Origin of the sequence: Pseudomonas asturiensis (assembly GCF_900143095.1) — a bacterium.
Taxonomy (GTDB): Bacteria; Pseudomonadota; Gammaproteobacteria; order Pseudomonadales; family Pseudomonadaceae; genus Aquipseudomonas; species Aquipseudomonas asturiensis.
On sequence record NZ_FRDA01000009.1, the window covers coordinates 1 to 55,117 of the forward strand.

Sequence of the window (55,117 nt, forward strand, 5' to 3'; positions counted from 1 at the left end):
CGCGTTTAACACGGAAAACCGGGCGGAAACGCCCTCAACGCGCGCTGCATCAGGCCATTTTCAGAAAATAGCGCTGGGTGCCGGGCAAATTGCGACTCGCCGCCGCTGCGTAGCAAGTTGATCGGAGCATCCTTAGAAGATGAGTTTATAAAGCTGGATGAGGATATGATTTTTATGATCGTCGGCGGTGTTCCGCAGATTGATAGTTCTCAGTTCCTGGATTATACCGTTTTAGGTGATGTAATTAATCATATTTTGGAGACGCCATCTCCTTTTAGTAGGTGCGGAAAATTAATTAGTCCGGACTTTGACGATAAAATTATTTTCAATGATTTGGTCTATAATGGTCATTGGTTAAGGGCGAAGCAGCTTGAGGTATGGCAGATAGATGATTACTACTCCAAGAATAGTAATTTCGCTAAGCAGTCTTTAAGAGATGCACTGGCGGCTTACTATGCCGAAAGTGTAGCGGCAATACCTTCGGCAACAGCCGGAAACTCAGCTGGAGATTTGCGTTTTGTTTATATATTAGATAAAATTGCGCCTCAGCATAGTTCGGTCTCGGTCGATAGGCTTAGAAAGGATGCTGCTTTAGTCTTGATGTCGAAATACTTCGAGACATGCGATATTTTTGAGGAGCCTAAAAATGCTCATGCCAGCTAAACATATTACGTTTGCTGAGTCACTTCTCGGGTTTGGTTCTTATGTTTTAGCCACCTTGTCAGAGCCGATGACTATCGACCAAGTCTGGCGGATTTTCGAGAGAGATTCCAATAAATATCCCGCATATCAAAGTTTTGATAATTTGATTCTCGCAGTTGATGTTCTTTTCGCCGTAGGTGCCTTAACACTTAATGAATATGGTGAGCTGGAACTTAAGAAAGTAGGGGGCGGTGTATGCGCTTAATTGAGTTGTATGCAAACTCCGCCAGCTTTAAACGTGTTCGTTTCAATGCGTCGGGCGCGTCCTTGGTTGTAGGTTCGCGTAGAGACCCGGTGCATCATGATGATGATACTAAGTCCTATAATGGCGTGGGTAAGTCTCTTCTTGTTGAGATAATTCATTTTTGCCTTGGGTCTAGCACTAATAAAGCCTTTAAAGAATATCTACCTGGGTGGGAGTTTACATTGGTAGTGATGATGGGCGACCGTCAGCTTCAAATTGTGCGCTCCACAGATAAGCAGGGTGAGGTTTATGTCGGTGACAAAGCTCTTAAGTTGAAGGCGTTCACTGATTTTTTGGCTAGAAACACATTTATTTTTACGGAGTCTTCGAGTTCGGGCCATTTGACATTCAGGTCTTTGATATCTCGTTTTATTAGACGTACTAAGTCGGACTATAATGATCCTAGGGTGACTACTTCAGATAGAGAACCGTACACGATATTGCTTCGAAATCTGTTTTTGCTTGGGGTTGATGTTACGTTGGCCGAGAAAAAATATCAGCTGAGGTCGCGGCAAACTCAACTCGAGTTGTTTGAGAAAAACTTTAAAACCGATCCATTCATTAAAGAGTATTATACCGGGAACAAGGATGCATCACTACAGTCTGGCTTTTTAGAGGAGCAAGTCGCCAGGCTTGCGGGGGATCTTGAGAGGTTTACGGTTGCTGATGATTATTACGATATTGAGAAAAGTGCTAATCAGCTCTCGGCAGAACTGAGAGAGTTGAAAAATAAAAAAACCGTTGCGGAAAATGCTATTTTGAATATATCGCGAAGCCTAGAGGCTCGAGCTGATATTCCATCGGAGACTATCAAAGGCGTTTATGGTGAATTGCTAGGTGCCTTCAAGCCAGAAGCTTTAAAGGAGCTTTCTGAGGTTGAAGCTTTTCATAAAAGTATCATTACGAACCGAGTTGCCCGACTCAGTCAGGAGCGCCGACGAATTGATCTCGAGCTGAACAAGCTGAATGCAGATATCAAAGAAAAGAATACTATTGTAGACCAGAAGCTATCTTATCTTTCAGATAAACGAGCGCTCGATCAATACGCTGCGGTGAGTGCTCAATTATCCGATATCAAGGCAAAGCTCCACAAATTAATGGATTACCAGCAGCTCTTGCATCAAAGTCGGGAGGAAGCAGCTCAGGTTAAAAAACTTCTGGCAGAGGAGAATCTGAAGACTAATGCCTATCTTGATGAGAGCGATGGGGAGCGACGTGATAAGCTATCTGTTTTTTCAAGGCTGGCAAAGCGTTTTTACCCAGATGCTCCAGCCGGAGTTATTTTAAATAATAACTCTGGTGATAATAAGATACGGTATGACTTTGATGTCAGAATCGAGGCTGATGGCTCGGATGGTATTAATGCCGTAAAATTGTTTTGTTATGATCTAAGTGTTGCCATATTGCGTGCCAATCATCAAGTTGGTTTTGTATGGCACGATAGTCGTCTTTTTAGTGATATTGATCCTAGGCAGCGGGCAGTTTTATTTCAGGTTGCAATGCAGTTGTCGAAAGAGTATGGGTTTCAGTATATTGCTACCGCTAACGAGGACCAGATTGATACGGTTCTTCCGGAGTTGTCTGCAACGCAACAAGAAGAGCTATTTGGAAGCATTGTTTTGAGGCTAAATGATGATGGCCCTGAAGGTAAGCTTCTTGGGCTACAGGTTGATATGCACTATCAATGATTCCTAATATCAGGCGTTGTGAGTTTTTGATGGTTGCAAACTATAGTTTTTGACGCGTGCGATCGTTTTTACGGTTAAGATGCCTGAGAGTTTCAGGCATCGTGGTCTGGTTAAGCTGCTAGATATTCAATGCCGTTTTGGATAGCTCCAGTAAGCGCAATTTTATTTTCATTCGATTCCGAAAAGCTCGCCAGCACCTGGGCGTCATTTAATGTACCGGCTTGCATTTGGCTAACCCAGTAAGCCATGTCTCCTTGATCAGGAGCTCTGTCTAGGATGTTGTGATAGAGCGTATTCGATCCACAAACCCCACCTAACCGTGTTGCAGTCAGAGTCTGCAATCGCCGCCGCCAATATGAATTTCTTTCCGTTGCCGTGTGCACACCACGACAAAAAATCCAATCATCACGGCAACAGTTCAATATTTATCAATAAACTCAATCGGATTTAGTACAGCCCAACCCTCAATGGCAGGGGCGTCGGCAACATACATAGCTATACGCTGCTCGGGCCACGCAGCCGCAACCTCTGTGACCACCAGTTTCTGGGCATTCATGACTTCGTAACCAATCACAGGAACCCCAAAACCTTTGTGTCGACCGTGCATAAGCCCGCCATGCACTGCAAGATCGGCTAGTGCCAGAGCCTGCTTCCAGTCGTCAGCAACGATGCTCTGCTCACGACGCAAACGATTAAGTATCTGCATGTTTTGAGTCGAGATAAACATGTGATCGTGCAGCGGCTGTTTACGGTGACAGTCAGCACAGAGGGGGCGAAGGTTTACCGTGCTGTTATCCTGTTTTACGCCGTTGATATGGTGAACGTGCAGTAAATGACGATGCTCTGTGAGGCTCACAGCACATGCCTCGCAAGTGAATCCACAACGCCCCCTCACATCCGCAGAAATTTCAGCCCAGTCCTTGGTGTAATCATTCCCGAGAGCACGCTGCGTCAAGCTGCTCGGTAGGTGGCGAAAGCTCGTACTGTAAGTTTCAAAGAATTTGCCAATCTCAAACCCATTCCAGATAGTTGAGCGTGTGCCCTCATGGCAGTAATTCTGGTAATTGAGCTTTTCTAGGCAGTTTTTACATACAAGCAGACGAGAATCCAGTTCCTCACGAACACCACGGCTGCTCTTGCCACTAATCGGGAAAATCCCGCTCAAATTATTAGTAACCACGTAGCGTTCAAAGCGTCCTTTGCTGCGCATGTCGTTCAGCGTTTTGCAGTCCGCCACATGGAAACGCTTACCTTTATCTGGAGACAGCTGCACTAAGTCCACTGGGGAGAATTGGTCAGGGATGTACAGCAACACCTGACGCCCATCGACACTCAGCAGCCCGTTAATGACATTCAAATCGTCGAGCTGAACCTCGCGCCCCTCCAACAGCGCGATATCGATAGGGTCAAGCTGTGCGGCCGCCGTCCAATCGAAATCAACGGTCTCCGCATTTAGCCGTTTGACCTGAGCCCATAGCCCGGAAAAATCAACGTTGATTTCCATCGAGTCTCTCAATGATTGTGCGGATCTGCAGCTCGGAGTTAGTGATCACCCGAAAGTTAACGCGTCGGGAGCGTGCGGCGTCTTCAGCGGTGCTACTTGCATCCACAAGGCGCCTTGACGAGGAGTAACCCACTGCCGCAAAGCTCGAACGGACCCAGTCCCTATCTGCTCCGGATGTCAACTTCGATAGTACGTACTGCAGCACCGAGCGCGTCCGATCCTGTGACAGCGCCATGTTCGGAAAATAGGCTTCATCACCATGCAGCGTTCCCCAATCACTGCTGGTATGTCCTTCGATACGAATCTCATCAATCGCCCCCCTGTAGCGGGAAAGCACAGCCACATAACGTGGAAAGAAGTCGGAGAGCATTGCTTGGAACTGTGTACTTAGCTCCGGCGAGCCTGAGCGAAACAGTACCTCGGGATTGTTGAAGGTCACTTGCAGAGTGTTGCGATCTATCGACGCATTCCAACGTGGGAGGTCACTCCTAAACTCATTGTTTAGGTCGTTATATATTGCTACCTGCGTGTCCTTATAGGCGACCGCGATCTCCTTGATGTTTTCTCGCTCGACCTGCACGTAGTACATGTAGGCAACAGCGATGAACAAGAACATCATCATTAGTCCGGACATCAGATCGGAAATGCCAATCCAGTGCTCGGCATCCTCCTTTTTCGAGTGCCGACTGCGGAACATATTGTCCAGAGAGCTCATTACGCACGCATCCTGCTAACCAGTTCTGCATGATCATCAGCAATCCGGCGTGAGATAGTGGCCAGGGCCGATCCCATTTCCCTGAAGACTTTCTCTAACTCACGCCCGATGGCTTGATCCATAGCATTAAGCTGCGCCTGCAGAGATGCGTTCGCGCGCTCGGTGGCCTCTCTGACCTGAGCTTCCACGGAGCCCATAGTGCGGTTAGCAGAGCCTTGAATCAGCGATTCAGTCTGGCTGAGGTTGCCCTCTACGGTTGAGCGCAACGTATTCATCGCGGCATCAACTGTCGATGTAAGACTGTCTTGAATCTTACCGGTCGCTTGTTTAAATGTTTCCGTCAATGAGCCAGACGCCTGCTCGATCGCCAGCCCCATTTGCTGCTCCAGTGACTTCGAATTATTCAGCATGCTTTCTAGGGTGCCACGCACAGAGGCGCCGAACTCCTGCGCCGCATCTTTCATATTCTCGTTGATCTGTTCCGTCTGGCTGCTGATCACATGCGAGGCCTCTGTCAAGGCTGTATTGGTGAGATCAACCGAGCGTCCGAACTCCATTGAGCCCTCGTGCATGGTAGATATGACGCCCTGCATGCCATCTGAGAGCGCCTTAGAAAGAGTATCCATATGCTGCTGCAGCTCTGGCACCGCGCTCGTGGCTTTATCGCGCATAGCAATGAACACATCCAGATGCCGTTGCAGTTCCTGAATTTGGTGCTGATTGACCTGCAGTACTGGCTCTAGCTGGCCGATAGCCGCTGGAATGCTCTGGCAGTGACTATCAATTGAGCCAATGGATTGTTCAGAGGTCGTCAACGAACGGCTGATAGCCTCATTAGCTGTAGCAGTACGTTCAAGTTCACGGACAGCCGTTTCGATACGTGCCTCCAACACTTCTACATGCTGCTTGTACTGCTCCTGCCAGTCGACCATCTTGCCGACAGACTCATTAAGCGCCTTGAAGTTGTCGCCAAACTGCTCCACCAAGTGCTTATTGAAGTCCTGAATCACTTGTCGAAGCGCATTGATCACCGTCTCTGTGGCAGATTGCGCCAGCATCTCGCTAAACAGAACCAAGTGTTTAAAAAGCTTGTCCTGAAACTCGTGCTGTCCACGATCCAAGCCATTCCGGAAGTCGCCCATATCTGACCGCAATAACTTCAGTTGCCCCGCTACCGAGCCTTCCTCACTGCCCGCGAGGGAGTGATTAAGCGCCTCTAACAGCTTTTCCTGTCGGCTCATCACGCCGTAGATATGCTCAGGTGTAACTGAGTCAGGCTGCTCTGCCTTCCCGCGCGTGGGCTCAAACCACCAAGCATCCAAAGCCTTAAGCACAATTGATAGCGTCATGCCGACCAGGCTTGTGATAAATGCGGTTTTCAGACCATCAAGGAGGTCCTCAATGCTGCTCTTGATGTCGTGTGCATTGAAGTCCAGCAAGCCGATAACTATACCTATAAAGGTACCCAGAATGCCCAGCGATACCAGTACCGCGGGTGCATGCTCGACAAAAAAGCCGTGCTTGCCAGTTTTGCCTTGGATGATTGCCATGGCAAAGATTGCCAACATTACCCAGGTGAACAACTCAGTCATCGTGCCCGCTGAGGCGGATCTCAGGGCACCCTCAAGGTATTGGCTAATCATTTGCAAACTCCATAATCAGGCACGGAAGAAAGTCCAGGGGAAAATGTCGCGCTCTCGAAAAAAGCTCAGGCTATGCGGCAGTCGGGTTCTCGGTTGGCGAGCTTGAAGGGGGCGGTGTAGCGAATGGTACGGTCAGCCGAACGCGATTTTAGTAGGCCGATCCGTTGCATCAGCGGGATAAACAAGAGCAGCGTGCCTCGGACCTGCGCAATGAGGGGGGTGATATCCATTTCCTAGCCTTCAGTCCTGAGTTAACGAATATTACCGAAAATAAGCGTAAGTTGTTGGCGCTGATTGAAAACTGACCCAGGCACGCAACGAACCTCATACAGGTAACCAGCGCCTTGATGATGGAAGCGATGCAGGGCCTGTGGTTGAGATGGAACACGCACCCTTTTTCCTTTGGGTCACTTAGTACAGGATGTTTTGCTATGGCTGGAAGGCACCAGCGGCAAGGACGACAGACATTTGCCATCCCAAATAAAGCTCACTGGTGTATGGGCTGAAGTATGGGTTGAGTAAAATTCAGAACAAAAAATTCTTATTTTACAAACGCTTAGCGCATTAAAAAGCCGGCTTGTGGCCGGCTTCTCGTGGGCAATCTTGGTCTATTTTTGGTAAACCGCAATCGCCTGCAACAGGTGCATTCGCAAGGAATGCTGATAAGGAAGCTGGGCAGATGGGTCATCTGCCGCGCTGTGCCATCGCCGCTGGGCGGTGAGGCTTTTGATGGCCGACAGCATACTGATGTTTGCGGTCAATGCCCAGCCTTGATGTGTCTTCATTCCATGGTCAGAACAGCAGCATCGCGTTGCGGCGGCTGTTGAGCGTGGACCACCAGAAGATCCAGCCCAGGATCCTTATGCGTTCGTCCTCGATGTCTTCGGCGCTGAAGATTTCGTCAGGGTATTCGGCGTCATTGTGGCTGCGCAGGCGCAGTCCGCCGTTGGGCAAGCGGTAGAGGTAGCGCACGCGCAGGATGCCACCATGTTCGAGGGCGTAGATCTCCCCGTCTATGACCTGAGTCAGTTCACGGTCCACGCCCAGGATCGAGCCGTCCTGAATCTTGTCGGCCATGCTGTTGCCGACCATGGCGACGCACAGGCAGTTTTTGGGGTCGATCCCCATGGTTTGCAGGACCTGCAACGGCAGGCGGATTTTTTGTCCGGGGGCTTCTGCCAGGACGGTTTTGCTGACGCCATGGGTGGATTCGATTTCCTTGAAGATCTGAATTTCCACGTCTCCACGCAGCATGTTTCTTCCTTGATGGACGACCAGTCGCGTATCTCCGCCGTCGTTTTCATTGGCGGAATCGGTCGGGTGTTTGGGGCCTTCGCCGGTGCGCAGCCAGCGTGCGTTAACGGTTAATAGTTCAGCCACCTCGTCAATACGCGCCATGGGGACGCCGCGCTTGAACCAGTTATTGACGTGTTGCGGTGTGATCTTGCGGTTGGCTGCAAAATCGGTCGCAGTGAGGTGGCACTCTTTGAGAAGAATGCGGAGTCGATCGCCTGATGTATTCATGGGGCCGAGTTTACTGGCGTGATCAGGGCGTTTAAATGAACGAGGTGTTGATGTCGTCGTTATCGCGGGGGGTGTACGGCGAGAGGTATGACAGACGAGGAGATTGTTGCGTAGGCATGTTCCGTAATCGCCGGATTTTGGGTAAACGCTGTTGATTTCGTTTAGGCCGGGTACGCGGGTGTTCACGGAATGTTTATAGGGGACGAGTGATTAAACGCATTTTTAAACGCGGCTTTTGAAAAAATTTTGTCGCAGAGTGGAGGAGGGGGCGAGCGGAGGGGGCGTAGGTCTATGCCAAGACACCCGCAACGCAGGTGCCTCGACATAACAAACCGTCAATCAGCCTTTGAAGGCTGCAACCGATTTGGTGATTTCAGCGCGGGCAGCGTCTGCGTTGCCCCAGCCTTCGATCTTGACCCATTTGCCTTTTTCGAGATCCTTGTAGTTCTCGAAGAAGTGCTTGATCTGCTCAAGCAGCAGGGCTGGCAGGTCGGTGTACTCTTTGACGTCGACGTACAGCTGGGACAGCTTGTCGTGCGGGACTGCGATGACTTTGGCATCGCCGCCGCCGTCGTCGGTCATGTGCAGGATGCCGACCGGGCGTGCGCGGATGACCGAACCTGGGGAAACCGGGTACGGAGTCACGACCAGGACGTCGAGGGGGTCGCCGTCATCCGCCAGGGTGTTGGGGATGAAGCCGTAGTTGGCTGGGTAGAACATTGGGGTGGCCATGAAACGATCAACGAACAGGCAATCGGAGTCTTTGTCGATTTCGTATTTGATCGGCGCGTGGTTGGCCGGGATTTCGATCGCGACGTAGATGTCGTTCGGAAGGTCTTTGCCTGCCGGAATCTTGCTGTAGCTCATTGGGCTTTGCCCCCGTAGTTGACCAGACAGATTTTGGCGCGAACCGCCAAAAAGTGGTCCGGATTATAGGCATATTCTGTTTTGGTTGCCACGCGTGGGGTTTGGGCGGTTCAGCCCCTTAATGGGCCTTGTACGCCGGGTCCTGTTCCTGCAAAGCCTGCAATCGGGCGAGCGTGTCCTGTCGATAGAAGGCTTTAAGCTGCTCGTAGACGGCGGGGTAGCTGGCGTGCAGCAGGTCCGGGGCGCAGAAGAAGTATTCGCTGGTGACGGCGAAGAATTCGGCCGGGTCCTGCGCGGCGTAGGGGTCTATGGCGGTTTCGGCGTCCGGGTTCAGGTCCATCTGATGGTTGAGGTCATCGAAGGCGCTTTGCATGACGCTGGCCCATTCGGTGATGCGCATGTCGCTGTGCAGTGGCGGCAGACCGTTGGCGTCGCCGTTAAGCATGTCGAGCTTGTGCGCCAGTTCATGAATCACCAGGTTGTAGGCATCCCAGTCACCGCTTGAGACCACACCCGGCCAGGCCAGAATCACCGGGCCTTGCAGCCAGGCCTCGCCGCTGTGTTCGCCGTCCCACTCGTGTTCGATGCCACTGGCGTCGCGATGACGCTGCGGACTGACGAAGTCGTCGGGGTAGAGCACGATCTCGTGAAAGCCCTGATACCAGTTCAGGTCGTCGAGGCTGAGCAGCGGCAGTTGTGCCTGTGCCGCCAGGAACAGCCGCTGTTCGTCATTCAGTTCCACGCCCGGCAGCGTGGTCAGGTGCTTGTCGTGCAGAAACAGCACGCAGGCGTCACGCAGTCGCGTTTGCTCCTCGGCGGTCAAGCCGTCAAGGATAGGCAGGCGCTGGCGAACGGTTTGCCACAGTTCGGTGGAAATCGGGTTCTTCGCCAGCGTTCGTTGCCTGCGCCAGGCACGGAATGACCACATGTTTCAGCTGGCGTCGACGGAGCGGCCTGTGCGGCTGCGAACTACGCCAATAATCATGGGCAGCAGCGACAGCACAATGATCGCCAGCACCAGGAACGTCAGGTTTTGCTTGATGAACGGCACGTTGCCAAAGAAAAAGCCCAGGGTGACCAGGCTGCCGACCCACAGTACCGAGCCCAGCACGCTGAAACCCACGAAGCGGGGGTAGGACATGCGGCCGACACCCGCCACAAAAGGTGCGAAGGTGCGGATGATCGGCAGAAAGCGCGCCAGCGTGACAGTCTTGCCGCCATGATGCTCATAGAACACCTGGGTGCGCAGCAGGTAGTCGCGGCGGAAAATCTTTGATTTCGGGTTACTGAACAGCTTCTCGCCAGCTGTGCGCCCGATGATGTAGTTGGTGCTGTCGCCCAGTATCGCCGCCAGCATCAGCAGCCCGGCCAGCAGCACCGGATCCATGCCGCCCCCTGCTGCCACGGCACCTGCGATGAACAACAAGGAGTCGCCCGGCAGGAACGGCATGATCACCAGACCGGTTTCGCAGAAGATCACCAGAAACAGGATCGCGTAGATCCAGGTGCCATAGTTGGTCACCAGCAGGTCGAGATAAACATCGAGATGCAGGATGAGGTCAAGCGGATTGAATTCCATTGAAGCACCTGAGGCGAGACCCCTGAGCCGGGTCACATGCGGAAGAAACGACTGTGCAGTACGCGCGGCATTATAGAAGGAGATTGCGGCCAGCGGGCCGTGAGGTTTCAACAGAGATGTTACAACTGTTGCGAGAGGGGATATTCGCGAGCAACCCCAGGCGACTCCGGTTACTCGCGAACAGACTCAACGGTCTGAATTGATCGGCAGCACGTAGTTCTTGAACTGGGTGTCTTCCTTGAAACCGATGGACTCGTAGACCTTCTGCGCCACCTCGTTGTTGCTGCTGGTCGATACCCGCATGCGCACGGCCTGGGTTTCCTTGGCCATTTTCTTGGCCTGCTTCATCAGGTGGTCGGCGACCAGTTGTCTGCGGGCGTCTTCGGCGACATAGATGTCGTTGAGAATCCATACGCGCTTGAGCGACAGCGATGAATAGCTGGGGTAGAGCTGGCAGAACCCGAGCAAGCGGCCTTCGTCATCGTCGGCCAGCGCCAGGTAGATCTCCGACTCCTTGCGACGCAGGCGTTTTTCGAGAAAGTCCCGCGATGAGTCCGGGAAAGGCATTTCGCCGTAGAACTCGCGGTATTTGACGAACATCGGGCAGAGCAGGTCCAGGTGTTCGAGCGTGGCTTTTATGATCCGCATGGTTGTGCCTCAACTTCATTATGGGCTAATGCAGTGCGCCAGGATGGTCACAGCGATGCTGCCTGTCGGCTTTAGAAAGCGCAATCTAATGCGCTTCGTCGGGGCCTGCGAGCAAGAAATTGCCAGTGCGTCTGGCCGGTGTATCGGCGCTGGGCTCCGATTCCACCGTCTTGAGTTCGGCCTCGTCTTTGAGTTTTACCCCGGAAACCTGACGGCGGCAGGCTTCGCGCATCAGATACAGCAGGCGATGGGCTGCCATTGCGTAACTCAGACCTTCCAGGCGGACGTTGGAGATGCAGTTGCGGTGCGCATCGTTGAGGCCGACTTTCGGCGCGTAGGTGAAGTACAGGCCCAGGCTGTCGGGCGAACTGAGTCCCGGCCGTTCGCCGATCAGGATGACCACCATTTTCGCACCCAGTAATTCACCGATTTCGTCAGCGATGGCAACGCGGCCCTGTTCAACCAGGATGACAGGCGACAGCGTCCAGCCTTCAGCTTCGGCCTGTTCTTCCAGCCGAGCCAAAAAAGGCACGGCATGGCGGTGCACGGCCAGCGCTGACAGGCCATCGGCCACGACCACGGCCAGATCGAGTCCGCCCGGGTGAGCGGCTGCGTATTCGCGCAACTGGCTGGCGGAGTCTTCGTTCAGGCGTCGTCCGAGGTCCGGGCGCTGCAGGTAGCTGTCGCGGTCGGCGGCTGCGCTGTGGAGCAGCAGTGTTTCACGGCCTTTTTCTGCCAGTTGGGCGCTGATGCCTGCAGGGTCGAACGCCAGGTGCACGGCATCGCGCGCCTGGGCGTGGGCAAATTGAAAGTCCAGTTGCGCTGCGGTCGGCAGGCTGGTGCCGGTGCGACCCAGGGCGATGCGCGCGGGTGTCAGGCGACGCAGTTCCAGCCAGGGATTGGGCGGCGTGGCTTCCAGCTCGACTGCAGTGTTATGCGGTTCATTCACAGGCGGTTCCCTCATGCCAGATGCGCCAGGGCGTGCCGAAAGGCGGGTGGCAGGTTGTCGCCGAAACGCACGCGGCCATCGGCCTGCGTGAAGATGCCCATTTTTTCCAGCCACGCTTCGTACTCAGGGGCCGGACGCAGGCCCAGGCTTTGACGGGCATACAGCGCGTCGTGGAAGGACGTGGTCTGGTAGTTGAGCATGATGTCGTCGGAGCCGGGGATGCCCATGATGAAATTGATCCCGGCGACGCCCAGCAGCGTGAGCAGTGTGTCCATGTCGTCCTGATCGGCTTCGGCATGGTTGGTGTAGCAGATGTCGCAGCCCATCGGCACGCCCAGCAATTTGCCGCAGAAGTGGTCTTCGAGCCCGGCGCGAATGATCTGCTTGCCGTTGTACAGGTACTCCGGCCCGATGAAGCCGACCACGGTGTTGACCAGAAACGGATTGAAATGCCGCGCAACGGCGTAAGCGCGGGTTTCGCAGGTCTGCTGATCAACGCCGTGGTGCGCATTGGCTGACAACGCGCTGCCTTGTCCGGTTTCGAAATACATCAGGTTCTGCCCGAGCGTGCCGCGGTTTAGGCTCAAACCGGCCTCGTAACCTTCCTGCAACAACTGCAAATTGATGCCAAAACTGGCGTTGGCGGCTTCGGTGCCGGTGATCGACTGAAACACCAGATCCACGGGCACACCCCGGTTGATCACTTCAATGGAGGTCGTGACGTGGGTCAGCACGCAGGACTGGGTCGGGATCTCGTAGCGCTGCACGATGGCGTCAAGCATTTCCAGCAGAGCGATGATGGACGAAGTGCTGTCAGTGGCCGGATTGATGCCGATCATGGCGTCGCCGTTGCCATACAGCAGGCCGTCCAGCACGCTGGCTGCGATGCCCGAGGGGTCGTCGGTCGGGTGATTGGGTTGCAGACGGGTCGACAGACGACCCCGCAGGCCCATGGTATTGCGGAAGCGCGTGACGACACGGATTTTCTGCGCCACCAGTATCAGATCCTGCACGCGCATGATCTTCGAGACAGCGGCGGCCATCTCCGGTGTCAGGCCGGGAGCCAGCGCTCGCAGGCTGGTTTCGTCAGCCTGGTCGCTGAGCAGCCAGTCGCGAAAACCGCCAACGGTCAGGTGGCTGACGGGCGCGAAAGCCTGTGCGTCGTGGGTATCGATGATCAGGCGCGTGACTTCGTCGTCTTCGTAAGGAATCAGCGCCTCTTCAAGAAAATGCTTGAGCGGGATGTTCGCCAGCGCCATTTGCGCGGCTACGCGCTCGCCGTCGTTCTGCGCGGCCACTTCGGCCAGAAAGTCGCCGGAACGCGCAGGACTGGCCTTGGCCATGACTTCCTTGAGGCTGTCGAAGCGGTACGTCTGCGCGCCGACAGAATGTGAAAAGCTCGCCATACAGATTCTCCATGACGTCCCGCTGGTCGCGTCGGACGTGGTCTTTCGGTCGAACCGGTGACGTCCCGGTTCAAACGACTGTGGGAAGCGATGTAAGCAATTAATACTCCATCCTGCCGATGAGTGCGAGTTTGCGGGCTGTTGCGGGTGACTCAGAGGGGGCGTGCGTTATGCCGGGGCATTGGTCGATCGGGCAGTGCGCGACGATGGTGCGTATGGTGAGTGTTCACACGCAGCGTACGCACGTGGAGGCATGCGCTCCAACGCTCCGAAAAACGTGCCCGCTCTACCACTCATGACGCTGAGTGCAGAGCGGGGGACGTTCATGACGTCAGATGATCAGAAGAACCCGAGCGGATGAGTGTCGTAGCTCACCAGCAGGTTTTTGGTCTGCTGATAGTGCTCAAGCGCGACCTTGTGGGTTTCGCGGCCGACGCCGGACTTCTTGTAGCCGCCGAACGCCGCATGCGCCGGGTACAGGTGGTAGCAGTTGGTCCAGACCCGACCGGCCTTGATGGCGCGGCCCACGCGGTAGGCACGGTTGATGTCGCGGGTCCAGAGGCCTGCGCCCAGGCCGAACTCGGTGTCGTTGGCGATGGCCACGGCTTCGGCTTCGTCCTTGAAGGTCGTGACGCTGACCACCGGGCCGAAGATCTCTTCCTGGAAAACGCGCATTTTGTTATTGCCTTTGAGCAGCGTCGGCTGGATGTAGTAGCCGCTGGACAGATCACCTTCCAGCTTCTCGACCTTGCCGCCGGTCAGCAGCTCGGCGCCTTCACCCTTGGCAATGTCGAGGTAGGAGAGAATCTTGTCGAATTGTTGCTCGGAGGCCTGAGCGCCGACCATGGTGTCGGTGTCCAGCGGGTCGCCGCGCTTGATCTTCTCGACCTTGCGCATCACGGCTTCCATGAACTGTGGATAAATCGATTCCTGAACCAGCGCACGGGATGGGCAGGTGCAGACTTCGCCCTGATTGAAGAATGCCAGCACCAGACCTTCGGCGGCCTTTTCGATGAACTCCGGTTCGGCGCTCATGATGTCTTCGAAGAAGATGTTCGGCGATTTGCCGCCCAACTCCACGGTGGACGGGATGATGTTGTCCGCCGCCAGCTTCATGATGTGCGAGCCGACCGGGGTCGAGCCAGTGAAGGCGATCTTGGCAATGCGTTTGCTGCTGGCCAGGGCTTCGCCTGCTTCGCGGCCATAACCCTGCACGATGTTCAGTACGCCGGGCGGCAGCAGGTCGCCAATCAACTCGATCAGCACGCTGATGCCCAGCGGGGTCTGCTCGGCAGGCTTGAGCACGATGCAGTTACCCGCCGCCAGCGCAGGCGCGAGTTTCCAGGCGGCCATCAGGATCGGGAAGTTCCAGGGGATGATCTGCCCGACCACGCCCAGCGGTTCGTGAATGTGGTAGGCCACGGTGTTGCCGTCGATCTCGGCAGCGCTGCCTTCCTGCGCGCGCAGCACGCCTGCGAAGTAGCGGAAGTGGTCGGCGGCCAGCGGGATGTCGGCGTTGAGGGTTTCGCGAATCGCCTTGCCGTTGTCCCAGGTTTCGGTGATCGCCAGGGTTTCCAGATTGGCTTCGATACGGTCGGCGATCTTCAGCAGGACCAGCGAGCGGGCCTGCACTGAGGTCGAGCCCCAGTCTGCGGCGGCTGCGTGGGCGGCGTCGAGGGCCTTGTCGATGTCTTCGGCGGTTGAGCGGGGGAATTCGGCGATGGCCTTGCCGGTGACGGGCGAGGTGTTGGTGAAATACTGACCTTTGACCGGGGCAACGAACTCGCCACCGATGTAGTTACCGTAGCGTTCCTTGAAGTTGACGATGGCGCCTTCGGTACCGGGATGAGCGTAACGCATGGTATGTCTCCTGGTTCTTGTTGTGAGGAAGTCTGTATCGATTCAGCTTTCAAACATCTGGCAGCAGGTATTCAAGAGTAGGCTATTTGCCTCGCCTTCGGGACCTGAACTTTAGCCTCATGTTCATGGCCTGGACCAGACCCTGCACCGCGAGGCTACGGACAAACTCAGGGTGCCATTTCAACCTCCCTACGTTAACCTGCGCGGATGTTCTGAGAGGTTGGTCATGCATATTCATATCCTTGGTATCTGCGGCACGTTCATGGGTTCGCTGGCGGTGCTCGCCAAAGAGTCGGGGCATCGGGTCACAGGCTCCGACGCCAACGTCTATCCACCCATGAGTACGCAGCTCGAAGCCCAGGGCATCGAGCTGACCCAGGGTTACGACCCCGCACAGCTTGATCCCGCGCCGGACCTCATCGTCATCGGCAATGCCCTGTCGCGTGGCAACCCGGCGGTCGAGCATGTTCTGAATAAAGGTTTGCCTTATGTGTCCGGCCCGCAATGGCTGGCGGACCATGTGTTGCAAGGGCGTTGGGTATTGGCAGTGGCCGGTACGCATGGCAAGACCACCACCAGCAGCATGCTGGCGTGGGTGCTAGAGCACGCGGGCATGAGCCCCGGCTTTTTGATCGGCGGCATTCCACAGAATTTCGCGGTCTCGGCACGTTTGGGCGACACGCCGTTCTTCGTGGTCGAGGCCGATGAGTATGACAGCGCCTTCTTCGATAAACGTTCCAAGTTCCTCCATTACCACCCGCGCACCACGATCCTCAACAACCTTGAGTTCGATCACGCTGACATCTTCCCGGATCTGGCTGCCATCGAGCGGCAGTTTCACCATCTGGTGCGCACTATCCCGAGTGAAGGCCTGGTGATTCATCCCACCACCGAGCCCGCCCTGTCGCGTGTCATCGAGATGGGCTGCTGGACGCCAGTACAAACCACTGGAGAAGGCGGCCAATGGCAGGCGCGTCTGCTGAGTGCCGACGGTTCGCGCTTTGAGGTGGTGTTCGACGGTCAGGTGCAAGGCACGGTCGATTGGGGCATGACCGGTCAGCACAACGTCGCTAACGCCTTGGCAACGCTCGCCGCGGCCCGTCACGTAGGCGTCGTGCCTGCGCAAGGCGTCGAGGCGCTGAGTGCGTTCAAGAGTGTCAAGCGGCGCATGGAGAAGGTCGCCGATGTGCGCGGCATCATTCTTTATGACGACTTCGCCCACCACCCGACCGCCATCGCCACCACCCTTGACGGTCTGCGCAAGAACGTCGGCGACGCACCGATCATTGCCGTGATCGAGCCACGCTCCAATTCCATGAAGCTCGGCGCGCACCGCGACGGTCTGCCGGAGAGCGTGAAGCAGGCTGATCAGGTGGTGTGGTACGCACCCGCCAATCTGGGCTGGGATCTGGCTGCAACGGCGGCTGAATGCTCTGTGCCAGCAGTGGTGTGCGATTCGCTTGATGCGATCATTGCGCGGGTCAAAAGCCAGGCGCAGTCAGGCACGCATATCGTGATCATGAGCAACGGCGGCTTCGGCGGCCTGCATGGCAAACTGGCCGAGGCTTTGAAATGAGCGGGCCGGAACGCATCACGGTCGCCATGACCGGCGCCTCGGGCGCGCAATATGGCCTGCGTCTGCTGGATTGTCTGGTGCGTGAAGACCGGGAAGTGCATTTCCTGATTTCCAAGGCCGCGCAACTGGTGATGGCGACCGAGACTGATGTGCGCCTGCCGCCCAAGCCGATGATGATGCAGGCGTTCCTGACCGAGTACACCGGTGCGGCAGCGGGGCAGATTCGGGTCTATGGACGTGATGACTGGATGTCGCCTGTGGCGTCTGGTTCGGGTTCGCCAAGCGCAATGGTCGTGGTGCCGTGTTCGACCGGCACGCTGTCGGCGATTGCGACCGGGGCCTGCAACAACCTCATCGAGCGCGCGGCTGATGTCACCCTCAAGGAGCGTCGCCAGTTGATTCTGGTGCCACGCGAGGCACCGTTCTCCAGCATTCATCTGGAGAACATGCTCAAGCTGTCGAACATGGGCGCCGTGATCCTCCCCGCGTCGCCCGGTTTCTATCATCAGCCGCAGACCATCGATGATCTGGTGGATTTCGTGGTGGCGCGGATTCTGAACCTGCTGAATGTGCCGCAGGACATGTTGCCGCGCTGGGGTGAGCACCATGTCGGTGGCGATGAATAAGCTGCTGATCATTGCGCTGGCGCTGGTCATGACCGGCTGCGCCACGGTGCGTACGCTCGATGCCGCCAAACCCGGCGCGCCAGTGGTCTACGCGGGCACGCGGCTGGACATGTATGCGATAGAGGGTGGTTGCTGCGCAACCGATCTCTTCGGGGCCGAGGCTCCGAGCTATCCGGGTGTGGACCTGCCGGCTAGCGCCTTGCTTGATACCGTGTTGCTGCCGTTGTCGCTGCTGGCCGCGTTAGGCTTTTTTGTTCAGGCTACTGGCGGGCTTTGACCGACATGGTGGAAGCCGACCGGACAGCGTTTGGTTTGCCCGCGGATACTGCGCTTCATTCACTGAGTATTTGTAGGGCGTACCAGCCCTTTCGTGAGCAAGCTTGCTCCCACACGCTGAAACCGGCTTTCAGCCTGTAGGAGTGGACTTGTCCACGAAGACTGCCTTCCAGGCGCACCACTTCGGCTGAATGCACCGCCCCTTCGCGGACAAGTCCGCTCCCGCGGGCTGAATGTACCGATCTATGTCGCGAGCAAGCCCGCTCTCACGAAAGCGCGTGTAATCGGTAAGTTGCGTTGGGTTCGACAGGAACAGGCGTGTGCGCCATTGCCGCAGGGCGGGGCACATGCTTGTGCTGTTTATTTCCCGAGCTTGCGCAGTTCATCCGACTCGACAATACGCTCGCCATCCTGCTCCTCCAGCGCCAGCCGCCACAGGGCTCGGGCCAGTTGGCAGGCTTCGATGGCGCCGTATTTGCCGGGGATCAGTTTGGCGATGGGCGCCGCCAGTTGTTCGGCCCAGCGGGTGTCCGGGCGATTGCCGATCAGCAGGGAAGGACGGGCAATGGTCAGTTGCGGCCAGTCCTGCCTTCTGAGCGCCTGTTCCATCTCGCCTTTGACGCGGTTGTAGAACACGCTGGATTTCGCATCGGCACTCACGGCGCTGATCACCAGCAGGTGCCGGGCTCCCAGTTCACGTGCACGCTTGGCAAACGCCACGACCAGGTCCAGGTCCACAGCCTTGAACGCGTCCTGCGAGCCGGCCTGTTTGATGGTCGTGCCCAGGCAGCAGAAGGCGATGTCCACCCGACCGCCCAGCGATGGCAGCAGCGCGGTCAGGTCGCCTACCGGGTTTTCAAGATGGGGATGTTCAGCCAGAGGTCGGCGCGTAGGTGCGAGTACACGGCTGACGGTGGGCTCATTGAGCAGGCGATCCAGCAGATGCTCGCCGGTCAGGCCTGTCGCACCTGCGAGCAGGATGTGTTTCGGCGTCAAGTACATAATGTTTCTCCCTTGATACGGATAAGCCTAGCGGCTACTCGAGGTCTTCGCTTCCTTGCGATTCAACGCCGTATTCAGCGCGCGTTCTGCCTGATTCTTGCGTAACAGCTGCCAGCGGGCAATAACGCCTTTGGGGGCCCAGATCTGCGGTTCTGATGCTTCGAAATTATCTTCGGTTTCGCGTCGGGCGACGTAGGCCTTGGCGTCGTTGAACGCCTGCTGCAAGTCATCTGTTTGGACCAGCGCCCTGCCGAATAGTGCGTCGCCGAAATAGGTGAAGTCTGCCTCTTCAGAGCAGCCGAAGGAAACCCGGTCGGCGCGCGACGCGGTCATGACCAGCGTGCGCTCGTCTTTGAGGTCCGGAATGAAGCCGCCGGAATAACAGGCCGAAATCACCACGACTTTGTCGCGATTCTTCAACGGGGCGAGGGCCGCGGCCAGCGCGTCGGCGGGCAGGTCGGCCAGTGACAGGCGTGGCTGGTCCAGCACCAGTTCGTGGTCCTGAGTGCCGTGGCTGGTCAGGTAGATGAAGATCAGGTCCTCAGGGCCGCTGCGCTGCGCCAGTGTCTGCATGGCACGGGTGATGGTCTCGCGGGTGGCCATCGGCCGGTCATCCATGTGGTCGCGATGGTTGACCAGGCTGATCTGTCCCACTGCGCCAAAGCGCGTCGCCAGCAGATTGCTGACATAGTCCGCTTCGCGCATGAAGACACTCTGCTTGCCATCGCCGCCCACTACCAGGCTGTACAGCTCAGGCGTCGAGGTGGAGGCGGGCACGGCGGCCAGCGCTTTTTCCAGCAGTGAGCCTTGTGCGAGCAGACCTGCTTCCAGCGCGTCGGGCAACAGTTTGCCTTTGGCATCGCGAATACGTTGGCCATTGGCCCAGATGCCGCGCTGCACTGCGCCATCGGCCGCCGTCAGAACGCCGTCACCGTGATAGGTATCGTCAGCGAACTCTCCGACGTACTGACTGCCATCGGGCAGTTGCAGTCGACCCTGTCCCGAGAAGCGCCAGTTGTTGAATTCGCCCTGATAGCGGCTGCCGTCGGAGCCGATCAGCTCGCCCTTGCCTGTCAGCGCGCCTTCTCTGAACTCACCGCTCCATACATCACCGTCGCTGTTTTCATAGCGGCCGGTGCCGTCGAGCTGATTGTTGCGAAAGCGGCCTACGTATTGGTCGCCATCAGCACTGCTGAAGCTGCCGTTGCCTTGCAACTGGCCATCGACGAATGTGCCGCTGTACTGATTGCCGCTGGCATCGCTGCGCACGCCTTCGCCGTTGGGTTTGCCATTGGCGAACAGGCCTTGAAACTGGCTGCCGTCTTCAAGCTCCAGGCGGCCTGGACCCTCATACAGCCCCGCCTTGAACTGGCCGCGGTACAACATGCCTTTGTCTTTCTGGGTGCCTTCGCCGTCGCGCAGTCCCAGCTTGAAGCCGCCGACATAGGTCGCACCGCTGCGAGTGGTCAGTCGACCCTGGCCGCTGTACAGGCCTTGTTCGAAGCCCCCTTTGTAAATGTCGCCATTGCTGGCGTGCAGTTCGCCCGCACCTTGTCTCATGCCGTGATCGAACTGGCCTTCATACCAACTGCCGTTGGGGTAATCGATACGGCCCCGGCCCTGCAACAGGCCGTCAACCACGTCGCCACGGTAACGCCCGCCATCTGCAAGACGGCCGTCGGGGGGCAGCAGTGATTCGCCATCACCGCAACCTGCGATCAAGAGTGTCAAAGCCAGTGGGGCGAGCGCGCGCATGTGAGATCCCAAAAGAGTGATTCAGCGTTGAACCGGCTCTGCTGGGCAGATGTATTGGTTTCAACCGTCGGCGAGTATGCCGCAGTGAGTAACGGGTACGAAACAGTCTGTTACGACTGTTTCGTTTTTCAGACGTGTTACACGAAGCACATCGACAGCGGTTCAGCCACAAAGGCCGGTTTTTCCTGGCCCTCTATCTCCATGGTCGTGGTTGCCTTGAGCAGCCATTGGCCGGGTTTCTTTTCCGTGGCGTCGGTCAGTTCGACCTTCAGGCGCACGCGGGAGTTGACCGGCACCGGCTGGATGAAGCGCACGCTGTCCAGGCCATAGTTGATCACCATCTTCATCCCTTCCGGCAACACCAGCAGGTCACCCATGAGCTTGGGAATCAGCGACAGCGAGAGAAAACCATGGGCGATGGTGGTACCAAACGGGGTGCTTGCAGCCTTGACCGGGTCGACATGGATAAACTGGAAATCCCCTGTCGCTTCGGCGAACAGGTTGATACGTTCCTGATCGATGGTCAGCCACTCGGAACATCCCAGTTCCTTGCCGATGTAGTTCGTGAGTTCTGAAACAGGTACAACAGGCATGTCACTCTCCTTGTCTTCTGGTGTTGTAGCGTAATGCTGATGACTGCGTAGGATATCGCCCGCAGACGAACCACAAGATCAGCAGAGGGTTGCCGGTTGGTCAAGCAGCGTCATGCGCGCGAATACCGGCTCATAGGCACTGGCGCGTCATGTTTATAATGCGGCAGAGAATTCGCCGGGTCTGTCTAGTGTGCTGGAGTGCTCATGTTGCTACGGGGTTTGACATGGCTGGTGCTGTTCCAATTGTTGGGAACGGCGCTCAACCATCTGTTTCTATCGATGCTGCCGGGGCCGATCATCGGCCTGGTGCTGCTCATGGGCTTTTTGATGCTGCGCGGTGAGGTGGGCGAGCCCGTCAGCATGGCCGCCAGCAGCCTGTTGCGTTATTTGCCGCTGCTGCTGGTGCCGCCAGCGGTGGGCGTGATGGTGTACGCCGCCGCCATCGCCGAGGATTTCTGGGCCATTTTCGGCACCCTGTCGCTGTCCTTGATGATTTCGCTGACCTTCGTGGGCTGGCTGATGCAGAAACTTATCGAGCGTCAGGCGCGCCGCCGGGAGCCGTCATGAATCTTGACTGGAACGGCGCGTGGGCATCGGTGATCCACCATCCGTTATTCGGGATTGCCATCACGCTGGGCGCTTATCAACTGGCCATGGTCGCTTACGAGAGAACCCGCTGGCTGTTTCTGCAGCCGGTGCTGGTGTCCATGCTGGTGGTGATCGGTATTCTGCTCACCTGTGGCCTGGATTACGCCGAATACCGTAAAAGCACTGAAATACTCGGCATTCTGCTGGGCCCTGCGACCGTTGCGCTGGCCGTGCCGCTTTATCTGAATCTGCGCCGGATTCGTCAGTTGTTCTGGCCGACCTTGACTACGCTGGTGGTGGGTGGCGTTTTTGCCACGGGTCTGTGCGTGGGGTTGGGAGTCTTGTTCGGCGCCGATCACATGATCCTGATGACCATGGCACCGAAATCGGTCACCTCGCCCATTGCCATGCTGGTGGCCGAACAGATGGGTGGAGTGGCTGCGCTGGCGGCGGTTTTCGTGTTGATTACCGGTGTGTTCGGTGCCATTTTCGGCCCAGGTCTTTTGTCGCTGGCCGGTGTCGAGAACCACGCCGCCCGAGGCATGGCGCTGGGCCTGACCGCACACGCGGTCGGCACGTCCGTCGCGCTGCAGGAAGGTGAGGAGGCAGGGGCTTTCGCCGCGTTGGCGATGAGCCTGATGGGGGTTGCGACGGCATTGTTCCTGCCGTTGGCAATGTCGTTGGTCGTTTGAGGGGCTTGTTATGACGTTGCCTTTGTTTCCACTGAACGCTGTGCTGTTTCCCGGGTGCGTGCTCGACCTGCAACTGTTCGAGGCGCGCTACCTGGACATGATTGGCCGCTGCATGAAGCAGGGGGCAGGGTTTGGTGTCGTGTGTATTACCCAGGGCAGCGAAACCGGTTCGGCGCCGGGAGGCTATTCGCTGATCGGCTGCGAGGCGCTGGTTCAGGACTTTCAGCAGCAGGACAACGGCCTGTTGGGCATACGCGTGGTGGGCGCACGACGCTTCCGGGTGGTGGGTGCCGAGGTGCAGCGCGACCAGTTGCTGGTCGCTGAGGTCGAGTGGCTGCAAGAGCCCGAAGAGCGCCCGCTACAGGAAGAAGACGCCGATCTGGTGGCGCTGCTCGAAGCGCTGGCCGAGCATCCGATGGTCGCGTCGCTGAACATGGGCGTGACGGCGGAGGGGCAGCAGTCGCTGGCCAATCAACTGGCGTACCTGCTGCCGTTTACTGAAGAAGACAAGATCGAACTGCTGGAAATCGACGATCCCGAAGAGCGTCTGGACGCGATTCAGGAATTGCTGGATGAAATGCAGGGCGATTTACAGGCTTGAGCCTGTGGCGTCTCGCAGGAGATAGCGAGACGCCTTGCACTGAGTGTGCGTCTATTGAGCACCATCAATACTGATAACGCAGCACGCCATGCGCCAGCGCGCGCACCGCAAAGGTGCCCAGCAGCGCAGTCAGGGCCGGAAGGACCAGCCACCAGACCTTGGGTGACATGGCTGGCAGCGGTTCGTTGCGCTGAATGATCGCAAGGCTCGCGGCGCAGATGCAGAACGCCAGCAGCATGCCGGCCAGGATATCCGTCGGCCAGTGCACACCCAGATAGACCCGCGACAGGGCTATCGCCAGCGCCGGAATTCCGAACACCAGCAACCAGGTCAGACGCAGGCGCACCGGCTGGCCACGGCCTGCCAGTACCGCCAGGGTCATGAACAGCGCAAACGCCGCCGAACTGTGTCCGCTCGGCATGCTGTAGGTGGTGAGTGGATCGACCAGCACTTCTGGCCGGGCGCGGGCAAAAAATGCTTTCAGCGTGCCGTTCGCGACGGCGGTACCCAATGTGGTCGCCAGCGCGAACGCTGCGTGACGCCACTGCCTGGCAATCAGCAGCGCGATGATCAGCAGCGAAGCCGCCAGCAGTTGCGCCTTGAAGTCACCGATGCTGGTGACCAGCACCACAATGTTTTGAGCGGTTTCGCTGCGGTGCTCCTGCACCAGCGTCATCAGGCCATTATCGAAGTCTGTCAGGTACGGCCAGCCGATGAACAATGCGGCGACCAGTGCCAGGCTGATCAGTGAAATCGCCTTGGTCGCGTAGCGTTTCTGGCGAATGCTGCTTTGAATGCTCAAGCCGAACAGCAGCGCCAGGCCTGCGCCGACGAACGCGGCCTCGGTCCAGAAACCTTCCGGCAGTGGCAGCCTGATCGCCGCACCGGCTGCCCACCCAGGCATCAGGTAAGCGATCGACCAGCCAGCGGCGGCCACCACACTCACCGCCGCAAAACGCGGGAACGGCATGTCGCACATGCCGGCGATCATCGGCAGCATGGGCCGCAGCGGGCCGATGAAGCGTCCGACCAGCAGGCTGGCAATGCCATATTTGTGGAAGTAGGACTCAGCGCCTGTCATCCATTCCGGGTGCGTTCGCAGCCCCGGCAACTGGCGGATGTTCTGATGGAAACGGCGGCCGATGAAATACGAGACCGCATCACCCAGCAACCCGCCCAGAAAACCCAGCAACAACACTTCGCTCAAAGGCAGGATGCCACTGCCGGCCAGCGCGGCAATGGCGAACATGATCACTGTGCCCGGCACAACGATCCCGACAATCGCAACGCATTCTATGAATGCCACCAGGAAAATCGCGACGGCAACCCAGGAAGGGTTTGCCGTCAGCCAGCCGGTCATGCCATTGAGCAGGTCGCCCATGGGTCAGTTTCCTTGATCGAGAAGTAAGTAGTCGCGGCCTTCGACCTGACCGCGCCTGAGAGGGTTCCGCGTACAGAAACGCGCGTAATCGGCATCGACGAAGCGGTACATCAGGTGCTCATCACGGCCGGCAGGAATGCCGAGCCGGGTAGTCTGGATGATGCGGGTCGGTTGCTCACCGACATCCTCGACCAGCAATTTGAGAGGATCGAAGCGTTTTGCGTCCCACGTCGGGACTTTCAGCCCCAGCGCCTTGCACAGCAGGGTCTGACCTGCGCACAGTCGTTGCGGCGGACGGATGGCACCGCTGGCATCGGGGTTGTTGAGCTGCATCTGTGCCAGCGCGTTTTCGTCGCTGACGGCATCGATCCAAGGGTACGCAGACTTGATCAGCACCGCGTTGCCGGGACCCTCTGCACTGAAGTTCAGCGAGTCACCGCCCCGGGCGTAGTACATATAGATGTGGCCGCCCTCCAGAAACAGCGCTTTGCGTTTCTCGGTGTAGCCCAGCGAGGCGTGGCTGCCTTTTTCGGCGCAGTAATAGGCTTCAGTTTCGATGATGCGCACCGCGAGCCATAGCCCACCGACCTTGTGCCGAATGACCTTGCCGAGCAGATCGCGCGCGAGCACTTGGGCGTCGCGATTGAAAAAGCAGTCGGGAAGGGCGGTGGGCATAGGCAGGCAACTGAAAACGGGAAGGTGCCGATAATAACAAGCGCATCTTGAATTGCAGCTGAATGTGTCATCAAGGCCGACTTTGTTGTTTCTGAACGTGACTGGCCTCAGGCGCGGCTGATGCCGCCATGGCGGCGTCTGGACCACTCCCGACCAAGGCAGTTGCAGAAAACTGCGCACTGTTATCGACCATCCGCCTGTCTGCGCTGTCGTTCGGGCGGCACGACAGCTATAATCGGCCGCTTTCCTCTCTGCCAAGACCTCTGAGACCATGACTGAGTCCGTTCTTGACTACATGACCCGCCTGGGTCGCGCCGCCCGCGAAGCTTCGCGAGTGATCGGCCGTGCCAGCACCGCGCAGAAAAACCGCGCCCTGCTGGCCACCGCCGCCGCTCTGGACGAAGCCCGTGCCGAGCTGTCTGCCGCCAATGCGCTGGACCTGGCCAACGGTCAGGCCAATGGTCTTGAGCCGGCCATGCTGGAACGTCTGGCCCTGACCCCCGCACGCATCGACAGCATGATCGTCGGGTTGCGTCAGGTCGCCAGTCTGCCGGACCCGGTGGGAGCCATCCGTGACATGAGCTATCGGCCATCGGGTATTCAGGTCGGCAAGATGCGCGTGCCGCTGGGTGTTGTAGGCATCATCTACGAGTCGCGTCCGAACGTGACCATCGATGCCGCGAGCCTGTGCCTGAAGTCCGGTAATGCGACCATTCTGCGCGGCGGTTCCGAGGCCATTCATTCCAACCGTGCGATTGCCGCCTGCATCGAGCGTGGCCTGGCGGACGCCGAACTGCCCGCTGCCGTGGTGCAAGTGGTCGAAACCACCGATCGCGCTGCCGTGGGCGCGTTGATCACCATGCCAGAGTACGTGGACGTCATCGTGCCGCGTGGTGGCAAGGGTTTGATCGAGCGCGTCAGCCGTGACGCCCGCGTGCCGGTCATCAAGCACCTGGACGGTATCTGTCATGTGTATGTGAGTGCCCATGCCGATCTGGCGAAGGCGCAAAAGATCGCGTTCAACGCCAAGACCTATCGCTACGGCATTTGCGGCGCGATGGAAACCCTGCTGGTCGACCAGACCGTCGCCGCCGATTTCCTGCCGCCGATGGCTGCGCAGTTTCGTGAGAAGGGCGTCGAGTTGCGTGGCTGCGAACGCACCCGCGAGCTGATCGATGTCATCGCGGCGACCGAAGACGACTGGCACACCGAGTATCTGGCAGCGATTCTGTCGATTCGCATCGTCACCGGTCTGGATGAAGCCATCGAGCACATCAACCATTACGGCTCGCACCACAGCGACGCCATCGTCTCGGACCATCAGGGCCAGACTCGCCGGTTCATGGCCGAGGTCGACTCCAGTTCGGTCATGGTCAATGCGCCGACCAGCTTTGCCGATGGCTTCGAATACGGGTTGGGTGCCGAGATCGGCATTTCTACTGATAAGCTGCACGCCCGTGGTCCGGTCGGCCTTGAAGGGCTGACCTGCGAGAAGTACATCGTGATCGGTGACGGTCAACTGCGCGGACAAGCCTGACTTGAGCGAGCCCATGACAGCGTTGCCCAGACGTATCGGCATGCTTGGGGGCACGTTCGATCCGGTTCATATCGGTCACTTGCGCGGAGCGCTGGAAGTGGCCGAGTTGCTGGAACTCGATGAGTTGCGCCTGACGCCCAGCGCCAGGCCCCCGCATCGCGACATGCCGAGTGTCACGGCCGAGGATCGTCTGGCGATGGTCCGCAGTGCTGTGCAGGGCGTGTCACCTTTGACGGTGGATGACCGTGAGCTGAAACGGGACAAACCGTCGTATACCCTCGACACCCTGGAATCGATGCGCGCCGAACTCGCGCCTCAGGACCAGTTGTTTCTGTTGCTGGGTTGGGATGCCTTTTGCGGGCTGCCCTCCTGGCATCGGTGGGAAGAATTGCTGGAGCACTGCCATATCGTGGTGCTGCAACGCCCGGACGCGGACAGCGAGTCGCCGGATGCCATGCGCAACCTGCTGGCGGCGCGCGCTGTCAGCGACCCCAAGGCCCTGAAAGGGCCGGGCGGCAACATTACATTCGTCTGGCAGACGCCTTTATCGGTGTCTGCCACCCAGATCCGTCAACTGCTGGCCAGCGGTAAGTCGGTACGTTTTCTGGTGCCAGACGCGGTACTGGCCTATATCGATGTGCACGGGCTTTACCGTGCGCCGAACACAGATGGGTCGTCCTGAAACTGCTTTTTACAGATAAGCGTTTGGACGCTCCCACACATACGAGCTGAATGAGTTTTATATGACAAAGCAAAAAATGAGCAGTGAAGAAGTCGTCGCCGTGGCAACCGCCGCACTGGAAGACGTCAAGGGCGCAGACATTCTGGCCATCGACGTGCGCGACAAGACCAGCATCGCCGACTACATGCTGATCTGCACCGGTACTTCCAACCGCCAGTTGAACGCTCTGGTCGACAGCGTTCGCGAGAAGGTCAAGGCTGCAGGCCTCATGCCGTTGAGCGAAGAAGGCAAGGGCGACAGCGACTGGGTCTTGCTGGACCTGGGTGACGTCATCGTTCACGTGATGACTGCTGCCGCACGCCAGTTCTATGACCTGGAGCGTCTGTGGCAAGGTGCCGAGCAGAGCCGCGCAGCCAGCGCTGCACACCATACTCCGGGTAACGAATAAGGCATTATCGTGCGTTTGCGTCTGATCGCCGTTGGTTCGCGCATGCCCAAGTGGGTGGAAGAAGGTTGGCACGAGTACGCCAAGCGGATGCCCTCAGAACTTGCGCTTGAACTGGTGGAAATTCCGCTCAATACCCGTGGCAAGAACGCCGACGTCGCGCGCTTCATCCGTCAGGAAGGCGAGGCGATGCTGGCCAAGGTTCAGCCGGGTGAGCGGATCGTCACGCTGGAGGTGCATGGAAAACCGTGGAGCACCGAGCAACTGGCGGTCGAACTCGATCGCTGGCGCCTGGATGCCCGCACGGTCAACCTGATGGTCGGCGGCCCCGAGGGGCTGGCGCCGGAAGTCTGTGCCCGCAGCGAGCAACGCTGGTCGCTGTCGCCGTTGACCTTGCCGCACCCGCTGGTGCGTATCCTGATCGGTGAGCAGATGTATCGCGCCTGGACCGTTCTGTCCGGGCACCCTTATCACAAGTAGCATCGTTTTTACTGTGAATACGGCCTAAATGTCTCAACCGATCCGCCTAAAAGACCACGAGAAAGACGCACGCCTGGTGCGCGGCAGGGTCGTGTTCGGTGCTGTGGCGGTCGTGTTGCTGGTGTGCGTGCTGATCGCCCGTTTGTATTTCCTGCAGGTCATTCAGTACGACTACCATTCGACCCTGTCGGAAAACAACCGGGTTCACGTTCAGCCGATTCCACCCAGCCGTGGCCTGATCTACGACCGCAACGGCGTGGTGGTGGCCGATAACCGGCCCAGCTTCAGTCTCTCTGTCACACGTGAGCGCTCCGGCGACTGGTCCGCTGTACTGGACACCATCGTCGAGATCCTCCAGCTCACACCTGACGACCGCATCATTTTCGAAAAGCGTATGAAGCAGGGGCGACGGCCGTTCGAGCCGGTGCCCGTGCTTTTCGAGCTGACGGAAGAGCAGATTGCGCTGATCGCGGTCAATCAGTTCCGCCTGCCGGGCGTCGAGGTGGTGGCGCAACTGGTTCGGCATTATCCGCAGGGGCCGCACTTCGCGCATTCGGTTGGTTACATGGGCCGGATCAACGAGAAAGAGCTCAAGAGCCTCGATCCGGTCAACTACAGCGGCACGCACCATATCGGCAAGACCGGCATCGAGCGTTTCTACGAGCCTGAATTGCATGGTCAGGTGGGTTATGAAGAAGTCGAGACCAACGCCCGGGGCCGTGTATTGCGGGTGCTCAAACGCACCGATCCGATCCCCGGCAAGGACATTGTCCTGAGCCTGGACATCAATTTGCAGGAAGCCGCCGAAGCCGCGCTGGGCGGGCGTCGAGGTGCGGTCGTGGCCCTGGACCCGAAAACCGGTGAGGTGCTGGCGATGGTCAGTGCGCCGAGCTTCGACCCGAACCTGTTCGTGACCGGTATCAGCTTCAAGGCCTACGCCGAGCTGCGCGATTCCATCGACCGGCCGCTGTTCAACCGTATTCTGCGCGGCCTGTATCCGCCCGGTTCGACCATCAAGCCGGCGGTGGCCATCGCCGGGCTGGATGCCGGTGTCGTGACGCCTGCTTCGCGTGTGTTCGATCCAGGCTTTTATCAGTTGCCCAATTACGATCACAAATACCGTAACTGGAACCGTACCGGTGACGGCTGGGTCGATCTGGACACCGCCATCATGCGCTCCAACGACACTTACTTTTACGATCTGGCCCACAAGCTGGGCATCGATCGGCTTTCCACTTACATGAACAAGTTCGGCATCGGCCAGAAGGTCTCGCTGGACATGTTCGAAGAGTCCGCAGGCCTGATGCCGTCGCGGGACTGGAAGCGCGCCACTCGCAGGCAAGCCTGGTTCCCCGGCGAGACGCTGATTCTGGGGATCGGCCAGGGCTACATGCAGGCCACGCCGCTGCAACTGGCCCAGGCCACTGCGCTGGTGGCCAACAAAGGCGTGTGGAACCGGCCGCATCTGGCCCGAACCATTGAAGGCAAGCCGCCGGTGGACGAGAACCCGATGCCGGACATTATTCTGCGCGACCCGGCCAACTGGGCCAGGGTCAACCACGGTATGCAGGAAGTCATGCACGGCGCGCGCGGCACGGCGCGCAAGGCCGCCATCGGTGCGCAATACCGCATCGCTGGCAAAAGCGGTACCGCGCAGGTCGTGGCGATCAAGCAGGGCGAGAAGTACGACCGCACCAAGGTTCAGGAACGGCATCGCGACCACGCCCTGTTCGTCGGCTTCGCGCCTGCCGACAATCCCAAAATCGTTGTGGCCGTGATGGTGGAGAACGGCGAGTCCGGCTCCGGCGTCGCTGCCCCCGTTGTCCGTCAGGTGATGGATGCCTGGCTGCTCGACGAGAACGGCCAGCTCAAGCCTGAGTACGCCGGTTCCCTGAATCTGGAGGCTGCGGCCCGTGAAGAGTAATTTCGACCGCATCCTGTCCAGCGAAGATGTGATGCGCCGTCGCGCCACCTTCCTGCAGCGCATCCATATCGACGGTCCGCTGCTGATCCTGCTGCTGACGTTGGCGGCGGGCAGTCTGTTTGTCCTGTATTCGGCCAGCGGCAAGAACTGGGACCTGCTGATCAAGCAGGCCAGCTCGTTCGGTATCGGTCTGGTCGCCATGGTGGTCATCGCCCAGCTCGAACCCCGGTTCATGGCCCGCTGGGTGCCGGTTCTGTATGTGCTCGGCGTGCTCTTGCTGGTGGTCGTGGACGTGATGGGGCATAACGCCATGGGCGCGACCCGCTGGATCAACATCCCCGGCGTCATTCGATTCCAGCCCTCGGAATTCCTGAAGATCATCATGCCGGCGACCATTGCCTGGTATTTGTCCAAGCGCACCTTGCCGCCGCACCTCAAACATGTGGCCGTGAGCCTGGCGTTGATCGGTGTGCCGTTCATTCTGATCGTGCGTCAGCCGGACCTTGGCACATCGTTGCTGATTCTGGCCTCGGGTGCGTTTGTGCTGTTCATGGCCGGCTTGCGCTGGCGCTGGATCATCAGCGTGCTGGCCGCTGCCGTACCGGCGGCCGTCGCGATGTGGTTTTTCTTCATGCACGATTATCAGAAGCAGCGCGTGTTGACGTTCCTCGATCCTGAAAGTGATCCGCTGGGCACCGGCTGGAACATCATCCAGTCCAAGGCGGCCATTGGTTCGGGCGGCGTGTTTGGCAAGGGCTGGCTGCTGGGCACGCAGTCGCATCTGGACTTCCTGCCGGAAAGCCACACCGACTTCATCATCGCGGTATTGGGTGAGGAGTTCGGGCTGGTGGGGATCTGTGCGCTGCTGATCATCTATATGTTGCTGATCGGTCGCGGGCTGGTCATTACCGCGCAGGCGCAGACGCTGTTCGGAAAATTGCTCGCAGGCGCGCTGACCATGACGTTTTTTGTTTATGTTTTCGTCAACATCGGTATGGTCAGTGGCCTGCTGCCGGTTGTAGGTGTTCCGCTGCCCTTCATTAGTTACGGCGGAACTTCGCTCGTGACCCTACTGTCAGCGTTTGGGGTTTTGATGTCGATCCACACACATCGCAAATGGATCGCTCAGGTTTGATTAAGGTGAACAACTCAATGCAAGCAATGCGTAACTGGGCTCGATATGCTCCGGTGGTCGGCCTGGTGGGCATCCTTGGATCGGTGCAGGAGGCGTTGGCCGGTGATTACGAAGGCTCGCCCCAGGTGGCCGAGTTCGTCGGTGAAATGACCCGCGATCACGGTTTTGCCGGTGAGCAATTGATGGCGCTGTTCCGTGAGGTCGAGCGCAAGCAGCCGATTCTCGATGCGATCTCCCGTCCTGCCGAGCGCGTCAAGCAGTGGAAAGATTACCGGCCGATGTTCATGACCGACGCGCGTATCGCCCGCGGTGTCGATTTCTGGCGTCAGCATGAGGCCGCGCTGGCCCGTGCCGAGCAGGAATATGGCGTACCGGCACAGATCATTGTGTCGATCATCGGCGTTGAAACCTTTTTTGGCCGTAATACCGGCAATTATCGGGTGATCGACGCGTTATCGACGCTGGGCTTCGATTACCCGCCCCGCGCGCCATTCTTTCGCAAGGAGCTGAGAGAATTCCTGCTCCTGGCACGTGAACAGCAGGTCGACCCGCTGACGCTGAAGGGTTCCTACGCCGGAGCCATGGGCTTGCCGCAGTTCATGCCGAGCAGCTTTCGTGCTTACGCCGTGGATTTCGACGGTGATGGCCATATCAACATCTGGACCGATCCCGACGATGCGATTGGCAGTGTGGCCAGCTACTTCAAGCGCCATGGCTGGGTCGCCGGTCAGCAGGTTGTCAGCCGGGCGGATGCCCGAGGCGAGCGCATAGACGAAGGTTTGAGTCCGGGTCTTGATCCGGTGATGTCGGTCGGGGAGTTGCGAGGCCTGGGCTGGGCGAGTCATGATGCGCTGCGCGACGACCTGCCAGTGACAGCGTTTCGCCTGGAAGGCGACAATGGCCCGGAATACTGGATGGGTTTGAACAATTTTTACGCAATCACCCGTTATAACCGCAGTGTGATGTACGCCATGGCCGTGTATCAGCTGTCTGAATCGTTGGTTCAAGCTCGAGGCGTCAAGTAATGCGGGCATTGCCGATTCGTACATCGTTGAAGTTGCTGGGGTTTGCAGGGCTGGCCCTGTTGGTCGCCAGTTGCTCGTCTCCTTCACGCACCACACAGCAGTCGCCAAAAGGCGGCGCGGTGGTGCGCTCCATGCCCGGTCTGGACATCAACCGTGCCCACAAGGACGGCGCGCCGTGGTGGGACGTGGATGTTTCACGCATCCCGGATGCCACACCGACCCTGCACACCGGTCCCTACAAGGCCAACCCTTATACCGTGCTGGGCAAGACCTACTTTCCGATGAGTGAGTCCAAGCGCTACGTCGCGTCGGGCACCGCATCCTGGTATGGCACCAAGTTTCATGGTCAGAACACCGCCAATGGCGAGGTCTACGACCTGTATGGCATGAGCGCGGCACACAAGACCCTGCCGCTGCCCAGTTACGTCAAAGTGACCAACCTGGACAACAACCGCACAGTAATTCTGCGGGTCAACGACCGGGGGCCGTTCTATTCCGATCGCATCATCGACCTGTCTTACGCGGCCGCCAAAAAACTCGGCTACGCCGAAAGCGGCACTGCGCGGGTCAAGGTCGAAGGCATCGACCCACAGGAGTGGTGGGCCCAGCGTGGTCGTCCTGCGCCGCTGATGCTCAATCAGCCGCAAGTGATGGCCCAGGCCACGCCGCCTGCGTTAAGTACGTCCACCGGGACGGTCGAGCAATACACGCCGCCGCCTCAGCAACACGCCGCTCCTGTTGTACCGGTTCAGGTTGACGCAAAAAAAAACGCTTCAGGACAAGCCGCTGGGCTATTTCTCCAGGTGGGAGCCTTCGCGAATCCGGACGCTGCGGAGCTCCTGAGGTCGAAACTGAGCGGGATGGTTCGGGCCCCGGTTTTCGTGAGCTCGATAGCGCGCAATCAGCAAACGCTTTACCGCGTCAGGATGGGACCCGTTGGCACGCCGGGTGAAGCCCAGCAGTTGCAGGACAGCGTCCGCTCGGCCAACCTCGGCCAGCCAAGCGTCGTGACATCGGACCAGTAACGGATTTTTTGACAGTCGTCCTCCAGCAGCAGTGGAGGATGAAAGGCAGTCGCAGGCGGCGCGTATTGGCCATCAGGCAAGCGCCGCCGGTAACTGCCCCACGAGGTCGTGTGTCGAACAGACGACTTTGTCAGCCAGGGATGTAGCCTGGCGCCACGAGCCGTACCGAGGCGTATATGCTTCGCCGGTCTGTTCAGCTTTGCCCGCAAGGGCATGTTTGCCCATTAGCATTTTCGAGAGACGGATGAACATCACCACCTTTGCAAAACGTTTGTGCCTGCTTGTACCCCTGATAATCACTCCGGCTGCCTGGGCCGCAGAGCAAATGACACCGGCCGCGCCGCAACTGGCCGCCAAGTCTTATGTTCTGATGGATGCCACCAGTGGCAATGTCCTGGTCGAGAACAATGGTGATCAGCGTCTGGCTCCTGCGAGTCTGACCAAGTTGATGACCGCCTACATCGCGACTCTGGAAATCCGTCGTGGCCAGATCGGCGAGAACGATCCGGTGACCATCAGTGAAAATGCCTGGCGCACGGGCGGTTCGCGGATGTTCATCAAGGTGGGCAGCCAGGTGACCGTCAGCGACCTGCTGCACGGCATCATCATTCAGTCCGGCAACGACGCCAGCGTCGCGATCTCCGAGCACATCGCCGGCAGTGAAGACGCATTCGCCGACATGATGAACAAGACGGCTGGCGATCTGGGCATGACCAACAGCCACTTCATGAACCCGACCGGTCTGCCGAACCCCGAGCACTACTCGTCGGCTCACGACATGGCCAAGCTGGCCCGCGCGATCATCCACGAAGACCCGGCTCACTACGCGATCTACTCGCAGAAAGAGTTCTTCTGGAACGGCATCAAGCAGCCTAACCGCAACCTGTTGCTGTGGCGCGACAAGACCGTTGACGGTCTGAAAACCGGCCACACCGAAGAAGCAGGCTACTGCATGGTGTCGTCGGCCGTACGTGACGGCATGCGTCTGATTGCCGTGGTGTTCGGCACCAACAGCGAACAGGCTCGTGCCGCCGAGACCCAGAAGTTGCTGACGTATGGTTTCCGTTTCTTCGAAACCCAGAACTTCTACCAGAAGGGCACCGAACTGGCTCAGGCGCCGGTCTGGAAAGGCACCGTGCGTCAGGTCAAGGCCGGTCTGGCTGACGATCTGAGCATGACCATGCCTAAAGGCGACATGAAAAAGCTGTCGGCCAGCATGACCATGAACCCTCAGCTGGTTGCACCTATCGCCAAGGGCGATGTGATCGGCAAGGTTGAAGTGAAGATGGAAGACAAGGTGGTTCACACCGCTAATCTGATTGCGCTGGAACCTGTCGAGGAAGGTGGCATTTTCCGCCGCGTGTGGGATAGCATCCGCCTGTTCTTCTACGGCTTGTTCAACTGACCTTATTAGTAATCAATGCCGACCTTCTCGCGGCCTGCTCATGATCTGAGCGGGCCGCGTGTCCGTCGTCACGGCTTGTGAGACCTTTACTGCCATGACAGATACCGACGTCAAGTCGCACAAAATCGAATTTCCCTGCGCCGACTACCCGATCAAAGTGATCGGTGACACCAGCGTGGGCTTCACGGATGCTGTGATCGAGGTCTTGAGCAAGCATGCCAAGATCGACATCAAGACGCTCGCCGAGCGTCAGAGCAGCAATGGCAAGTACACCACCGTACAACTGCACATCGTCGCCACCGGCGAAGACCAGTTGCGCGATATCAATAGTGCTCTGCGCGCTACGGGTGTCGTGCACATGGTGCTCTGATGGGCGAGGCCCTGGGCTTTCGTGATCTGGGTCTGATCGATTACGAAACCGCCTGGCACGCCATGCAACGCTTCACCGACGGTCGCGGCAAGGACGCGGCGGACGAAGTCTGGCTGGTGCAACATCCTCCTGTATTCACCCAGGGTCAGTCCGGCAAGGCCGAACATTTGCTGTTGCCGGGCAATATTCCTGTTGTACAGGTCGATCGTGGCGGCCAAGTGACTTATCATGGCCCCGGTCAACTGGTGGCCTACCTGATGCTGGATGTCAGGCGCCTCGGTTTCGGCGTGCGCGATCTGGTGACCCGGATCGAAAACACGCTCATTGCCCTGCTGGACAGTTACGGGGTGACGGCGGCCGCCAAGGCGGATGCCCCGGGCGTGTACGTGGATGGGGCCAAGATCGCATCGCTGGGTCTGCGCATTCGCAACGGTTGCTCGTTTCATGGTCTGGCGCTGAACGTCGACATGGACCTTGAGCCGTTCCGCCGGATCAACCCGTGTGGCTACGCCGGGCTGGCAATGACCCAGCTGAGCGATCACGCAGAGCAGATAGAATTTTCCGAGGTAAGTGCCCGACTGCGCGCGCAGCTCGTCAGACACCTCGACTACGCTGAGCAGGCGACCCTAACGGGCGGAATAAACGAATATGACTGACACCGTGCAAACCCTGATCCCGACGCTCGATGTATCCGAGCGCGTGGCCCGTCCGAAAGTCGAAGCCGGCGTGAAGCTGCGCGGTGCGGAGAAGGTTGCGCGCATCCCGGTGAAGATCATTCCGACCGTCGATCTGCCGAAGAAGCCTGACTGGATTCGCGTACGCATTCCGGTTTCTCCGGAAGTCGACCGCATCAAGCAATTGCTGCGCAAGCACAAGCTGCACAGCGTCTGCGAAGAAGCCTCCTGCCCGAACCTGGGCGAGTGCTTCTCCGGCGGCACCGCGACCTTCATGATCATGGGCGACATCTGTACCCGTCGCTGCCCATTCTGCGATGTGGGTCATGGTCGTCCGAAGGCGCTGGATACGGATGAACCGATGAACCTGGCCGTCGCGATTGCCGACCTGCGCCTGAAGTACGTCGTGATCACCTCGGTTGACCGCGACGACCTGCGTGACGGCGGTGCTCAGCACTTTGCCGACTGCATCCGCGAAATCCGTCGTTTGTCGCCGGGCGTGCAACTCGAAACGCTGGTGCCGGATTACCGTGGCCGAATGGACGTTGCGCTGGAAATCACTGCGGCCGAGCCACCGGATGTGTTCAACCACAACCTGGAAACCGTGCCGCGTCTGTACAAGGCTGCGCGTCCGGGTTCGGACTACCAGTGGTCGCTGACCCTGCTGCAGCGCTTCAAGCAGATGGTCCCTCATGTACCGACCAAATCGGGCCTGATGCTGGGTCTGGGCGAGACCGACGAGGAAGTGATCGAAGTCATGCAACGCATGCGCGAGCACGACATCGACATGCTGACGTTGGGTCAGTACCTGCAGCCGTCGCGCAACCACTTGCCGGTACAGCGCTTCGTGCACCCGGACGTGTTCGCCTGGTTCGCCGAAGAGGGTTACAAGATGGGCTTCAAGAACGTCGCTTCCGGCCCGCTGGTGCGTTCGTCGTACCACGCTGATGAGCAGGCCAAGATCGCCAAAGCGATGCTTTGACGTTTCGCGGCAATACAAAACGGGCCAGGTAGCGATACCTGGCCCGTTTTTTATTCCGGGGGTGTTGATTGTGCCGTAAGCGTCCGGGAAAACCACCTACATCATGTCGAGCGTTAGGATGCAGTGCATTATTCCACCCTTATCGCTCGTCATAACGCTTGCGAGCCTCATTAAACCCCTCTGACTGCTCGATCACCCACGTCCATAGCGGAATCATCTGCACCAATAATCCCATTCCAAGCTCGGTCAGAGCATATTCGACACGCAAGGGCTTCTCGCCAAAATCGCGTCGAGAGATCAGGCCGTCGCGTTCCAGCTGACGCAGTGTGTGAGTGAGCATGCGTTGAGTGACGCCGTCCAATCGGCGACGTAACTCCGCGTGGCGCAAGGGGCTACTCACACCCAGCGCATGCACCACGCCTAGTGACCATCGGTTTCCAGAATGACTAAGGATATCGCGCTTGAGACCATCCTCATCCTCGCTCAGTTCGCGACAGGCATTCTGTGAAAGGCGCACGATTTCCTGAGCATCCAGACCGCTCGGTATCACCGATGTACCTACTTTTTGCGCATCGATGTCCATGACAAGATTCCTAGCTTCAAATTAAGTACGTCAGACAGGGGCTCACCATGCAGGCTGCTATTTCAAACGTCAAACAACGTATTCTGGTATTGGGGGCAGGCGAACTAGGGCTTGCCGTATTGCAAGGACTGGCCGGCCGATCAACCGAATCGATCAACATTACCGTGCTGCTGCGTCAAGCCACTGTGCAGAACTCGTCAATGGAAAAACAACAGGATATTCAAGCCATCAGGAAGCTAGGGGTTGCTATTGAGACAGCTGACATCACCAATGCCTCCATCGAAGAGCTTGCGGCGGTGCTGGGACGCTTCGACACGGTGATCAGTTGCGTAGGGTTTGCTGCGGGCCGGGGTACTCAGCTTAAGTTGACTCAAGCCGCGCTCACATCGGGTGTGAAACGTTATATTCCATGGCAGTTCGGCGTTGACTACGACTTAATTGGTCGTGGCAGCCCTCAAGACCTGTTCGACGAGCAACTGGATGTTCGCGACCTGTTACGTGCTCAATCTCGGACTGAATGGGTGATTATTTCCACCGGCATGTTCACCAGCTTCCTATTCGATCCAGCTTTCGGGGTCGTTGACCTAAACGCCGGACAGGTTAATGCGTTGGGCAGCTTTGAAACCATGGTTACGGTGACAACACCGGAGGACATAGGCACGCTCACCGCCGCCATTGTCCTGCACAGCCCGCGCCTTCTTAATCAGGTCGTTTACACCGCTGGTGACACCCTCACCTACGGCGCTTTGGCTGATTTGGTTGAGCGAGTCATCGAACGGAAAGTCGAGCGCCGAGCGCTTAGCGTGCAGCAGTTGCTAGCAGACCTTGCAGAAAAACCTGACGATAACTTACGAAAATACCGGGCAGTTTTTGCTATGGGCCGTGGTGTGGCATGGGATGTAGCGATGACATTCAACGCAATACATGGATTACCAGTGACCAGTGCAGAACAATGGGCGCAATCAAGTTTGCGTCGTAGCTAAGGTTGGCAGACGCGCGTTGAGTCGCTGAAGAAGCGCCCATTCTTATGGCAGGAGTCGTTCGATTTCGCTCACCCGCTGCATCGTCAGACGAGTCAACACACCCCTCATAAAGTAAACGCACTTTGCACAGATCGGCCAGGCGTCCACCGATGCGGAAGCAGTTGCTCGATCTCACTGGCTCGCTGCGTCGGCAACCTCGTCAGCACATCCTTGAGATAAGCATACGGGTCATGCCCGTTGAAGCGCGCCGACTGGATCAGGCTCGCGATCGCTGCCGCCCGCTTGCCGCTGCGCAGCTATCCCGCAAACAACCAGTTCGACCGCCCAAGCGCCCATGGCCGGATCAAGTTCTCGATCTGGTTGTTGTCGATGGGCACAGCACCATCGTCCAGGTAGCGCGTCAGCGCTACCCAGCGTTTGAGGCTGTAATCCAGAGCTTTGGCTGTGGCCGAACCCTCGGGCACAAGTCCACGCTGTGCCAGCATCCACTCATGTAGTTTTTCAGCGATGGGCACCGCCGTTTCCTGGCGTAGTCGCCAGCGATCTTCGTCACTCATTTCCTTGGCATGTCGCTCGACTTCGTACAGCCCACCAATCGAGTGAAGCGCCTGCTCCGCCAACTGGCTTTTATTGGCCACATGCAGGTCGAAGAACTTGCGGCGTGCATGCGCCATGCAGCCGATTTCGGTGATGCCCAGTTCGAAGCTGGCCTTGTAGCCGGCGAAGTCGTCACAGACCAGCTTGCCGTTCCAGATGCCCAGGAAGTTACGCGCATGTTCGCCGGCACGGGTGAGGCTGAAGTCGTAGACAACAGCCTTGAGTGCCGAAAATGGCGTGCTGCTGTAGGCCCAGACGTAAGCACGATGGGTTTTCTTCTCTCCCGGAGCCAGCATTTGTACCGGCGTTTCATCGGCGTGAACCACGCGCTGGGCCAGCACCACTTCGCGCAACGCATCGACCAGGGGCTGAAGCTGCACGCCGGTTTGACCCACCCACTGCGCCAGTGTCGAGCGCGGGATGGCCAGGCCGGCACGGCCGAAGATCTTTTCTTGCCGGTACAGCGGCAGGTGGTCGGCGAACTTGGCCACCATCACGTGGGCCAGCAGGCCGGCAGTGGGGATACCCTTGTCGATTACCTGCGCCGGCACCGGGGCCTGGATCAGTGTTTCGCACTGCCGACATGCCCATTTCCCACGCACATGCTGTTCGACGGTGAACACGCCCGGCGTGTAGTCCAGCTTTTCGCTGACATCTTCACCGATGCGCTGAAGCTGGCAGCCGCAAGCGCACTGGGTGTTGTCCGGCTCGTGATGGATCACAGTACGTGGGAACTGCGGTGGCAACGGTACACGCTTGGGTTGCTGGCGTGGTTCTGCCTGTGCGGGAGCGGGATGAAGGGCTTTTAACTCGGTCTCGATGGCTTCGAGGTCAGTATCGAGCAGGTCATCGAGCAAGCTGCCTTGCGCCGGGCTGATCTGCTCGCTGCGCTTGGCAAACTTGTGGCGCTTAAGGATGGCGATTTCGTGAGTGAGCTGTTCGATGATCGTTTCATCACGATGGATCTTTCGGCTCTGGGTGTCGACCTTGGACATCAACTGCGCAGCGAGTGTGCGCAGTTGTTCGGGGGTCATTTGGTCGAGATCGGGCAAGGAAGTCATGGGGGTGGATTTTACCAAAGCAGCCCGACTGCTTCAGTTAAAAGGCAGCATTTAAAGCAATGTAATTGCGCCGCCCGCACCGACTCGTTGCCAGGGTAATCCAAGTACCAGCGCCTGGAGTTGTTCGGGGTCGAGTTCGACCTCCGTTCCACGATAGAGGCCTAGCCAATGAAACTTACCTTGGTTCAAGCGCCGTGCCGCCAGCCAGATACCGACGCCGTCGTGCACTAGGACTTTCATCCGATTGGCCCGACGGTTGGCAAAGAGGTAAGCGCAGTGCGGCTTCGCCGCACCGAACACCGCGACCACTCTGGCCAACGCAGTCTCAGTGCCGGCGCGCATGTCCATAGGCTCGGTGGCGAGCCAAATTGCATCGACGCGAATCATTGGGCCAGGCCACGAATGAAACAGGCGCAGCCGTCCGGATCCGAGGATGGCCATTTTACGGTGATGGATTTATCACCCAGAGGCAGCGAGATCATCACCATCTCTTCTGATGCTCGCCTTGGTACCGTTTTTACCGGAACGAAAGCCGGCAAGGTTGCAGGCGATTGATCCCGGTAAGCCGGTAGCCACTTGCGGATCACGTTAGCATTGATGCCGTGATGGATGGCTACGCTGGAAATTGTCGCTCCGGGTTGCAGGCATTCCTGGACGACCTGGGCTTTGAATGGTTTCGGGTAAGAGCTTCGTTGGCGCATGGAAATCCTTGCGATAAGGGCGATCGCGTCCGCTTAAAAATACGCGGACACCATCGCCCTTAATGCTGGAGTTCGGTAGGTGACTTGGCCGGACGCTTACATTGTGCCTGCAATCCTGAGCGCCTGAATGGACGCGCGCCCGGCTCAGGCAGATCTGTGTATAACGCTGCGCGCGCAGAGCAGGCGGCGACCGTGCTCACGCTGTCGCCTTCTCAAGGCTTGCGCAGGTTGTTCAGCAACTCATGCGTCGGATAACCGTCGGCAGGCCAGCCGAATGACTGCTGTGCGCTACGGATGGCTTTGCGCGTATTGGCGCCGATAATCCCGTCTGGCGCGCCTGCGTCGTACTGGCGGGCCGAGAGCAGAGTTTGCAGTTCGATGCGCTCAGAACGGCTTAGCGGCAGGTCTCCACGTGGCCAACTGCCCACGACATAACCCGCGCCCTTGAAGCGGTCGGACAACAGGCTGATTGCCAGCGCGTAGGACGTCGAGTTGTTGTACTTGAGGATCGCGCGGAAGTTATCCAGCACCAGAAACGCCGGGCCACGATAACCGGCAGGCAACAACAGCGCCGCCTGCTGTTGGCTGGCGGCGACCGGGATCGCCGAGCCGTCCGGCTGTTTCAGGCCCAGTTGCTGCCACTCGGCCAGGCTCTTGCGAGTGGTCGAGTCAGCCAGTGCGTAGTCGAAGCCCGAACTCAGGACTACTTCAAAGCCCCAGGGCTGACCGCGCTGCCAGCCGGAGCTTTGCAGGTAGTGAGCTGTGGACGCCAGGGCGTCGGCAGGGGTATTCCAGATGTCGCGGCGGCCGTCGCCATCGAAATCGACGGCATGGGTGTTGTAGGTGGTGGGAATGAACTGCGTCTGACCCATGGCACCCGCCCAGGAGCCCAGCATCTTGTCTGGTGTGATATCACCGTGCTGCAGGATTTCCAGTGCGGCGAGCAGCTGGCTTTGCGCAAAGCCAGGTCGGCGACCTTCGTAGGCCAGCGTCGCCAGCGAGCGGATGACCGACTGCGAACCCTGGAACTGGCCGAAGTTACTTTCCATGCCCCACACCGCGACCAGCGCCTGACGGTCGACGCCGTATTGCTGTTCGATTTTCTGCAGGTCATCAGCGTATTGCGAAAGCAGGGCCTGGCCCTTGCGCACGCGAGCGGCAGAAATTGCGCCATCCAGGTATTCCCACACCGGGCGGCTGAACTCAGGCTGGCTGCGGTCAGCCTTGACCACGCTCATGTCTGGGGTCACGCCGGCAAACGCCTGGTCGAAGACATCAGCACGAATCCCGGCCTTGAGGGCCTGGGCGCGAAAGCCGGCTTGCCATTCTGCAAAGCTCACGGCGGGCTGAATGGTCAGCGAATCATCCACGACCAGCGCGGGCGTCGGCGCTACGGCCGGAGGGGCGGTCTGGGCTTTGCTGGCTTGCAGAGGAGTAGCATCGGCTGCAGTGGGTTTTTCTGCGCAAGCTACCAAGGCAATAAGGCTGGAGGCGGCGATGAGTTGGCGCAACTGCGGGCGATAGGTAAAACAAGAAGGCATGCTTGAGTCCAAGGGTATTACCGTTAGATGCAGACCATAACACGGCCAAGCCGTTGAAAGCGCCCCGCAAATGCTGCCCTGTTCAGGCGGCCATAATGCAAGAAGCCTCCCAGCTTTTAGACTGGAAGGCTTCGCGGCGGTAGCTGCCTTTGCCTTTGGAGGGGCGTTCCTGTCGGCTGCGGAACAAAGGCTGGGCGATGATGGATTTGGCCTTGTTCGGCCGTTTTGGCTTGCTCATGGCGGGGTGCTCCTTGGCGGGGTATCGGGTTGCGGCTTGAATGATCGGGCAGCGCGAGGCCGCTGTCCAATAGTCGTGCGCTATAGCGTGGGGTATGAGCTGAATGTCTTAAACGGCAAACTGACCAAACAGGACCATCATCAGGATCACCAGGACCGCGAGCCCCGCTCCGACGGTCCATTGTGCTGGGGCCGTTTCCGAGAACCACGAGCCGGGCAAGGGATACTTGCCCCAGGTCAGAAGTTTCACGATTGGCCAGCCGATGGGATAGCAGATCGCTTGCAAGGCTAATTCCAGCAATCCTTCCAAATCAGGCTTACTCCGCTGGTAATGGCAGCCGTTGTCCAGCCATCAACAGCGCCAGCCGACTCAGGCTGCTCCACGGCGAACCTGCCGCCTGACCCTTGATCTGCGCATCGATGCGTTGTGCGTCCATGAGCAACTGGCTCCAGCGTTTCGCCGAGAGGCGTTGCAGGGCCTTGCTCATCAACGGTTTGCGTTTGTCCCAGACAGGTGGGCGTGCCGAGCTGAAGATTTTGTCCAGAGGCACGCCCTGACTGAATTGCAGCGACATGTTGGCCAGCGCACGTAGCTCACGGGTCAGCGCCCAGAGAATGACAGGGGTTTCGACCCCTTCGCCGCGCAGTCCTTCCAGCATGCGCAGGGCATGTGCCGCTTCGCCGTTGAGCACGGCGTCGGTCAGGCCGAACACATCAAAACGTGCGCTATCGGCCACGGCGGCCTGCACGGTTTCGACGGTGATCTGCCCGTCTTCGGCCATCAGCTTGAGCTTTTCGATTTCCTGCGCGGCGGCCAGCAGGTTGCCTTCGACGCGAGCGGCGATCAGTTCGACTGCATCCTGGGTTGCGGCCAGGCCTGCCTGAGAAAGACGCTGACGAATCCATTGCGGCAACTGACCGATGTCCACCGGCCAGATCTGCACAAATTGAGTCTGCGCGCCTTCGACCAGCGCCTTGCCCCACTTGGTTTTCTGCGCGCTGCCGTCAAGCTTGGGCAGGCTGATCAGCAGCAGCGTGTCTTCGGCGGGGCGGGCGCAATATTCCATCAGCGCAGCAGCGCCCTTGTCGCCAGGCTTGCCGGAGGGTAGACGCAGCTCCAGAAGGCGGCGCTCGGCGAACAGCGACATGCTGGCGCCGGCCTGCAGCAGCGTGCCCCAGTCAAAGCTGGCATCGGCGCTGAACACCTGACGTTCGTCGAAGCCTTGCTGGCGAGCAGCGGCGCGAATGGCGTCGGCGGCCTCCTGGCAAAGCAGGGGGTCGTCGCCACTGATCACATACACAGGCGCGAGCGCACCTTGCAGGTGTTTACCGAGTTGGGCGGGAGCGAGTTTCATCGTTCAGAGAATGCCGGGGCCAGGCGCGCTGGCCCCAAACACTTAGCGGCTCGGAATTTCGACAGGCGACTGCTGAGGCGTTTCGTCACGAACGCGTTGGGCCGCTTCCAGTGCATCGGCTTCAGCCTTGGCTTGTGCGTCAGCCTTGGCCTGCAGCTCATCCAGGCGACCCGGCGTCAGCTGTTGCAGACGCGAGAGCATTTTCTGGACCAGCTCGTTGCGCATTTCCTGACGAACCTGAGCCGCTTCCTGATCGGAGCCTGTCAGGTTGTTGCCATCGTGTACGTAGGCGCGGTCGACGCTGACCTTGTCGCCCAGCAGGAAACGGTCTTTCTCACCGCGCATTTCATAGTTCAGCGTGGTGGTGAGCTGGTATTCGGCAGCGCGGCCCGAGCCCGAGAAGCTCGCGGTGCGTTGGGTTTCTGCTTCATTGACCAGCACCAGCTTGTAAGGCGCACCGGTGTAGACCTTGACGCCCGAGCTTTTCAACAGGCGGTCGAGCTGGGTGACGGTTTCGCCATAGGCGTTACGAGCGCTGACATCCAGTTCCTTGATGGCCAGTTCGGTGGTGCCGGTGCCACGCAGCTGGAAGCCACAGGCACTCAAGAGAACGGCCAGGCCCATCACCAGCAAATTGCGTTTGATCATCTTGTTGCTCCCCTTGAATCCGTGTGGGCCGACTTTGCGGCCCTTGGCAGTATGTCCAGCGCCCGTTACAGAGCGGGCGCCTGATCCAGTCAGCTTGCGACGATATTGACCAGCTTGCCTGGTACGACGATCACTTTGCGAATCGTCAGGCCATCGGTGAAGCGCAATACGTTTTCGTTGACCCGGGCCGCCGCTTCGACCTCTTCGCGGCTCGCGCTGGCTGGCATTTCGATATGCCCGCGCAGCTTGCCGTTGACCTGAATCACCAGCTGCAGGCTGTCCTGCACCAGTGCGCTGTCATCCAGCACTGGCCAACCTGCGTCGATGACCGGAACATCGTGGCCCAGTTGCTTCCACAGCTCATGGCTGATGTGCGGTGTGATCGGTGCGAGCAGCAGGGCGACGGTTTCCAGTCCTTCCTGAAGCAGCGCACGATCCTGGGCAGTTGTCTGCGCAGCTTTTTCCAGCGCGTTCATCAGCGTCATCACTTGTGCGATGGCCGTGTTGAATTTCTGGTTCTGGCCAATATCCTGGCTCGCCTGCTTAATCGCCTGATGGATCGAACGGCGGATGGCTTTCTGCTCATCGGTGAGTGCCGCCAGATCCGGCTTGCCCGCCACGCCCTGGCCGACATGAGTCTGTGCCAGACGCCATACGCGACGCAGGAAGCGATGCGAGCCCTCGACGCCGGAGTCGGACCATTCCAGGCTCATGTCAGGCGGGGAAGCGAACATCATGAACAGACGGCAGGTGTCTGCGCCGTACTGGTCGATCATGGTCTGTGGGTCGATGCCGTTTTTCTTCGACTTCGACATCTTCTCGGTGCCGCCGATTTCGACCGGCAGACCGTCGCTGGTCAGCCTGGCGCTGATGACCTTGGCCTTGGCGTCACGCTCAAGCGTGACGTCAGCAGGGTTGATCCAGGTCTTCTTGCCACTGGCTTCCATGCGGAAATAGGTTTCAGCGTTGACCATGCCTTGGGTCAGCAGGTTCTTGAACGGTTCGTTGGACGTGACCAGGCCTTCGTCGCGCATCAGCTTGTGGAAGAAGCGCGCGTAAAGCAGGTGCAGGATCGCGTGCTCGATACCGCCAATGTACTGGTCCACCGGCAGCCAGTGGTTGGCCGCGTTCGGCTCGACCAGGCCACCCTCGTAATGAGGCGAGGCATAGCGGGCGTAATACCAGGACGACTCGACAAAGGTGTCCATCGTGTCGGTTTCACGCTTGGCCGGTGCGCCGCATTTCGGGCACTTGCACTCGTAGAACTCGGGCATGCGCGCCAGCGGCGAGCCAGCGCCGTCGGGCACGACGTCTTCCGGCAACACGACAGGCAGTTGATCTTCAGGCACCGGAACGTCACCGCAGGTGTCGCAATGCACGATCGGAATCGGGCAGCCCCAATAGCGTTGACGGCTGATGCCCCAGTCGCGCAGGCGGAACTGGGTACGGGACTGCCCCAGGCTTTTCTTGACCAGTGCGGCTTCCATGGCGTCGAAAGCGGCGGTGAAGTCCAGGCCGTCGAACTCGCCCGAATTGATCAGCGTGCCGTGCTCACCATAGGCTTCCTGCCAAGGTGCAGGCGTTTCGTCACCGGCGCTGGTGCGCACCACGGCCTTGATCGGCAGGTGGTACTTGGTGGCGAATTCGAAATCGCGTTCGTCGTGCGCCGGTACGGCCATGACCGCGCCGTCACCGTAGTGCATCAATACGTAGTTGGCGACCCAGACCGGCAGCTTCTCGCCGGTCAGCGGGTGCTCGACGAACAGCGAAGTCGGCAGGCCTTTCTTTTCCTGAGTCGCGACATCGGCTTCAGCAACGCTGCCGCCCTTGCACTCATCGATGAACGCTTGCAACTGCGCATCGTCCTTCGCCGCCAGGGTCGCCAGCGGATGCTCGGCCGCCACAGCCACGTAGGTCGCGCCCATGAGTGTGTCGGGGCGGGTGGTGAAGACTTTCAGCGCGCCGGCTTCGCCGATGCTGGTCTGGTCGTACGGGAACTGCACTTCCATGCCACGGGATTTGCCGATCCAGTTGCGCTGCATGGTCTTGACCTGTTCAGGCCAGCCCGGCAGCTCGTCAAGGCTCTCCAGCAGCTCATCCGCGTAGGCAGTGATCTTGAAGTAGTACATCGGGATTTCGCGCTTCTCGATCAGCGCGCCCGAACGCCAGCCACGGCCGTCAATGACCTGCTCGTTGGCCAGGACGGTCTGGTCGACCGGGTCCCAGTTCACGGTGCCGTTCTTGCGGTAGATCACGCCTTTTTCGAACAGGCGAGTGAACAGCCATTGTTCCCAACGATAGTAGTCAGGCTTGCAGGTGGTGATTTCACGCGACCAGTCGATGGCCAGACCCAGGCTCTTGAGCTGGGTCTTCATGTAGTCGATGTTTTCGTAGGTCCACTTGGCCGGCGCGACATTGTTGTCGATGGCGGCGTTTTCAGCGGGCATGCCGAAAGCGTCCCAGCCCAGTGGCTGCAGGACATTCTTGCCCAGCATGCGCTGGTAACGGGAGATCACGTCACCGATGGTGTAGTTGCGCACATGGCCCATGTGCAGCTTGCCGCTGGGGTAAGGGAACATCGACAGGCAGTAGTAGGTTTCCTTGCCTGGCTGTTCACTGACTTCAAAAGACTTTTGCTCTTCCCAGAAGGTCTGGGCGGCGGCTTCGATTTCGCGGGGCTGATAGAGTTCGTGCATGGCTACTTTTGACTAAAGATTAGTGACCCTTGACCTCTTCATTGCTTCGCCGAGTCAGGTCTGCATCGCTTGCCGGACAATTGCAACTGTCTGTGCGGTGCGTACGGGCTCAAGAGCGCGGAAGTGGAATGACAGGAAGCGTCGTAGCATACATGAGCGCCGTCTATCGAGGGAAACCCTGATTGCTTTGGAGGCCTCTCAAAGCCCGCCCGAGGGCTCTCTCTGGCCGTTGGTCGCCGTTTTCTGCCGGTTCCGGCAGCAGCGCTAAGCTGAGGGTCGAGGGTATGTTCTATCTTCGATGAGGTGAACGGATGACAGAGTTGCAGCACACAGTAAGCACTTCTGAGCTGTATGAACGTTTGATTGATCGTCTTGGGCTTGCACTTGAAACGGCAAGTACTGCGGTTCGGCTCCGAAACGAGTCGCCTGCCGTACTTGAGCTCAAAGGGTTGAGCAGTGCGGAGTTCGAATTGATCGAGGCCTACCTTGAAAAAGGTGTGATGGCGGCAAACGGGGCTGTTAAGGGCAAGTCAAAGGGCAGTTTCACCGCACTACCGGAGCCGACCAGTCCGGCCAGGGCGCCTAAACAATCAGCCACTATCATCTGGCTGAAAGACAGACGGCGCGCCCGGTCCTCGATCAGGTCAGGCCGCAATAACTGATACGACCTTCAGGCGTTATCCCGGCAGGCTTCGGGCCTGCTTTATAAGCATTGTTGCTTAGCTTCAAACATTCTAGGCTTCGGGCATCTCTGGAGATGTCCGATGCCTTTGCGTTACCTGCTCAAAACCCTTCTGCTACCGCCCGGTATTCTTTTTCTGTTGCTGATTGCGGCCTGGTGGCTGCGCCGTTCGCGCCCGCGTCTGGCCGCTCTCTGTTTTCTGACAGGCCTGGGCGGGCTGTGGCTGATGAGCCTGCCAGTGGTGGTGCAGTGGGCGGCGGGAAAAATGGAGCAGGTCGCGCCTTTGCCCCAGGCTCAATGGGCGGACCTTTCGCAGCAGGCCGATGCGATTGTGGTGCTGGGCAGCGGGCGCGAGCGCAACTCGCCGACCTGGGGTGGCGACGTGCCGACGGGCATCGGGCTGGAGCGGCTTCGACTGACGGCGCGCCTGTCCAGCGCATCCGGGCTGCCGGTGCTGACCACTGGCGGCCTGCACTATGACGAGCCGCCCAGTGAAGCCGCCATCATGGCCCAATCGCTGCAGGATGATTTTGGCGTTGCGGTGCGTTGGCAGGAAGGCCTGAGCCGAACCACCTGGGAAAACGCCACGCTGAGCGCAGGTCTTCTGCAGCCGCAGGGCATCAGGCGCATCGTGCTCGTGACGCAGGCCTGGCACATGCCAAGAGCGCGCTGGAGCTTCGAGAAGGCCGGTTTTACGGTGGTGCCAGCACCCGTGGGATTTCTGGGTGTGGATAACGCCCGGCCGTTTGGTGGCTGGCTGCCGGAAAGTCGTGTTTTTACGCAGAGCGGTGTGCTGCTCAACGAGGCGATGGGCTTGCTGATTTATCCGTGGATCTACCCTTAGGCTCTGTGCGAAAAGTCAGCGAGCGCAGCCACTTTACGTACAGAGCCTGGGCAACGACCTGGAATGGCCGTCACTTGGCGTCTGATCAGACGGTCTTGGCAATACGCGCCGCCAGCAACGCCCAGCCGAACAGTAGCAGGCAGACAATCCCCAGGGGCCAGGAGCGCCAGTGCAGATAAGGCGTCAGTCCCTGCATCGGCACCACATCGCCGTACAGCACGCCACGCTCGAACTGCGGGATTTGCATCGTGATCTTGCCGAACGGGTCGATGAGTCCGGTAACGCCATTGTTGGTGGCGCGAATCATCCAGCGCCCGGCTTCCAGAGCGCGCATCTGGGCCATTTGCAAATGCTGCAAAGGACCGATCGAGGTGCCGAACCAGGTGTCGTTGCTGACCGTAAGCAGCAGGTCGCTCTTGGCTGACAGGCCTGCGGCGAACTCGGGATAGACCACTTCGTAGCAGATGAACGGCGCGATGTGATAACCCTTGGCTTGCAGCAGCGCCTGATCATCCGGGCCGCGGGCGAAGTCAGACATCGGCAGGTCGAAGAACGCGATCAGTCCGCGCAGCACGTCCTGCAGCGGCACGTATTCGCCGAACGGAACGAGCTTCTGTTTGTAATAGGTGCCGTCGCCCTGGCCGGTTACGGTGATGCCGTTGTAGTAACGGTACTCGCCGCGTCCGGTCAATTCACGCACCGGCACGCCCGTGATCAGTGCGGCACCCCGGTCGGCCGCGAACTTGCCCATCATCGACAGGTAGCCTTCTGCGCTTTCCTTGAGGACCGGCACGGCGGTTTCCGGCCAGACGATCAGGTCGGCCTGCTGCGATCTGAAGGTCATGTCGCGATACAGCGCCAACTGGTCGTTCAGCTTCTGCGGGTCCCACTTCATGCTCTGTTCGATGTTGCCTTGCATGGCGACCACTTTCAGCGGCTTGCCGGACGGCGATGTCCAGGCATAACCCTTCAATGCCAGCCCGGCGATCCAGGGCGCAAGCAACAGCAGCACGCCGGCTGCCAGAAATGACTTGCGCGCCCGCAAGCGGTGCAGGTTGCACAACAATGCGGCGGTCAGCCCCAGCGCGAAGGAGATCAGCCAGACGCCGCCGACCGGCGCCAGGCCCGCCAGTGGTCCGTCAAGCTGACTGTAGCCGGAGTACAGCCACGGGAAACCGGTGAGAAACCAGCCGCGAAACGCTTCCTGGCCCAGCCACAGTGCCGCAAAAGCGAGGGCGTCAGCCAACGGCGCTTCATTGCGCCTCAGCCAGCGCGCCCACACCCAGGCGGGGAGGGCGAAGAACAGCGCGATGGCGGCGATGAAGGCCAGCATCAACAGTCCCGCCAGCAGCGCCGACGCGCCGCCGTAGGTGTGGATGCTCACATAGATCCAGCTGGTGCCAGCGCCGAACAGGCCGAAGCCGTAGCACCAGCCACGCCCGAAGGCCTGGCGCGGGCTCAACTCGCGCAACCCCAGATAAAAGACCGCGACCGCTATCAGAATCAGCGGCCAGATATCGAACGGCGCCAATGCCAGCGTCGTGATCCCTCCAGCGACGACGGCCAGCAGGTTGCCGGGCCAGCCGGGACGCGTTATCCAGCGCATGTAGATTCCTTAAAGCGGCAGCAGGGTGGTTACGGGCGTGAGATCGGGCTCAGGCGCAGCAAGTGGATGCGGCGGCTATCTGCGCTCAGGATGCGGAAACGATAGGCACCGATTTCGGTGATCTCGTTGCGCTTGGGCAGATGGCCGAAAGCATTCATCACGAGGCCGCCGATGGTGTCGAACTCGTCGTCGGAGAACGTGCTGTCGAAGAACTCGTTGAAGCTTTCGACGGGCGTCAGGGCCTTGACCAGAAAGTCGCCGCTGGGCAGCGGCTTGATGAAGCTGTCTTCCTCGACGTCATGCTCGTCCTCAATGTCGCCGACGATCTGCTCCAGCACGTCTTCGATCGTCACCAGACCGGCCACGCCGCCGTACTCGTCGATGACGATGGCCATGTGGTTGTGGTTGGCGCGGAACTCGCGCAGCAGCACGTTCAGGCGCTTGGACTCGGGCACGAAGGTCGCCGGGCGCAGCAGCTTCTTGACGTCGTCGCTGTCGCCGTCAGGCTTAAGGATCAGCGGCAGCAGGTCCTTGGCCAGCAGCACGCCGAGCACGTCGTCGTGGCTCTCGCCGATCACCGGATAGCGCGAGTGCGCAGCGTCGATGACAGCGGGGAGGAATTCGCGGGGTGTCTGGGTGGCCTTGATGCTGATCATCTGCGAGCGCGGCACCATGATGTCGCGTACTTGCAGGTCGGCAACCTGGATGGCACCTTCGACGATGGCCAGCGCTTCGCTGTCCAGCAGTTTGTTCTGATGGGCTTCGCGCAGCAGCTCAAGCAGCTCCTGGCGGTTTTTCGGCTCATGGACAAAAGCCTGGGTCAGTTTACCCAGCCATGACTTTTGTCCGTTGCTCGATCGGTCTTCGCTCATAGCCCTTACTCGTGGTCCTTGCTTGGTGTATCTGAATGTTGAGGTTCGGTGTCGTCGTCGGCATAAGGGTCGGGGTAGCCCAACTCCTCAAGCAACGTTCGTTCCAGCGCTTCCATCTCTTCGGCTTCTTCATCGTCGATGTGGTCAAAGCCGAGCAGATGAAGGCAGCCATGTATCACCATGTGCGCCCAGTGGGCGTCAACGGTCTTGCCTTGTTCAGCCGCTTCGCGGTTCACCACCGGTACGCAGATGACCAGATCGCCCAGCAGCGGGATGTCCAGCATGTCGTCTGGCACATCCGCTGGAAAGGACAACACGTTGGTGGCGTAGTCCTTGTGCCGCCAGGTGTGATTGAGTTCACGTCCTTCGACTTCGTCGACCAGTCTGATGGTCAGCTCGGAGTCGGCACTGCGCGGGCGCAAGCCCATTTCACACCAGAGGCGGAATTGGGCTTCGGTTGGCGCAGGGGTCTGACTGGCGACTTGCAGGTCCAGCTCAAGCATCGCGGTTCTTGTCCCGTGAGTAACTGTTGCTGTTCGACGAGCCATCGCTCAAACGATCATCGTAGCGCTCATAGGCTTCCACGATGCGCTGCACCAATGGGTGACGAACCACGTCCTTGGGCTTGAAGTGCGTGAAGCTGATGCCTGGCACGTCCTTGAGCACGTCGATGACATGCGTCAGGCCGGACTTGGTGCCCTTGGGCAAGTCAACCTGAGTGATGTCGCCAGTGATCACGGCAGTGGAGCCAAAGCCAATACGGGTCAGGAACATCTTCATCTGCTCGACGGTGGTGTTCTGACTTTCGTCGAGAATGATGAAGCTGTTATTAAGGGTGCGTCCGCGCATGTACGCCAGCGGTGCCACCTCGATGACCTGCTTCTCGATCAGTTTGGCCACAACCTCGAAGCCGAGCATCTCGTAAAGCGCGTCGTAGAGCGGTCGCAGGTATGGGTCGATCTTCTGCGCCAGGTCGCCGGGCAGGAAGCCAAGTTTTTCACCGGCTTCGACCGCCGGGCGCACCAGCAGGATGCGACGAATCTGCTCGCGCTCCAGAGCATCCACCGCGCAAGCGACCGCCAGGTACGTCTTGCCGGTACCCGCAGGGCCGATGCCGAAGTTGATGTCGTTGCCGAGGATTTCTTTGACGTAACGCTGCTGATTGATGCCGCGCGGGCGAATCATGCCCTTCTTGGTGCGCAGCGCAACGCCGACTTCGGCGGCAGGGTGGTTGTCCAGCCCGTCAACGCCTGATTCCTGCAGGAACAGGTGAACCATGTCCGGCGTCAGGTCGGTACCCTTGGTTTCCCGGTACAGACGGCGCAACAGATGTTCGGCCGAGGTGGTTTGTTTGGCGTCGCCAATAAGCTCGAATTGATTGCCGCGATTGCGGATCTCGATCTCCAGGCGTTGTTCGATCAAGCGCAGATGCTCGTCGAGTTGCCCGCACAGGTTGGCGAAACGATGGGCCTCGAAGGGTTCGAGGGTAAAGCGATGAGGTTCTATGGGTGCGTTCAAGGTCTTTTAATGGCCGTCCGGCGGCAATTGAGATGTATTGAAGAATACCCCTAGCGGTGGTCAGGCGAAAGCCTTGCTTCTGCGTAGAGGATTCACCGTGCTCAATGGTAGGGACCGCACGGAAACGAATTCATTCGGCCATTCGTTTCCATGTCGGGGCGCAAAGGTTATTGAAGCAGAGATCCGCGCAGGGAATGGGGCTGTGCATCATCGATATGCACATTGGCGAACTGACCGATCAGCTTGGGGTTGTCGCAGCGGAAATTGACGATCCGGTTGTTCTCGGTACGGCCCTGCAGCTCGCCAGGGTCTTTTTTGGAGTAATCGGTCACCAGAATACGCTGCGTGCTGCCGACCATCTGTCGGCTGATCTCGAAGCCCTGCTGATTGAGGCGATGCTGCAGCGCAGCCAGACGCTCCTTTTTCAGGGCTTCTGGCGTCTCGTCTTTCAGGTCGGCCGCCGGGGTGCCGGGGCGCGGGCTGTAAACGAACGAGTACGAGAAGTCGAAGCCCACGTCTTCGATCAGCTTCATGGTGTTGTCGAAGTCTTTCTCGGTTTCACCCGGGAAGCCGACGATGAAGTCAGAGCTGATGCAGATGCCCGGTACAGCGGCCTTGAGCTTGCGCAGCTTGGACTTGTATTCCAGCGTGGTGTGGTTGCGCTTCATGGCCGCCAGAATCCGGTCCGAGCCCGACTGCACCGGCAAGTGCAGGTGCTTGACCAGTTCCGGCACTTCGGCGTGAGCCTGGATGAGGCTGTCGGAGAACTCCAGCGGGTGCGAAGTGGTGTAGCGAATGCGGTCGATGCCATCGACCGCAGCCACCACGCGTATCAGGTCCGCCAGATCCGCGACGCGCCCGTCGTGCAGGGTGCCGCGATAACCGTTGACGTTCTGGCCCAGCAACGTGATTTCACGCACGCCATGTTCCGCCAGGTGAATGACTTCGGTCAGCACGTCATCGAACGGCCGGCTGACCTCTTCGCCACGGGTGTAGGGCACGACGCAGAAGGTGCAGTACTTGCTGCAGCCTTCCATCACCGACACATAAGCGCTCGGGCCATCGACACGAGGCTCGGGCAAATGGTCGAATTTTTCGATTTCCGGGAACGAGACGTCGACCTGCGGCAGGCGCGTGATGCGTGCGGCGTCGATCATTTCCGGCAGACGGTGCAGGGTCTGCGGGCCGAAGACCACGTCCACGTAGGGCGCGCGGTCGCGGATGGCGGCGCCTTCCTGACTGGCCACGCAGCCGCCGACGGCGATCACCATTTCCGGGTTGGCCAGTTTCAGTTCGCGCCAGCGGCCCAATTGGGAATAAACCCGGTCCTGGGCGCGTTCGCGAATCGAGCAGGTGTTGAGCAGGATCACGTCGGCGTCTTCCGCGCGGGCGGTGACTTCCAGGGCCTGATGTTCGCCCAGCAGGTCGACCATGCGCGAGCTGTCGTACTCGTTCATCTGGCAACCGTGGGTTTCGATATAAAGCTTCTTGGCCATTCGTGATCATCAGCTGGTTCAAATAACCGCGCATTATAGGGGCGAAGTGCTTGGGTTCCTAGGGGCGATCCGACGGGCATGCTATAGTGCGTGCCCCTTTTTCATCCCCGAATCGTTACCCGCCAACCATGACCAAACGCGAAGCTCCAATCTACAAGGTGATTTTCCTCAACCAGGGCCAGGTGTTCGAGATGTACGCCAAGCAGATCTATCAAAGCGATCTGTGGGGGTTTCTGGAAGTGGAAGAATTCGTCTTCGGCGAGCGTACGACCGTCGTGGTGGACCCGAGCGAAGAAAAGCTCAAGGCCCAGTTCGAAGGTGTAGTGCGCAGTTTTGTGCCCATGCATTCGATCGTGCGCATCGATGAAGTCGAGCGCATGGGCACGCCGAAAATCAGTGAAGCGCGGGGCGTGAGCAACGTGATGCCGTTTCCCATGCCGATGCCGGAAAAATAGCAGAAAGGAAGTTGAAACTATTGCCCTGCGAACACCCGATCAGGGCAATGGAGAGAAGGGACTGCGACCTTCGGCCGTCTGCAGTTCCATGAGGTATTTGCGGAATATCTGGCCGAGCACCTGAGTGGCGACTTCCAGTTCGTCGCGTTTCATTTTGGCCGACACTTCATCCGCTGCGTCCAGTGCTTCTTCCGAACCATTGACCGCTGCCATCTTCAGCACGATATACGCCTGAATGTTATTGGCCTGTACGCCTTCGCCGCGACTGAACATCAAACCCAGCTGATATTGCGCCTGCGCATGACCCTGCAACGAAGCCTGCTCGAAATAACCGAGGGCTTTGGGCAGATCGCGGGGTGCACTCTTGCCTTCGTAATAGAACTCACCCAACTCGTATTGTGCCTGCGCATCCCCGGACTGAGCGGCCTGCTCACAGGCTGACAGCGCAGCGGGCAGGTTCTCCG

Annotated in this window: 58 protein-coding genes and 1 pseudogene (1 of these 59 cut by a window edge); 25 read left to right on the forward strand and 34 right to left on the reverse strand. The window is 58.8% G+C overall.

All coding sequences use genetic code 11. From position 1 onward, the window contains the following. Positions 1-165 precede the first annotated feature (165 nt). The 3 genes from BUB69_RS16400 to BUB69_RS16410 are packed head-to-tail and all read left to right on the forward strand — an operon-like array spanning position 166 to position 2,634. Positions 166-663 carry an ABC-three component system protein gene (locus tag BUB69_RS16400; protein WP_073168596.1) on the forward strand — a complete coding sequence of 166 codons (498 nt, stop codon included), beginning with the start codon at positions 166-168 and terminating at the stop codon, positions 661-663. Then, entirely contained in the window at positions 647-907 is a 261-nt protein-coding gene (locus tag BUB69_RS16405) for an ABC-three component system middle component 6 (protein WP_073168599.1), read from the forward strand. Before BUB69_RS16400 ends, BUB69_RS16405 begins: the two co-directional genes overlap by 17 nt. Then, complete coding sequence (locus BUB69_RS16410; RefSeq protein WP_073168601.1) at positions 898-2,634, forward strand: DUF2326 domain-containing protein; 1,737 nt, start codon at positions 898-900, stop codon at positions 2,632-2,634. The genes BUB69_RS16405 and BUB69_RS16410 overlap by 10 nt, the downstream gene beginning before the upstream one ends. A 110-nt stretch (positions 2,635-2,744) precedes the next feature. Here the strand turns inward: BUB69_RS16410 and BUB69_RS29325 are convergent, their stop codons facing one another. From BUB69_RS29325 to exaC, 13 genes are all read right to left on the reverse strand, one after another. Continuing rightward, positions 2,745-3,017 (reverse strand): DUF4214 domain-containing protein, encoded by a 273-nt coding sequence (locus BUB69_RS29325; RefSeq protein WP_281250925.1) that lies wholly within the window; start codon positions 3,015-3,017, stop codon positions 2,745-2,747. Positions 3,018-3,052: 35 nt separating this feature from the next. Then, positions 3,053-4,138 carry an HNH endonuclease gene (locus BUB69_RS16420; protein WP_073168605.1) on the reverse strand — a complete coding sequence of 362 codons (1,086 nt, stop codon included), beginning with the start codon at positions 4,136-4,138 and terminating at the stop codon, positions 3,053-3,055. Continuing rightward, a complete protein-coding gene (locus tag BUB69_RS16425) occupies positions 4,122-4,853 on the reverse strand; it encodes an OmpA family protein (protein ID WP_084537115.1) in 732 nt (243 codons plus the stop codon). Before BUB69_RS16425 ends, BUB69_RS16420 begins: the two co-directional genes overlap by 17 nt. Next, a complete protein-coding gene (locus BUB69_RS16430; RefSeq protein ID WP_073168607.1) occupies positions 4,853-6,496 on the reverse strand; it encodes a coiled-coil domain-containing protein in 1,644 nt (547 codons plus the stop codon). The genes BUB69_RS16425 and BUB69_RS16430 overlap by 1 nt, the downstream gene beginning before the upstream one ends. A gap of 65 nt (positions 6,497-6,561) precedes the next feature. After that, positions 6,562-6,726, reverse strand: a complete 165-nt coding sequence (locus tag BUB69_RS28890; protein WP_175561758.1) for a hypothetical protein — start codon at positions 6,724-6,726, stop codon at positions 6,562-6,564. A 562-nt stretch (positions 6,727-7,288) separates the two neighbouring features. Beyond that, a complete protein-coding gene (locus BUB69_RS16435) occupies positions 7,289-8,020 on the reverse strand; it encodes a LexA family transcriptional regulator (protein ID WP_073168609.1) in 732 nt (243 codons plus the stop codon). Between the two features lie 339 nt (positions 8,021-8,359). Beyond that, the gene (ppa, locus tag BUB69_RS16440) at positions 8,360-8,887 is read right to left on the reverse strand and encodes an inorganic diphosphatase (RefSeq protein ID WP_024688414.1); all 528 of its coding nucleotides are present in this window, start codon (positions 8,885-8,887) and stop codon (positions 8,360-8,362) included. 118 nt (positions 8,888-9,005) lie between these two features. Further along, entirely contained in the window at positions 9,006-9,815 is an 810-nt protein-coding gene (locus tag BUB69_RS16445) for a M90 family metallopeptidase (protein ID WP_073168611.1), read from the reverse strand. A 3-nt stretch (positions 9,816-9,818) separates the two neighbouring features. Next, entirely contained in the window at positions 9,819-10,466 is a 648-nt protein-coding gene (locus BUB69_RS16450; RefSeq protein WP_073168614.1) for a DedA family protein, read from the reverse strand. 186 nt (positions 10,467-10,652) lie between these two features. Beyond that, positions 10,653-11,114 carry a GNAT family N-acetyltransferase gene (locus tag BUB69_RS16455; RefSeq protein ID WP_073168616.1) on the reverse strand — a complete coding sequence of 154 codons (462 nt, stop codon included), beginning with the start codon at positions 11,112-11,114 and terminating at the stop codon, positions 10,653-10,655. 85 nt (positions 11,115-11,199) lie between these two features. Further along, positions 11,200-12,078 (reverse strand): ethanolamine ammonia-lyase subunit EutC, encoded by an 879-nt coding sequence (gene eutC / locus BUB69_RS16460; RefSeq protein WP_073168618.1) that lies wholly within the window; start codon positions 12,076-12,078, stop codon positions 11,200-11,202. Then, complete coding sequence (locus BUB69_RS16465) at positions 12,075-13,469, reverse strand: ethanolamine ammonia-lyase subunit EutB (RefSeq protein ID WP_073168620.1); 1,395 nt, start codon at positions 13,467-13,469, stop codon at positions 12,075-12,077. The genes eutC and BUB69_RS16465 overlap by 4 nt, the downstream gene beginning before the upstream one ends. Before the next feature lie 339 nt (positions 13,470-13,808). Beyond that, on the reverse strand, positions 13,809-15,329 hold the full coding sequence (gene exaC, locus BUB69_RS16470; RefSeq protein WP_073168622.1) for an acetaldehyde dehydrogenase ExaC: 1,521 nt from the start codon (positions 15,327-15,329) through the stop codon (positions 13,809-13,811). Between the two features lie 226 nt (positions 15,330-15,555). Here exaC and mpl point away from each other — a divergent pair, with 226 nt between their 5' ends. Genes mpl through BUB69_RS16485 form a run of 3 tightly spaced genes read left to right on the forward strand, consistent with a single transcriptional unit; the run spans position 15,556 to position 17,808 of the window. Continuing rightward, positions 15,556-16,905 carry a UDP-N-acetylmuramate:L-alanyl-gamma-D-glutamyl-meso-diaminopimelate ligase gene (mpl, locus tag BUB69_RS16475; RefSeq protein WP_073168624.1) on the forward strand — a complete coding sequence of 450 codons (1,350 nt, stop codon included), beginning with the start codon at positions 15,556-15,558 and terminating at the stop codon, positions 16,903-16,905. After that, a complete protein-coding gene (gene ubiX / locus BUB69_RS16480) occupies positions 16,902-17,531 on the forward strand; it encodes a flavin prenyltransferase UbiX (RefSeq protein WP_073168627.1) in 630 nt (209 codons plus the stop codon). The genes mpl and ubiX overlap by 4 nt, the downstream gene beginning before the upstream one ends. Then, entirely contained in the window at positions 17,524-17,808 is a 285-nt protein-coding gene (locus BUB69_RS16485; RefSeq protein ID WP_073168927.1) for a YceK/YidQ family lipoprotein, read from the forward strand. The genes ubiX and BUB69_RS16485 overlap by 8 nt, the downstream gene beginning before the upstream one ends. 359 nt (positions 17,809-18,167) lie before the next feature. On the opposite strand, the gene BUB69_RS16490 is transcribed toward BUB69_RS16485, so the two are convergent. The 3 genes from BUB69_RS16490 to BUB69_RS16500 all read right to left on the reverse strand — a co-directional run bounded on the left by BUB69_RS16490 (position 18,168) and on the right by BUB69_RS16500 (position 21,157). Next, complete coding sequence (locus BUB69_RS16490) at positions 18,168-18,809, reverse strand: NAD(P)H-binding protein (RefSeq protein WP_073168629.1); 642 nt, start codon at positions 18,807-18,809, stop codon at positions 18,168-18,170. 27 nt (positions 18,810-18,836) lie between these two features. Beyond that, positions 18,837-20,564 carry a C13 family peptidase gene (locus tag BUB69_RS16495; protein WP_073168631.1) on the reverse strand — a complete coding sequence of 576 codons (1,728 nt, stop codon included), beginning with the start codon at positions 20,562-20,564 and terminating at the stop codon, positions 18,837-18,839. 137 nt (positions 20,565-20,701) lie between these two features. Next, on the reverse strand, positions 20,702-21,157 hold the full coding sequence (locus BUB69_RS16500; RefSeq protein ID WP_073168633.1) for a MaoC family dehydratase: 456 nt from the start codon (positions 21,155-21,157) through the stop codon (positions 20,702-20,704). Positions 21,158-21,361: 204 nt separating this feature from the next. Between BUB69_RS16500 and BUB69_RS16505 the strand changes: the two genes are divergently transcribed. Genes BUB69_RS16505 through BUB69_RS16515 form a run of 3 tightly spaced genes read left to right on the forward strand, consistent with a single transcriptional unit; the run spans position 21,362 to position 23,038 of the window. Beyond that, a complete protein-coding gene (locus BUB69_RS16505) occupies positions 21,362-21,724 on the forward strand; it encodes a CidA/LrgA family protein (protein ID WP_073168635.1) in 363 nt (120 codons plus the stop codon). Next, complete coding sequence (locus tag BUB69_RS16510; RefSeq protein ID WP_073168638.1) at positions 21,721-22,437, forward strand: LrgB family protein; 717 nt, start codon at positions 21,721-21,723, stop codon at positions 22,435-22,437. The genes BUB69_RS16505 and BUB69_RS16510 overlap by 4 nt, the downstream gene beginning before the upstream one ends. 10 nt (positions 22,438-22,447) lie before the next feature. Continuing rightward, positions 22,448-23,038 (forward strand): LON peptidase substrate-binding domain-containing protein, encoded by a 591-nt coding sequence (locus BUB69_RS16515; protein ID WP_073168640.1) that lies wholly within the window; start codon positions 22,448-22,450, stop codon positions 23,036-23,038. Between the two features lie 64 nt (positions 23,039-23,102). Here BUB69_RS16515 and BUB69_RS16520 read toward each other — a convergent pair whose 3' ends face one another. Continuing rightward, entirely contained in the window at positions 23,103-24,419 is a 1,317-nt protein-coding gene (locus BUB69_RS16520; RefSeq protein WP_073168642.1) for a bifunctional DedA family/phosphatase PAP2 family protein, read from the reverse strand. Positions 24,420-24,422: 3 nt separating this feature from the next. Then, positions 24,423-25,094, reverse strand: coding sequence for a DNA-3-methyladenine glycosylase (locus BUB69_RS16525; RefSeq protein ID WP_073168644.1), 672 nt, complete (start codon positions 25,092-25,094; stop codon positions 24,423-24,425). A gap of 271 nt (positions 25,095-25,365) precedes the next feature. On the opposite strand from BUB69_RS16525, the gene BUB69_RS16530 reads away from it, so the two are divergent. The 12 genes from BUB69_RS16530 to lipA all read left to right on the forward strand — a co-directional run bounded on the left by BUB69_RS16530 (position 25,366) and on the right by lipA (position 36,778). After that, complete coding sequence (locus BUB69_RS16530) at positions 25,366-26,631, forward strand: glutamate-5-semialdehyde dehydrogenase (RefSeq protein ID WP_073168646.1); 1,266 nt, start codon at positions 25,366-25,368, stop codon at positions 26,629-26,631. A gap of 13 nt (positions 26,632-26,644) precedes the next feature. Further along, positions 26,645-27,313 carry a nicotinate-nucleotide adenylyltransferase gene (gene nadD / locus BUB69_RS16535; protein WP_073168648.1) on the forward strand — a complete coding sequence of 223 codons (669 nt, stop codon included), beginning with the start codon at positions 26,645-26,647 and terminating at the stop codon, positions 27,311-27,313. Between the two features lie 61 nt (positions 27,314-27,374). Beyond that, positions 27,375-27,761, forward strand: coding sequence for a ribosome silencing factor (gene rsfS / locus BUB69_RS16540; RefSeq protein ID WP_073168650.1), 387 nt, complete (start codon positions 27,375-27,377; stop codon positions 27,759-27,761). A 9-nt stretch (positions 27,762-27,770) separates the two neighbouring features. Beyond that, positions 27,771-28,238 carry a 23S rRNA (pseudouridine(1915)-N(3))-methyltransferase RlmH gene (rlmH, locus tag BUB69_RS16545; protein ID WP_002555336.1) on the forward strand — a complete coding sequence of 156 codons (468 nt, stop codon included), beginning with the start codon at positions 27,771-27,773 and terminating at the stop codon, positions 28,236-28,238. A 28-nt stretch (positions 28,239-28,266) separates the two neighbouring features. Next, entirely contained in the window at positions 28,267-30,162 is a 1,896-nt protein-coding gene (gene mrdA / locus BUB69_RS16550; protein ID WP_073168652.1) for a penicillin-binding protein 2, read from the forward strand. Positions 30,163-30,193: 31 nt separating this feature from the next. After that, on the forward strand, positions 30,194-31,297 hold the full coding sequence (rodA, locus tag BUB69_RS16555; RefSeq protein ID WP_005753105.1) for a rod shape-determining protein RodA: 1,104 nt from the start codon (positions 30,194-30,196) through the stop codon (positions 31,295-31,297). A 17-nt stretch (positions 31,298-31,314) separates the two neighbouring features. After that, on the forward strand, positions 31,315-32,322 hold the full coding sequence (gene mltB, locus BUB69_RS16560) for a lytic murein transglycosylase B (protein WP_073168655.1): 1,008 nt from the start codon (positions 31,315-31,317) through the stop codon (positions 32,320-32,322). After that, entirely contained in the window at positions 32,322-33,347 is a 1,026-nt protein-coding gene (locus BUB69_RS16565) for a septal ring lytic transglycosylase RlpA family protein (protein WP_073168657.1), read from the forward strand. The genes mltB and BUB69_RS16565 overlap by 1 nt, the downstream gene beginning before the upstream one ends. A gap of 244 nt (positions 33,348-33,591) precedes the next feature. After that, entirely contained in the window at positions 33,592-34,752 is a 1,161-nt protein-coding gene (locus tag BUB69_RS16575) for a D-alanyl-D-alanine carboxypeptidase family protein (RefSeq protein ID WP_073168660.1), read from the forward strand. Between the two features lie 94 nt (positions 34,753-34,846). Further along, positions 34,847-35,122, forward strand: a complete 276-nt coding sequence (locus tag BUB69_RS16580) for a DUF493 domain-containing protein (protein ID WP_024688025.1) — start codon at positions 34,847-34,849, stop codon at positions 35,120-35,122. Next, positions 35,122-35,778 (forward strand): lipoyl(octanoyl) transferase LipB, encoded by a 657-nt coding sequence (lipB, locus tag BUB69_RS16585; RefSeq protein WP_073168662.1) that lies wholly within the window; start codon positions 35,122-35,124, stop codon positions 35,776-35,778. The genes BUB69_RS16580 and lipB overlap by 1 nt, the downstream gene beginning before the upstream one ends. Continuing rightward, positions 35,771-36,778, forward strand: a complete 1,008-nt coding sequence (gene lipA / locus BUB69_RS16590; RefSeq protein ID WP_073168664.1) for a lipoyl synthase — start codon at positions 35,771-35,773, stop codon at positions 36,776-36,778. Before lipB ends, lipA begins: the two co-directional genes overlap by 8 nt. Before the next feature lie 139 nt (positions 36,779-36,917). Here lipA and BUB69_RS16595 read toward each other — a convergent pair whose 3' ends face one another. Then, entirely contained in the window at positions 36,918-37,361 is a 444-nt protein-coding gene (locus BUB69_RS16595) for a winged helix-turn-helix transcriptional regulator (protein WP_056845121.1), read from the reverse strand. A gap of 47 nt (positions 37,362-37,408) precedes the next feature. Between BUB69_RS16595 and BUB69_RS16600 the strand changes: the two genes are divergently transcribed. Then, positions 37,409-38,344 (forward strand): aromatic alcohol reductase, encoded by a 936-nt coding sequence (locus BUB69_RS16600; RefSeq protein ID WP_073168666.1) that lies wholly within the window; start codon positions 37,409-37,411, stop codon positions 38,342-38,344. A 104-nt stretch (positions 38,345-38,448) separates the two neighbouring features. On the opposite strand, the pseudogene tnpC reads toward BUB69_RS16600, so the two are convergent. The 9 genes and pseudogenes from tnpC to leuS form a co-directional block, all read right to left on the reverse strand. Continuing rightward, a pseudogene (gene tnpC / locus BUB69_RS16605) lies at positions 38,449-40,002 on the reverse strand (IS66 family transposase). A gap of 51 nt (positions 40,003-40,053) precedes the next feature. Continuing rightward, positions 40,054-40,389, reverse strand: a complete 336-nt coding sequence (tnpB, locus tag BUB69_RS29150) for an IS66 family insertion sequence element accessory protein TnpB (RefSeq protein WP_033951059.1) — start codon at positions 40,387-40,389, stop codon at positions 40,054-40,056. After that, positions 40,386-40,703, reverse strand: coding sequence for an IS66-like element accessory protein TnpA (gene tnpA, locus BUB69_RS16615; protein ID WP_073168668.1), 318 nt, complete (start codon positions 40,701-40,703; stop codon positions 40,386-40,388). The genes tnpB and tnpA overlap by 4 nt, the downstream gene beginning before the upstream one ends. A gap of 212 nt (positions 40,704-40,915) precedes the next feature. After that, entirely contained in the window at positions 40,916-42,244 is a 1,329-nt protein-coding gene (locus BUB69_RS16620) for a lytic murein transglycosylase (protein WP_024688022.1), read from the reverse strand. Between the two features lie 82 nt (positions 42,245-42,326). After that, positions 42,327-42,482, reverse strand: a complete 156-nt coding sequence (gene arfA / locus BUB69_RS16625; RefSeq protein WP_024688021.1) for an alternative ribosome rescue factor ArfA — start codon at positions 42,480-42,482, stop codon at positions 42,327-42,329. A 108-nt stretch (positions 42,483-42,590) separates the two neighbouring features. Further along, positions 42,591-42,791, reverse strand: a complete 201-nt coding sequence (locus BUB69_RS16630; protein ID WP_073168670.1) for a hypothetical protein — start codon at positions 42,789-42,791, stop codon at positions 42,591-42,593. Between the two features lie 7 nt (positions 42,792-42,798). After that, a complete protein-coding gene (gene holA, locus BUB69_RS16635) occupies positions 42,799-43,836 on the reverse strand; it encodes a DNA polymerase III subunit delta (RefSeq protein WP_073168672.1) in 1,038 nt (345 codons plus the stop codon). A 42-nt stretch (positions 43,837-43,878) separates the two neighbouring features. Next, positions 43,879-44,484: an LPS-assembly lipoprotein LptE gene (locus BUB69_RS16640; protein WP_073168674.1), complete on the reverse strand. Its 606-nt coding sequence runs from the start codon at positions 44,482-44,484 to the stop codon at positions 43,879-43,881. Between the two features lie 89 nt (positions 44,485-44,573). Further along, positions 44,574-47,180: a leucine--tRNA ligase gene (gene leuS / locus BUB69_RS16645; protein ID WP_073168677.1), complete on the reverse strand. Its 2,607-nt coding sequence runs from the start codon at positions 47,178-47,180 to the stop codon at positions 44,574-44,576. A 311-nt stretch (positions 47,181-47,491) separates the two neighbouring features. On the opposite strand from leuS, the gene BUB69_RS16655 reads away from it, so the two are divergent. Together BUB69_RS16655 and BUB69_RS16660 are read left to right on the forward strand one after the other, a co-directional pair. Next, complete coding sequence (locus BUB69_RS16655) at positions 47,492-47,842, forward strand: hypothetical protein (RefSeq protein WP_073168681.1); 351 nt, start codon at positions 47,492-47,494, stop codon at positions 47,840-47,842. Between the two features lie 102 nt (positions 47,843-47,944). Beyond that, positions 47,945-48,706 carry a YdcF family protein gene (locus BUB69_RS16660; RefSeq protein ID WP_073168684.1) on the forward strand — a complete coding sequence of 254 codons (762 nt, stop codon included), beginning with the start codon at positions 47,945-47,947 and terminating at the stop codon, positions 48,704-48,706. Between the two features lie 85 nt (positions 48,707-48,791). Here the strand turns inward: BUB69_RS16660 and lnt are convergent, their stop codons facing one another. The 5 genes from lnt to miaB form a co-directional block, all read right to left on the reverse strand. Further along, positions 48,792-50,312 carry an apolipoprotein N-acyltransferase gene (lnt, locus tag BUB69_RS16665; RefSeq protein ID WP_073168686.1) on the reverse strand — a complete coding sequence of 507 codons (1,521 nt, stop codon included), beginning with the start codon at positions 50,310-50,312 and terminating at the stop codon, positions 48,792-48,794. A 29-nt stretch (positions 50,313-50,341) separates the two neighbouring features. Continuing rightward, positions 50,342-51,184: a CorC family transporter gene (locus tag BUB69_RS16670; RefSeq protein WP_073168689.1), complete on the reverse strand. Its 843-nt coding sequence runs from the start codon at positions 51,182-51,184 to the stop codon at positions 50,342-50,344. Between the two features lie 5 nt (positions 51,185-51,189). Continuing rightward, entirely contained in the window at positions 51,190-51,687 is a 498-nt protein-coding gene (gene ybeY / locus BUB69_RS16675; RefSeq protein WP_073168691.1) for an rRNA maturation RNase YbeY, read from the reverse strand. Further along, a complete protein-coding gene (locus BUB69_RS16680; RefSeq protein ID WP_073168693.1) occupies positions 51,680-52,702 on the reverse strand; it encodes a PhoH family protein in 1,023 nt (340 codons plus the stop codon). Before BUB69_RS16680 ends, ybeY begins: the two co-directional genes overlap by 8 nt. 167 nt (positions 52,703-52,869) lie before the next feature. Continuing rightward, the gene (miaB, locus tag BUB69_RS16685) at positions 52,870-54,198 is read right to left on the reverse strand and encodes a tRNA (N6-isopentenyl adenosine(37)-C2)-methylthiotransferase MiaB (protein WP_073168695.1); all 1,329 of its coding nucleotides are present in this window, start codon (positions 54,196-54,198) and stop codon (positions 52,870-52,872) included. A gap of 128 nt (positions 54,199-54,326) precedes the next feature. Here miaB and BUB69_RS16690 point away from each other — a divergent pair, with 128 nt between their 5' ends. Further along, positions 54,327-54,653, forward strand: a complete 327-nt coding sequence (locus BUB69_RS16690; RefSeq protein ID WP_024688009.1) for a DUF1820 family protein — start codon at positions 54,327-54,329, stop codon at positions 54,651-54,653. A 39-nt stretch (positions 54,654-54,692) separates the two neighbouring features. On the opposite strand, the gene BUB69_RS16695 is transcribed toward BUB69_RS16690, so the two are convergent. Further along, positions 54,693-55,117, reverse strand: partial view of a tetratricopeptide repeat protein gene (locus tag BUB69_RS16695; RefSeq protein ID WP_073168698.1) — the 3' portion only. The gene runs 124 nt beyond the window's last position; only the last 425 of its 549 coding nucleotides appear in the window; its start codon lies off the right edge, out of view; the stop codon is at positions 54,693-54,695.

Bases quoted from the DNA above. Each gene is read 5' to 3' on its own strand.
- nadD (WP_073168648.1), top strand. From the start codon at position 26,645: ATGACAGCGTTGCCCAGACGTATCGGCATGCTTGGGGGCACGTTCGAT.
- BUB69_RS16465 (WP_073168620.1), bottom strand. From the start codon at position 13,469: ATGGCGAGCTTTTCACATTCTGTCGGCGCGCAGACGTACCGCTTCGAC.
- BUB69_RS16620 (WP_024688022.1), bottom strand. From the start codon at position 42,244: ATGCCTTCTTGTTTTACCTATCGCCCGCAGTTGCGCCAACTCATCGCC.
- tnpA (WP_073168668.1), bottom strand. From the start codon at position 40,703: ATGCGCCAACGAAGCTCTTACCCGAAACCATTCAAAGCCCAGGTCGTC.
- BUB69_RS16580 (WP_024688025.1), top strand. From the start codon at position 34,847: ATGACAGATACCGACGTCAAGTCGCACAAAATCGAATTTCCCTGCGCC.
- miaB (WP_073168695.1), bottom strand. From the start codon at position 54,198: ATGGCCAAGAAGCTTTATATCGAAACCCACGGTTGCCAGATGAACGAG.
- BUB69_RS16400 (WP_073168596.1), top strand. From the start codon at position 166: ATGATTTTTATGATCGTCGGCGGTGTTCCGCAGATTGATAGTTCTCAG.
- BUB69_RS16450 (WP_073168614.1), bottom strand. From the start codon at position 10,466: ATGGAATTCAATCCGCTTGACCTCATCCTGCATCTCGATGTTTATCTC.
- arfA (WP_024688021.1), bottom strand. From the start codon at position 42,482: ATGAGCAAGCCAAAACGGCCGAACAAGGCCAAATCCATCATCGCCCAG.
- BUB69_RS16425 (WP_084537115.1), bottom strand. From the start codon at position 4,853: ATGAGCTCTCTGGACAATATGTTCCGCAGTCGGCACTCGAAAAAGGAG.
- lnt (WP_073168686.1), bottom strand. From the start codon at position 50,312: ATGCGCTGGATAACGCGTCCCGGCTGGCCCGGCAACCTGCTGGCCGTC.
- exaC (WP_073168622.1), bottom strand. From the start codon at position 15,329: ATGCGTTACGCTCATCCCGGTACCGAAGGCGCCATCGTCAACTTCAAG.
- rsfS (WP_073168650.1), top strand. From the start codon at position 27,375: ATGACAAAGCAAAAAATGAGCAGTGAAGAAGTCGTCGCCGTGGCAACC.
- BUB69_RS16600 (WP_073168666.1), top strand. From the start codon at position 37,409: ATGCAGGCTGCTATTTCAAACGTCAAACAACGTATTCTGGTATTGGGG.
- BUB69_RS16515 (WP_073168640.1), top strand. From the start codon at position 22,448: ATGACGTTGCCTTTGTTTCCACTGAACGCTGTGCTGTTTCCCGGGTGC.
- lipB (WP_073168662.1), top strand. From the start codon at position 35,122: ATGGGCGAGGCCCTGGGCTTTCGTGATCTGGGTCTGATCGATTACGAA.
- BUB69_RS16670 (WP_073168689.1), bottom strand. From the start codon at position 51,184: ATGAGCGAAGACCGATCGAGCAACGGACAAAAGTCATGGCTGGGTAAA.
- ybeY (WP_073168691.1), bottom strand. From the start codon at position 51,687: ATGCTTGAGCTGGACCTGCAAGTCGCCAGTCAGACCCCTGCGCCAACC.
- holA (WP_073168672.1), bottom strand. From the start codon at position 43,836: ATGAAACTCGCTCCCGCCCAACTCGGTAAACACCTGCAAGGTGCGCTC.
- BUB69_RS16455 (WP_073168616.1), bottom strand. From the start codon at position 11,114: ATGCGGATCATAAAAGCCACGCTCGAACACCTGGACCTGCTCTGCCCG.
- BUB69_RS16445 (WP_073168611.1), bottom strand. From the start codon at position 9,815: ATGTGGTCATTCCGTGCCTGGCGCAGGCAACGAACGCTGGCGAAGAAC.
- tnpB (WP_033951059.1), bottom strand. From the start codon at position 40,389: ATGATTCGCGTCGATGCAATTTGGCTCGCCACCGAGCCTATGGACATG.
- BUB69_RS16510 (WP_073168638.1), top strand. From the start codon at position 21,721: ATGAATCTTGACTGGAACGGCGCGTGGGCATCGGTGATCCACCATCCG.
- BUB69_RS16530 (WP_073168646.1), top strand. From the start codon at position 25,366: ATGACTGAGTCCGTTCTTGACTACATGACCCGCCTGGGTCGCGCCGCC.
- BUB69_RS16490 (WP_073168629.1), bottom strand. From the start codon at position 18,809: ATGTACTTGACGCCGAAACACATCCTGCTCGCAGGTGCGACAGGCCTG.
- BUB69_RS16405 (WP_073168599.1), top strand. From the start codon at position 647: ATGCTCATGCCAGCTAAACATATTACGTTTGCTGAGTCACTTCTCGGG.
- BUB69_RS16500 (WP_073168633.1), bottom strand. From the start codon at position 21,157: ATGCCTGTTGTACCTGTTTCAGAACTCACGAACTACATCGGCAAGGAA.
- ppa (WP_024688414.1), bottom strand. From the start codon at position 8,887: ATGAGCTACAGCAAGATTCCGGCAGGCAAAGACCTTCCGAACGACATC.
- BUB69_RS16640 (WP_073168674.1), bottom strand. From the start codon at position 44,484: ATGATCAAACGCAATTTGCTGGTGATGGGCCTGGCCGTTCTCTTGAGT.
- BUB69_RS16505 (WP_073168635.1), top strand. From the start codon at position 21,362: ATGTTGCTACGGGGTTTGACATGGCTGGTGCTGTTCCAATTGTTGGGA.
- leuS (WP_073168677.1), bottom strand. From the start codon at position 47,180: ATGCACGAACTCTATCAGCCCCGCGAAATCGAAGCCGCCGCCCAGACC.
- BUB69_RS16520 (WP_073168642.1), bottom strand. From the start codon at position 24,419: ATGGGCGACCTGCTCAATGGCATGACCGGCTGGCTGACGGCAAACCCT.
- mrdA (WP_073168652.1), top strand. From the start codon at position 28,267: ATGTCTCAACCGATCCGCCTAAAAGACCACGAGAAAGACGCACGCCTG.
- BUB69_RS16660 (WP_073168684.1), top strand. From the start codon at position 47,945: ATGCCTTTGCGTTACCTGCTCAAAACCCTTCTGCTACCGCCCGGTATT.
- BUB69_RS16525 (WP_073168644.1), bottom strand. From the start codon at position 25,094: ATGCCCACCGCCCTTCCCGACTGCTTTTTCAATCGCGACGCCCAAGTG.
- BUB69_RS16430 (WP_073168607.1), bottom strand. From the start codon at position 6,496: ATGATTAGCCAATACCTTGAGGGTGCCCTGAGATCCGCCTCAGCGGGC.
- ubiX (WP_073168627.1), top strand. From the start codon at position 16,902: ATGAGCGGGCCGGAACGCATCACGGTCGCCATGACCGGCGCCTCGGGC.
- rodA (WP_005753105.1), top strand. From the start codon at position 30,194: ATGCGCCGTCGCGCCACCTTCCTGCAGCGCATCCATATCGACGGTCCG.
- mltB (WP_073168655.1), top strand. From the start codon at position 31,315: ATGCAAGCAATGCGTAACTGGGCTCGATATGCTCCGGTGGTCGGCCTG.
- eutC (WP_073168618.1), bottom strand. From the start codon at position 12,078: ATGAGGGAACCGCCTGTGAATGAACCGCATAACACTGCAGTCGAGCTG.
- BUB69_RS16565 (WP_073168657.1), top strand. From the start codon at position 32,322: ATGCGGGCATTGCCGATTCGTACATCGTTGAAGTTGCTGGGGTTTGCA.
- BUB69_RS16655 (WP_073168681.1), top strand. From the start codon at position 47,492: ATGACAGAGTTGCAGCACACAGTAAGCACTTCTGAGCTGTATGAACGT.
- BUB69_RS16435 (WP_073168609.1), bottom strand. From the start codon at position 8,020: ATGAATACATCAGGCGATCGACTCCGCATTCTTCTCAAAGAGTGCCAC.
- BUB69_RS16575 (WP_073168660.1), top strand. From the start codon at position 33,592: ATGAACATCACCACCTTTGCAAAACGTTTGTGCCTGCTTGTACCCCTG.
- BUB69_RS28890 (WP_175561758.1), bottom strand. From the start codon at position 6,726: ATGGATATCACCCCCCTCATTGCGCAGGTCCGAGGCACGCTGCTCTTG.
- mpl (WP_073168624.1), top strand. From the start codon at position 15,556: ATGCATATTCATATCCTTGGTATCTGCGGCACGTTCATGGGTTCGCTG.
- BUB69_RS16595 (WP_056845121.1), bottom strand. From the start codon at position 37,361: ATGGACATCGATGCGCAAAAAGTAGGTACATCGGTGATACCGAGCGGT.
- BUB69_RS16410 (WP_073168601.1), top strand. From the start codon at position 898: ATGCGCTTAATTGAGTTGTATGCAAACTCCGCCAGCTTTAAACGTGTT.
- BUB69_RS16690 (WP_024688009.1), top strand. From the start codon at position 54,327: ATGACCAAACGCGAAGCTCCAATCTACAAGGTGATTTTCCTCAACCAG.
- BUB69_RS16495 (WP_073168631.1), bottom strand. From the start codon at position 20,564: ATGCGCGCGCTCGCCCCACTGGCTTTGACACTCTTGATCGCAGGTTGC.
- BUB69_RS16485 (WP_073168927.1), top strand. From the start codon at position 17,524: ATGAATAAGCTGCTGATCATTGCGCTGGCGCTGGTCATGACCGGCTGC.
- BUB69_RS16420 (WP_073168605.1), bottom strand. From the start codon at position 4,138: ATGGAAATCAACGTTGATTTTTCCGGGCTATGGGCTCAGGTCAAACGG.
- lipA (WP_073168664.1), top strand. From the start codon at position 35,771: ATGACTGACACCGTGCAAACCCTGATCCCGACGCTCGATGTATCCGAG.